This window comes from Williamsia soli (assembly GCF_017377795.1).
GTDB classification, from domain to species: Bacteria; Actinomycetota; Actinomycetes; order Mycobacteriales; family Mycobacteriaceae; genus Williamsia; species Williamsia soli.
On the sequence record NZ_JAFRDR010000004.1, the window covers coordinates 57358 to 112244 of the forward strand.

Below are 54887 nucleotides of genomic sequence, written 5' to 3' on the forward strand. Positions count from 1 at the left end.
CCGTGGCAGCGTCGTCGACGAGGCAGCGCTGGTCGAGATGCTCACCTCCGGCGGTCTTGCCGGTGCCGGCCTCGACGTGTTCGCCGACGAACCGAATGTGCCGGCCGAACTCCTCGATCTCGACAACGTCGTGCTCTTGCCCCATGTGGGTAGTGGGACCACGCAGACCCGTGCGGCGATGGAGGCGCTGACGTTGGCGAATCTGAATGAGTATCTCGAGCGCGGGACACTCACAACCCCTGTGCTGCAACCGAAGTCCACGTCAGGAGTGCACTCATGAGCGTCGTCTTGAGCTATGTCTCGTCCGTCGAGGGCCGCGGTGCGCTGAGCTTCGGCTTCGCGGAGGCTCGAATGCGTGGCACTGATCTCCTGGTCATCGCCGAGGACGACAGCGCCGCGACGCCCGAGTTCGACCTCGACCTGACCGCCGCTCGCCACGCCGCCGACGCGACGGACGTCGTGGTCAAGCTCGAGCCGAACGACCCGGATCTGTCCCATGCCGACAACCTGATCGATGCGTCGTACCGCGACGACGTCGAGCTGATCGTCATCGGCATCCGCCGCCGCTCGCCCGTCGGAAAGCTGTTGACGGGCAGTGCGATGCAGCGGGTCCTGCTCGATGCCCAGTGCCCGGTGACCGCAGTCAAACCCCCGGTGCGCTCAGCCGTCTGACCGGGGGTCAGATCCATTCCCGTTGCGGCAGCACGTCTTCCATCAGTCTGGCCAGGGCCGGGTTCTGATTGTCCGGGCGCCAGGCGGCATTCATCTGCACCGGCCGGTCCCGCACCGACGTCACCTCTTTGAACACCACACCCTCGGGGTGCATGGTGGCCGCCGACTCGGGCACCAGCGCCATCCCCAGGCCGGACCGGACGAGGACCAGCATCGTGTGCACCTGCGTCACGTACTGGACGTACCTCGGTGTCGCGCCGACGATCGTGAAGGTGCTGATCAGCAGTTCGTGGAAGTACCTGGCGTCGACAGGGGAGTACATCACCACCGGTCGGTTGTCGAAGTCCTCGATCGTCAGATGCTCGGCGTCGACCAGTTCGTGGTCGGTGGGCAGCGCGGCGATCAACCGCTCGTGATGAATGGGCCTGCTACTGATCCCTGGGCGCGTCATGATCGGCCGGACAAGCCCCAGGTCGAGTTCGCCTCCGGACAGCGACTCGATCTGGGCAGACGAAACCATCTCGCGGAGGACCAGCTTGACGTCGGGGAGTTTCTCACGCGCAGTCGACAGCAGCCTGGGCAGGACGGCGTGCGCCGATGCCCCGGTGAAGCCGATGATCACGGTGCCGAGGTCGCCGGCGGGTACCCGTCTGACGGTCAGCACCGCACTCTCGGACAGGCGGACGATGCGACGGGCGTCGGGCAGAAAGGCCGTACCCGCAGCCGTCAGCGTCACCGAGCGGCTCGTCCGGTCGACGAGCTGAACGCCCAATTCGTTCTCGAGCTGCTGGATCTGTCTGCTCAGAGGCGGCTGTGTCATGTGCAGGCGCTCGGCGGCCCTACCGAAGTGGAGTTCCTCGGCGACGGCGATGAAGCACGTGAGGCGGGCCAGCGAGAACATTGATCCACTCCTGGTATCGGAAGGAGACGCGTACGCGTCCCAGTGGATCAATGTATGCGCCTCTTCGGGCCGCGGAGCGCCGAGCTACCAGCGCGGGCAGGTGTTCTCGAACGACGGGTCGATCGATTTCATGTACCCGGTGTCATCGCGATCGCGGATGCCGCAGTCGAGATACTGCTGGTGGAGGACAGAAAGCGCGTCCTCGTCGAGCTCGACTCCGAGTCCGGGAGCGGTCGGGACCGGCACCGCGCCGTCGACTATGGACAACGCGCCGGGTTTGATGACGTCCTCGCTCTTCCAGGGCCAATGGGTGTCGCACGCGTACGAGAGATTCGGCGTCGCCGCAGCCAGGTGGACCATGGCTGCGAGGCTGATCCCCAGATGCGAGTTGGAGTGCATGGACAGTCCGAGGCCGAAGGTGTCGCAGATGCCGGCGAGCAGTCGCGATCGCTGCAGGCCACCCCAATAGTGGTGGTCGGAGAGCACCACAGACACCGAGTTCTGGCGTACGGATGGTTCGAGTTGATCGAAGGCGACGACGCACATATTGGTGGCGAGCGGCATCTTTGCCTCCGCGGCAACCTCGGCCATTCCTTCGAGTCCCGGTGTCGGATCCTCGAGGTACTCCAGCACTCCTGCGAGTTCGGACGCCACGTGAATCGATGTGTCGACCGTCCAGGCGGCGTTGGGGTCGAGCCGCAGCGGCAGGTCGGGAAAGGCCACGCGTAGCGCCTTGATCGCGGCGATCTCCTGCTCGGGAGGGAAGACCCCGCCCTTGAGCTTGATCGCCGTGAAGCCGTACTCGGCGATCATGCGGCGTGCCTGGCGGACCAGACCTTCGGGATCGAGGGCGCTGCCCCAACTGTCTGGTTCGGCACCGGGATGCGCGGCCCACTTGTAGAACAGGTACGCGCTGAACGGCACCTCGGTGCGTACCGCGCCGCCCAGCAGATCGGACACCGGTCGACCCAGCGCCTTGCCCTGCACGTCGAGACATGCGACCTCGAATGGGGAGAGGACCCGGTCGGTCGTACTCGCGGTGGTGATCATCCCTGCGACGCCGTCGCCGCCGGTGACCGTGAGGGTATCGAGCACGGCGTCGATCGCCTGCCGGATGGCGCCCAGGGCGAACACATCCTGACCGACGATGGCGTCGGCAGCCGCCTCGAGCCGGGCCAGGTGGGCGGTGTCGGCATAGGTTTCACCGAGCCCGACCAGTCCGGCATCGGTGTCGAGCTGGATGATCGCCCGCAGCGCGTAGGGCTGGTGGACGCCGACCGTGTTCAACAGCGGCGGGTCGACGAAGGCCACCGGGGTGATACGGGCCCCGGTGATCCGAATCGGTGCGGCGCTCATCAGACCGCGACTGCCGACGCGAGTGCACTGTCCAGGACTGCACGTCCCGCCGCGGTGATCTCGACCAACTCCTGCTGGTGTTCGGGAGTCAAGGCCACGAGGGGTGCGCGCACGGGTCCGGCGTCGATGCCTTCCATCGTGACACCGAACTTCACCAGCGAGACCGCATATCCCGGAACGAGATTGCGCAGGCGAACCAGGGGATGGAAGAAGTTGCGCAGCAGCGCTTCCGCGAGCTCGTCGTCGCCGGACTCGAGTGCGTTGTAGAACGCCAATGCGATCTCGGGTGCGAACGCGAATGTCGCCGACGAGTACAGGGTCACGCCGATCGCGCGGTAGGCCTGCTGGGTGATCTCGGCGGTCGGCAACCCGTTGAAGAAGAGGAACTCCTTGCCGGACGGCGCCAACGCATCCTTGACCGCGATCACGATGCGGGCGACGTTGTCGAGATCGCCCGTGCCGTCCTTGAAACCGACGACCGTCGGCAGCTGCGCAACCTCCACCGCGGCGGCCTCGTTGTAGACGGCTGTGCCGCGGTTGTAGACGATGAGCGGCAGGTCGGTGGCGGCAGCAATGGCGCGGGTGTACTCGACCAGGCCGGCAGGCGGCATCGTGACGAGGTACGGCGGTAGCAGCAGGATGCCGTCCGCACCGGCGGCCTTGGCGCTGACCGCGAACTCCTTCGCCTGCACCAGCGAGCCGCCGGCACCGGCGAACACCGGCACCCGACCGGCGACGACGTCGACGGCAGTGGCGACGATCCGGCCGAACTCCTCGAGTCCGAGGGCGTGGAATTCCCCGGTCCCGCAGGCGATGAACACTCCGCCGGGACCGGCCGCGACGCCCTTCTCGAGGTGTTGCGCGAGCAGCGCATAGTCGACGTCGCCGGCCGGCGTGAACGGGGTGACGGGGAAGAACAGGACTCCGTCGAGCATGGGGGTATCTCCTTGATGTGTGGGGGCTGATCGAGCGGGGGTGAGGTCAGTCCTGGACGAGGCGGCCGTCGATGCGGCGCCACAGGCGATCGGGGTTGCCGTCGGCGATCGCAGACGGCAACAGAGCGGGTGGGACGTCCTGATAGGCGACCGGGCGCAGAAAGCGTTCGATGGCCAGTGATCCGACTGAGGTACTCCGGGAATCCGAGGTCGCCGGATACGGGCCTCCGTGAACCATCGCGTGCCCGACCTCGACCCCGGTGGGCCACCCGTCGAACAGGATTCGCCCGACCTTGAGTTCGAGGACGTCGAGCAGGGCCGCGGCGTCGTCGGTGTCGGCGTCGTCGGCGTGCACCGTGGCGGTGAGTTGCCCCTCGAGTGCTGCGGCCACAGTGCGGACCTGCGCTGCATCGGTGCACTTGACCACCAGACTCGCCGACCCGAACACCTCTTGCTGCAACACCTCTGATTCGAGAAAGGTGTCGGCGTCGGTGCTGAACACCGCTGCGCCACAGCTGTTCGGCGCGCCGGAGCCTGGAGCCTGAGCCTCGATCGTCGACGCGGACGAGAGGGCTTCGACGCCGGCCGAATACGAGCTCGCGATGGTCGGGGTGAGCATCGGGGTGGGAACGGTGTCGGCGATCGCGGCTCCCGCGGCCTCCACGAACGTGGTCAACCCGGGGCCGTCCACGGCGATGACCAGCCCGGGGTTGGTGCAGAACTGACCCGAGCCCAGCGTCAACGACCCGATGAAGGCCTTGCCGAGCTCTGCTCCACGAGTCTGCAGCGCATTGTCGAGGATGAATACCGGGTTGATGGAACTCATCTCGGCGTAGACGGGGATCGGCTCGCGCCGGGCAGCTGCCGCGGCCACAAGAGCTGTTCCACCGGAACGGGATCCGGTGAATCCCACGGCCTTGACCCTGGGGTCGGTGACGAGTCGTGTGCCGAGGGTCGGACCGAACCCGTACAGGAGGGAGAAGGTGCCCGCAGGCATGCCGGTGGCGGCGATGGCATCGGTGATGGCGCGGCCCACCAGCTCGGAGGTGCCGGGATGGGCGTCGTGGGCTTTGGCGATCACTGGGCATCCCGCGGCGAGCGCCGATGCGGTATCGCCGCCGGCAACCGAGAAGGCCAGCGGAAAGTTGCTGGCGCCGAAGACGGCGACGGGCCCGAGTGGGATCTTGCGCTGGCGGATGTCGGCGCGCGGCAGGGGAGAACGATCGGGCTGCGCCGGATCGATACGTGCTCCGTTCCAGCCCCCATCGCGCAGGACTCCTGCGAACAATCGCAGCTGGCCGGACGTGCGGCCGACCTCGCCGGTGATGCGTCCGATCGGGAGGCCGGACTCGGCGACCGCCCGGTTGATCAGGGTGTCCCCGAGGGCTTCCAGATTGTTCGCGATGGCTTCGAGAAAGCCCGCGCGGGTCTCCGACGTCGTCGCGCGGTAGTCGTCGAAGGCCGCTGCTGCGGCTGAGCAGGCGCTATCGACATCCGAATCGTTGCCATAGGCGTAGCCGGGCTCGAGCACGTCATTGGTCGACGGGTCGAGTCCACGGATCGTTTCGCCGCTGCCGGTCACGAAAGTGCCTGCGATGATCATCTGCCCGGTCAGGGCGTCGGTCCGTTTTACCGTTGCTGTCATGGTCGATTCCTTGCGTTGTCGATGCGCGTGCTCTCGTTGCCGACTCTGATCACGCCCGGGAAACCCAGAAGCGTGACCTGAGTCATAACTCTGACCGTAGGAGGCGGATTCATTCCTGTCCAAGTCAAATGTGCCGATCTTCAATAGCTCTATTGAATCGACGCACGTCAACGCCCCAGCGGTACGCCTAGGAGAATTGGGTTTGCGATCGTGTGCCCTGCGGTAGGTTTCCCTCATGGAGCGAATGTCGCCGGCCGACGCCCAGATGTACTGGATGTCGGAGAAGATCCCCAACGACCAGTTTCTGGTCTACGCGTTCGACCGCGCTCCGCAATCTCTGGAATCGGCAATAGATTTCGTGATCGAGCGAGCCGGATCGATCCCTGATCTCCGGCTTCGGATCGCCGACGTCGACTGCGCGCTGGACTACCCGTATTGGGTCCGGTGCGATGCCGACTGGGACCAGGTCATCGTTCACGACCTCGAGGATCCGACCTGGGGCAATTGCCTCGACGAGATCGCCGGGCTCGCGGATGCGCAGCTCGACCCGCGCCAGAAGGCGTGGCGACTTCACGTGTTCACCCACATCGCCGACACCCCGCACTGTGATCACTCGGCGACTGTCGTCGTGCTGCAGATCTGCCACGCCCTGGCCGACGGTAGGAGATCCTCGGGCCTGGCCCGCCTACTGTTCGGCCCCGTCGGGCCAGAAGGTCCAGGGCCGGGGCGCACCGAGCAGGCCTACTCGGCGGTGCAGGCCGCTGCCGTGGCGGCTCTGCGGTTTCCGATGCAGATCGGCTCGCTGGGCTGGCGCGGCCTCAACGCTGCGCGCACGCACCGTCGACTCGTCGACGACATGGTCAAAGGTCGTGTGCCGCAACAGGCCAAAGGTCGGCCGCTGCTGCTGACCAACACCCGGCCCGAGGGTGTGCGGACTGTACGCACCCTCGTACGCCGCCGGGACGACTTTCCAGGGCCGACTGTGACGGTCAGTGCGCTCACGGCGATCTCACTCGGACTCTCGGACTATCTCCGTGAGTGCGGCGAGGACCCGACGACGCTCGGTGCCGAGGTGACGATGGCCAAGTCCGGTGCCGCACTGTCTCGCAATCACTTTCGGAACGTCGGCATCGGCCTCTATGCCGACACCGCCGACCTGGGAGTTCGGTCGAGGCACATCGCGGATGCCCTGGGACAGCGGCAGTTGCGTAACAATCACCCGGCGCTGCGCGCGGGTGACGAGGCGTTCGCGGCAGTGCCCGCACCCCTGCTGCGATGGGGCGTCGCGCAGTTCGATCCGACGCACGTGCCTGCATCGGTGACCGGCAACACCGTCGTCTCCAGCGTGAACCGCGGCGCTGCCGACCTGACTTTCGGTGACGCCCCTATCGTGTTCACCACCGGTTTTCCCGCGCTCTCCCCGGTGATGGGGTTGACCCACGCCGTGCACGGTATCGGTGACACGGTCGCGATCAGCGTGCATGCCGCAGAGTCCGCTGTCGGCGACATCGACAACTACATGGAGATTCTCGGAGCCTCGATCGCCTGGAACCACATCGTCTCGAGTAGTCGGTAGTCGCCTCCGCAGTACTTGCGCGGCGGCGCCTCAGTGTTCGCCGGTGCCGTTCTTGCTCCGGACGAGGCGTTTCGGCAGCTTTCCGACGAGTTCACCGAGCGGGGTGACGGCCACGCTGAGCGTCTCGGCGGCGTCGTTGAGTTCGTCCACCGTCGATTGGAGCTTTTCGATGCTCGGCGCCAGTTGGCCGATCATCTCGACCAGATCCGAGAGCCGGTCGATGGGGCCGCCAGGCGCGATGGTGCGCTCGAGCGCTCCGTTGTCGCCCACGAGTTGCTCGAGCAAACCTTCATCCGCGGTGAGGCGGTCCAGGAAACCCTCGTCCTCGGACAGCCGGTCCAGCAGGCCGCCTGACTTCGTGAGCTTGGCCAGGACCCCGTCTTCGGCCAGCATCCGGTCCACGGGTCCATTGCGGGAGAGCAGACGATCGAGCGGTCCGCCCGCCTCCGTCATCTGATCCAGCACTCCGTCGTCGGCCAGTACGCGTTCCACCAGCCCGTCTTCGGCAAGTAACCGATCGAGTGGACCGCCGCGGGCCAGGATCCGGCCCAGCGAGCGGTCTTCTTCCAGCAGCTCGCCGAGTTGGTTGAGCAACTGCAGGGGACTGCGAAAGGCCGGACTGTCCCGCAGACCCATCGCCGCGGAGATCTCGTAGTGCACGTTCTCGACGGCGACACGGCTCAGGGCCACACTCGCCTCGACGGCCGACAGTGCTGCTCCCGCTGCCGCGAACCCCAGCCGAGTTGGGATCTCGATCACCAATTTGGCATCCATGGCCTCAGCCTAAGGCGTTGCCGTAGCCCCCGGGCACATTCACCCGGCTTTGTCCTTGGCGGCGGCTTTCTGTTGCTTCTTGAACTCACGGACCTCTTGCAAGGTGGCGTCGTCTACCACGTCAGCGACGGAGCGGCGGGATCCCTCGTCTCCGTAGTGGCCCGCAGCTTCCCGCCAGCCCTTCGGTTCGACGCCTACTTGCTTGCCGAGTAGTGCCAGGAAGATCCGTGCCTTCATGTCACCCCACCCTGGCAGCGCCTTGAGCCGCTTGAGCACGGTCTTGCCGTCCGGGTCGCCTTCGGTCCAGATGGCCGACGGCTTGCCACCGTAGTTGTCGACGATCACGGTCGCGAGGTCGTGGACGCGCTTGGCCATCGACCCCGGAAATCGGTGAATCGCAGGCGTCACCGAACACAACGCCACGAACTCGTCCGGATCCGACTCGGCGATGCGGTGGATGTCGAAACCATCCATCCGCTCAGCGATTTTGTGCGGTCCCTTGAACGCCGCTTCCATCGGATATTGCTGATCGAGGGTCATGCCCACGACGAGCGCAAAGTCGTCCCTCGACAACAACTCGTCGGCCGCAGGGTCTTGTGCGATGCAGATCTGGCGGGTCATGTCGCTCTCCAAACGCCGTTCGGACACGTCGCGCTCCAGCGTATAGGGCAGTTTCCCGGCACAATCCATCCCTCGACTGGTTCAATGCTGGCAGGAAACACACTCGGCTCGGGGATGAGGGAGTTCGCGGTGGGAATCGGAGCAATCAGAAGTACGGCACGGAAAATGATGGTGGGGGCCGCGGTCGCGGGGGCGGCTGCCGCGATGACGGTGGTCGGAGTCGCGCCTGCCGCTGCCGAACCCAACCTGGTCGACACCATCAGTTGCAACAGTGCCGATCCGTGGGGTCCTCCAATCAGCAACGGCAGTCCGCTGCCCATCAACATCGACCTCTACAACAACGTGCAGTTCCCGAAAGACGGTGCCAGGGGGCCGGTGCTCTACCTCAGTGCCAACAACCCGCGAGCTGGTTTCCTCTTCGAATACAACGTGGAGTCGACCGTCACCTGGGTGAACACGACCACGGGCGCTCGAGGCACGGTGATCATCCCGGCCCGTGGACGTTCGGCGAGCTGGGAGGGTTCTCTGCGAACGGGCCATGGTGCCGTCCAGTTCACCGTCCACCAGAAGATCGGCGCGCTCGCCTTCTTCCCGATGGTGAACCCGCAGTACTCCTCGTGCGGGGGAGCGGCCACCGTCTAGCCCGCTGGGAGGGCCGGGCCCGGGTGTTCGAATTGTGACCGACTTTCTCTAGAGGACTTGCGAACTGGCCAGGCGCCGAGGAGTAACGTCACGCGAAGGTGCCTGACGCCGGTAATGACGCCGGCCGCCGATCGGAAGGTGGGTTCCCCCCGATGTCCACAGATGCGAGCAAGAGTTCGCCCTCGCCACAGGTGGGAGAGGCTCACGTAGCCAAGGTGATCGGGGTGACGGTGGCAGCCGCCGTCGGCGGTTTCCTCTTCGGTTTCGACAGTTCGGTGGTCAACGGCGCCGTCGATTCGATCGGCACCCATTTCGAGCTCAACGACTTCATGAAGGGCTTCTCGGTCGCGATCGCCTTGCTCGGTTGCGCGCTCGGCGCGTGGTTCGCGGGCCGTCTCGCCGATATCTGGGGCCGCAAGAAGGTGATGCTGCTGGGCTCGTTCCTGTTCATCGCCTCCTCGATCGGCACCGGCCTGGCCTGGGCGGTGCCAGATCTGTTGATCTGGCGCGTCATTGGCGGTCTCGGTATCGGTATCGCGTCGGTCATCGCGCCCGCGTACATCGCCGAGATCGCACCGGCCCGCTATCGCGGGGCGCTGGGATCGTTGCAGCAGCTGGCCATCACGATGGGTATCTTCGTCGCCCTGCTCTCCGACGCTTTGCTCGCCGACAGTGCCGGGGGTGCGGCCAACGATTTGTGGTTCGGCATCGAGGCGTGGCGCTGGATGTTCATGGTCGGTGTCATCCCGGCGCTCATCTACGGCATCCTGGCGTTCCTCATCCCGGAATCCCCGCGTTACCTCGTCGGTAGCAACATGGACGAAGAAGCTGCCCGGATCTTGACCGAGGTCACCGGTGAGGCCGATCCGCTGGAGCGGGTGAAAGAAATCCGGTTGACCCTCAAGCGCGAATCGAACGTGTCCATCAAGGACATCCGCGGGCCGTCGTTCGGTCTGCACCCGCTGGTGTGGGTCGGTATCTGGATTGCGATCTTCCAGCAGTTCGTGGGCATCAACGCGATCTTCTACTACTCGACGACCCTGTGGCAGTCAGTCGGTTTCAGCGAGAGTCAATCGTTCAAGACCTCGGTGATCACCGCTGTGGTGAACGTCGTCATGACCTTCGGCGCAATCCTGTTCGTGGACCGAATCGGCAGGCGGAAGCTCCTGCTGATCGGTTCGGTGGGAATGTTCATCGGATTGGTGCTCGCCTGCGTGGCGTTCACGCAGCAGCAGGGCGCCGGCGACGACATCTCATTGCCCAAGACCTGGGGTCTGGTGGCGCTGATCGGTGCCAACCTGTTCGTCGTCGCGTTCGCGGCAACCTGGGGCCCGGTCATGTGGGTGATGCTGGGTGAGATGTTCCCGAACCGCATTCGCGGTGTGGCGCTGGGTGTTTGCACCGGAGTGAACTGGCTGGCCAACTTCACGATTTCGCTGCTGTTCCCGCAGCTGAACGAGACGCTCGGCCTGGCATGGATTTACGGTTTCTTCGCCTTCTGCGCGTTCGCCTCGTACTTCTACGTCCAGATCAAGGTGCCCGAGACCAAGGGTATGGAACTCGAGGACATGGACACCTTGGGCGACGTCGAAGCAGCTCTGAAGGCCGGCAAGGCCGCCGACAAGGCAGCGGCCAAAGATCTGAAGTAACCCGCTACTTCGAGTCGGAGAAGTTCGGCGGCCGTCCCTCTGCGCGGGCGGCCGTCGCTTCCTGGAAGTTGTCGGTCAGGAGCCGGACGTACAGCTGGCCCATACCCTCGGCCTGGATGTGGGCGTCGAGGTTGGATGCCTGGATACCGGACCACAGGGTGCGTTTGGTGAGTTCGATACCCGGCCGCGACAACTCCGCGATCCTCGTCCCGATGCGGTAGGCCTCCGTCAGCAGATCGTCGTCGGGCACCGAACGGGAGACGAGCCCGATCCTGGCCGCCTCCTCGGCGGGCACGTCCCACCCGGTGAGCATCATCTCGGCCGCGTGCGAGGTGCCGACCGCGCGCGGAAGCAGAAAGCTCAGGCCGAGTTCGCTGGCGGTGAGTCCGTTGTTGATCCCGGCGGCCCGGAAGTAGGCGCTCGACCCCGCGATCCGGATGTCGCAGGCCAGCGCGAGACACAGCCCGCCGCCGATCGCGGCGCCGTTGACCGCTGCGATGACCGGTTGATGCATCGCCCGCAGTGCGCCGAGGGCATCGTCGAGCATCTCCATGGACCGCAGGGCGATCGTCGGCGCGGTCAGTCCGTCGATGTGTGGGATCTTTCCAGCCGACTTCTGATCGGCGCCGGAACAGAACCCGGGCCCGGCGCCGGTGATGACCACGGCGCGGATGTCGTTGTCGCGGCTGATCTGCTCGAGCGTCTCCTTGAACGGAATCATGACGTCAAATGCCATGGCATTCATACGTTCTGGACGGTTGAGAGTCACCAGGGCGACGTGCGGACGGGGGTGATCGACCTCGACGAAAGACATGTGGCCATCGTGGCATGCGTCCGAATCCCTGAGGCGCGGATCAGGGAAAACCGGCATCGAGGTCAGGGCAGGGGACGCCGAAGATCAGGGTCGTTCCCCGATGCCGCCGAGGCCATCTGATCCCTACCGTGAATGTGGTGAGGCGGGAGACGATTTCCGCCCCGTCGACGAGAGGTTGATGTGATGGACAAGTTGGTTCGGGTTTCCCAGGGCCGGATGCTGGGTGGCGTGTGCACGGGTATAGCGCGGCGGTACGGATGGGATGTGAATCTGGTGCGCGTGGCGTTCATCGCCTCGTGTCTGCTGCCTGGTCCGCAGTTCGTGCTTTATCTCGCCCTGTGGCTCGTGATCCCGATGGACAAGGGGCACGTGAACACGGTCGCCGCCTGATCAGTGGGAGCCGGCGCGGCGACTCAGCGCGTCCATGCCGTCGAGCAACAGCATCTGCGCCACAAAATAGGTGGAGAGCACCGTGGCCTCGGCAAGGGCGCGGGGGAGCGGGCCGCGCAGTAGGTACCGCCGATTCATCAGGGTCGCATCCGATGCCATGAAGACGACGCCGCCCGCCGCCAGCAGGCGGGTCGGGTCGGTGCTCGAACCACGCAGGAGAACCGGGTCGGCGGCGGTGGCCGCCATCGTCGCCAAGGTGCCACCATAGATTCCCAGGACCGGCAGCATGCGCGGCTGATGCAGGATCAGCAGGGCTGCAACCTCGTTCATGACGGCGAAACGGGGGAGTAGGCGACGATTCGTCGGGCGGCCGCCGTGCCGGGCCAGCAACCCCAGATAGGCGAGGTGTGCAAGGCCGAACATCGAAGCGCCCGTCTGCAGTGCTCGGTCTTTCTCCGGTCCGGTCGCGAACTCTTCGCGATACATGAAGTAGTCGCCGGCCGCCGATGCGCCGACAGCCAGTGCGAGCAAGGCGTTGTCGGGTGCGTTGCGACCGAGGGTGCCGCGTGCCAGCGTGAGCGCCAGCATCGCGAGGGCCGCGGGCTTGGCCGCCGCGACGCCCGGTTGCCAGCGCAGCGCGCCGGCTACCGAGACCGCGACAGTGGCCGCGACGAACATCTTCCGTTCCGGCAGTTTCCAACCGGGAAGACCCATCTCGGCGTCAGCCGCCCAGGATCTTCGAAATGAAGGCGGTGGCGTCGGGCAGGGCCGCTGCCGATGTGCCCGGACCGTCGACCGGGTAGGTCCGGATTGTTGCGGTGCGGTCGGTGGCCTGCACCCGATTCAGGAAGTCGAGTGTGTACGGCAGCACCACAGTGGTGTCGAGTAGGCCCTGGCCGACGAACACCGGCTTGGCGAATCCGCTGTCTGGTACACCCAGGTACGCCTCGACGATCGGCCTGAGGTTGGGGATCGACGCCACCGGCTTCGTGAACAGCTCGTTCAAACTGGTTCCGGCAACTGCCCTCTGGAGTTCGGCCGAGCAGACCTTGACGGCCTTGTCGGTGAGTGCGCGACCCTCGGGGCTGAGGTAGGAGTCGAGGTTGAGCTCAGGGTGCGAGGCCCGGATCCCGGCCACGGCGTACAGCACCTCTGCGGTCAGATCGGTGGGCAAAGGCACCGGGATGAACCCGGGGCCTGCGTTCAGGACGAGGGCACCGAGGTCGGCCGGGACGCTGGTGACCGTCGCACCGCGGAAATCGAGGTCAGGGCCCTGTAGCTTCACGGCGTTGCGGGCGGTCGCGAGTGCGGCGGTGGCACCACTGCCGTTGCCGTTGACAGCCCATTTGGCGGACAGGTCCGGAGCGATGTCGTGTGCTGCCTTGACGGCGTCGATGATGTTGTCCGACTTGATCGTCGTCTGCAGATCGGGCAACTTGCCCTCTGTACCGAGCCCGGCGTAGTCCGACGCAACGATCGCGTAGCCCTTCTTCAGCCACGGCGTGATGTCGTTCCACCGCGCTGCCGACTCCGTCTTCCCCGACCACGACGGAGCGCATTTGTCGGCGAGGCCGACCGTGTCGTGGGCCCAGGCAACCACAGGCCAACCCCCTTCGGGGGCATCGCCGTTCGGCAGATAAATTGCGGCGCTGCTGAGTTCGGTGCGGTCCGCGGCGGCGTTGGTCCAGTAGGTGAATCGGTTGGCTGATCCCGCCCCGGTGACCCACCGATCATCCGGTAGACCGATGTTTGCGTATACCTTGCCCGCGGTGCCGCCGGTCGGCACGGGTGCGGCAGCAGCCGTCCCGGCGCCCAGCCCGCTCGCCACCACGGCGGCAAGTGCCGTCGCGGTCAGCCCACACGTTCCGATACGTTGCAGTGCTTGTTTGTGAACACTTTTCATGATGTCTCCTACGAAGGTCCGCGCTGAGCGGACTAAGCCTGCGTGATCCCGATCATCGGGAGGAAGAAGCAACTGCGGTTGCCGTTTTCGACGGTGCCGAAAACTGCAGACAGCACGGTGCCGTTGCCTGTCTTGACCGGCGCCAGACGCGACCCGGGCACGCTGAGGCGATTGGCGAACGTCGTGAGCGCTGCTTTGATCTGTCCCTTGAAGGGGTTGTTGTCGGGAACCTTCTTCATCCAGATGTCGACCAGGGTGGTCCCGACCGGTGCCATGTCCGCGAAGCCGCCCTGCAGCGTGTTGACGTTGAACCACGCAACCTGCATCCCGCTGGCGGTGCCGTCCTTGGTGATTCCGGACGGGACGAAACCGAAGAGAGTCTCACCATCTTTGACCAGGTTGGCATCGATGGCCGCGGGAAGTTTCAATCCGGGGAGGAAGAACGGGCCGGGTACGGCTCCACCGACCGCAGGTAGTAGACCGAAGGGGTTGTCCGGTGTCGGTTCGGTGCAGTTGAACGCCACCGACGGGTTGATGAAGCTCTGGATTCCCAACTGACGAAGCGCCGAGTTTGCCTCTGCGAGCAGGGTGAGTACGTCGGTGGGGGACGCCGCGGGCGTTGCTGTGGGCGCTGCCACCTCGGTCTTGGACAGCGTCGTGGTCGACAGCTGTGAGCCGACGCCGAGTATCGCTTTGGCGGCCGCCAGCGCTTCCGGATCGACACGGGTCTTCTGAAGCTGCGCGATGGCTGCGGACAAGGCCTTGTTGTCAGGGACGCTCGTGGGTGCAGTCAGGGTCAGATCGGCCGGCGGAACCGGGGCGGCCACTGCGAGTGCCGGCGACATCAGGGCTGCTGAGGCCGCGATCGCGAGCGCTACGACACCACGACGGATCAGCGGTTGGTTCGGCATGGTTCTCCTTGAACAGATGAAACCGGCCCATTTGTTACGGATGTGACAGATGTGGCCAATGTTGCGGTTGTTAAAGCCAACCATGTGATTCGCGTAGATGGCAAGCGGCGAGGCCTACCTGTGACAGAACTGCGACCCAACCGCATTTCTGCTGTGGTTCAACGAATCTGGAGAGTGCGACGGCATTCACCCCAGACAGCAGAACAGGCGCCGACCTGGTGGTCGGCGCCTGCTGCTGTGGTGTCTGCGATCAGATGATTGCGAGCCCTACCGTCGGAATGATGGTGCAGCTGACCGTCTTGCCCTCGGTCTTGGTGGTCACGTTGCCGTAGATCGCCGAGATGACCCGCCCCTGGCCGGTTTTCGCGATGGTGGTGAACGTGCCGGGGCCCTCGGCGACGTTGATCTTCTCGTTGCGCTGGAGGCTTTGCTGGCCGCTCTTGCCGGTGTCGACGTTGATCCACGCGACAGTGAGCGGCGCGGCGTTGTTGTTCAGTGCCGGGCCGGTGCCGAGGCTGGTGTAGACGAATCCGGCCTCACCTCTGCCGGGGCCCGGCGCGGGGGCCTTTTGCGGGCCTGCGGTGGCCAGCGCGGTGCCCACCGAGTTGCCGCCGGGGATACATCCCTGGCCGAGCGTGGGGTACAGGAATTGCTGGATGACCGGAGCGCCGTTGCCGGTGGGGATGGCGGGGCCGCCACCGCCCGTGCCCTCGAGAAAGCTGATGACCTTGTTCCAGATCTCGGCGAGATCCGGCGGCAAACCGGAGTCGGCCGCGAGTGTCTTGGCATTGGCCACGAGGTCGGCGTTGACCTTGCCGTCGGGACCCGGGGTTGCGGCGGAGCCGATGATCGCCGGTACGAAGGCGCCCAGCGACTGCAGGGTCGCGTCATCGATCTTCGGAGCGGGGGGTGCGGTCGGTTCGGCAGAGGCGGTCGCCGGCAGTGCCAGCGCTGCGCAGGCTGCTATCGCCACAGCCGCCATCGTCCGGCGGGCGGTGCGCCCAGCACTGAAACGCCCGCGGTCGCGACCTGTCAGCTCACTCAGTAGCACTGTTCTTGGTGTCCCATCTTGCGTTGGTGACCCGCTGTCGCAGGTGCCTGTGTTCTGTATCGCCGTGCTGACGGTAACCGTTCCGTGACCCTGCCGCCAACAGTGCGGCCGACTTGTCATCCCGGTTCAGCCGACGATTCGTTCCGCCCCGGGACCATAGCCTGTTACTGATGAGGCCCCTGGTGCTGGTGATGCAATTGTGATGTCACATTTCGACTTCGGGTCACCTCGCCCGTGCTGGTTAGATCAACACGAGAAGAAAACCGCTATCTGGAGGCACCATGCGTCGAAGAGTCCATATTGCGGCAGTCCTGATCGCTGCGGCGGTCGGTGCCACTGCCCTGAGCGCCTGCGGCGATTCGGGGTCCGACGACGAAGTGGTGCTGCTCACACACGACTCCTTCGCCCTGCCAGAAGAGTTGCTGACCTCGTTCGAGGACCAGACCGGGCTGACGTTGAAGGTCGTGAAGGAGTCCGATGCCGGTCAGCTGTCGTCCTCGATTGCGCTGACGGCGGGATCTCCGCGTGGCGACGTCGTCTACGGCATCGACAACACCTTTGCCTCGCGGGTGCTCGATGCGGACGCCCTGGAGCCTTACACGAGTCCCGACAATGGTCTCGGACCGAACGAGCACGCTTTGCCCGAACCCAACCGTCTCACCGCGATCGACCGCGGAGATGTCTGCGTGAACGTGGACAGCGACTGGTTCGCACAGCGAGGACAGCAACCTCCACAGAACTTCGCCGATCTCGCCGACCCCCGCTACAAGGGTCTGACCGTGGTTCTCGACCCCGCGACGTCGTCGCCGGGGATGGCATTTCTACTCGCTACCATCGCCGCGTATCCGAGCTCGACCGCAGGCGGCTGGGAGGGTTACTGGCAGCAGCTGCGCGACAACGACGTCGCGGTCGCTCCCGGGTGGTCGGAGGCGTACAACCAGGAGTTCACCGCGGGTGAGGGCAAGGGATCCAAGCCCGTCGTGGTCTCCTACGCCTCGTCGCCCGCCTACCTGCCGACGACGAAGGCCTTGCTGAACACCTGCTTTGAACAGACGGAATACGCGGGAGTGCTGCGCGGCGCCGAGAACGTCGAGGGTGGGCACAAGGTGGTGGACTTCCTGCTGAGCGAACCCGTGCAGGCGGCACTGCCCGAATCGATGTACGTCTATCCAGTGCGGACCGGTACGCCGCTGCCCGCTGAATGGGCGCAGTACGCACCCGAACCCGAGTTCGTGGCCTCCATGCCTGCCGACGTCATCGCGGGCAACCGGGAGGCGTGGCAGCAGGAGTGGCGCACCGTCATGGGTCGCTGACCGAGGTGACGGCAGGCCAGCTCCACGAGGGCCGACCCCTGCTTCGACGTCCCCGCGGTTCCCGGCTGGCGCTGCTGGGCGCCCTACCCTTGTTGTTCGTTGCGGTCATGTTCGGCTGGCCGTTGCTGGCGCTCGCGGTGCGCGCCTTCGGCGACGGTGAGAGCGCCGATCTGCCGCAACTGCTCTCCGACGCGAATGCGGCGGACCTCCTGTGGTTCACGATCGCGCAGGCCGCGGCGTCCACCGCCGCCACCCTGGTCGTCGGCCTCCCGGTGGCCTGGGTCCTGGCGACCTATGAACTGCCCGGCGCGCTGGCGTTGCGGGTGATCGTCACCATTCCCTTTGTGCTGCCGACTGTCGTCGTCGGTGTGGCCTTCTCCGTGCTGCTCGGGGACCGCGGGCCGCTGGGATGGCTGGGGATCGGCGCTTCCCTCTGGGCGATCATCCTGGCGCACATGTTCTTCAACGTCGCGGTGGTGGTTCGGACCGTCGGATCGGTGTGGGCTCAGATCGACCCGCGCGCCGAGCAGGCAGCCCGGACCCTGGGCGCGAACCGGTGGCGCGTGCTCCGGACGGTGACGCTGCCTGCGCTCGCTCCCGCGATCGCGTCGGCCGCTTCGGTGGTGTTCCTGTTCTGTGCCACCAGTTTCGGTGTGGTGCTCATCCTCGGCGCCGGTCGGTACAACACCCTGGAGACCGAGATCTACCGTCAGGCCATCGGCTTCTTCAAATTGCCTGCTGCCGTGGCGTTGTCGATGGTGCAGATCGTTGTCGTCGCGGTGGTGGTGACGATCAGCGCAGTGCTGGGTCGCCGCGCACGGGCGGTCGGGGCGCCGCGCCGGCGTCGCAGGCCGCATGGGCGCCACTGGGTGCCGATCATCGCGATAGTCACGGTGGCCCTGCTGATCCTGATCGCGCCGCTGGCCGTCTTGCTCTGGCGTTCGGTACGGCCCACCGTCGGTGGCAGCTGGAATCTCGATGGTTACCGAGCCCTGTTCGACTCGGTGAACGGTCAGACGCCGTGGCAGAGCATGCAATATTCGCTGATCAGCGCGACATGGGCCATGGTCATCGCGATGGTGCTCGGGCTACTCGGTGCCCTCGCCCTCGCCCGCGCCCGCGGGGTGCTGGCGGGCGCGGCGACCGTGGTCGCGATGCTTCCGCTGGGCGTCAGCGCCGTCACGGTCGGGCTCGGGTACTTGGTGATCCTGACGGGGATGCCCCGCGAGATCAGCACCTCCCCGGCCATCGTCCCGGCCGTACAGGCATTGATCGCCTGCCCGTTGGTGATCCGGATCCTGCTCCCCGCGATGGGTCTGGTCGATGACCGGCTGCGGCAGGCGACGGCCACCCTCGGCGCCAGACCGTTGCGGGTGTGGTGGACTGTCGACCTTCCGGTCATCAAACGTGCTCTCTGTGCCGCAGCCGGTTTCGCGTTCGTCATCGCCATCGGTGAGTTCGGGGCCACCAGTTTCGTCGCCCGGCCCGACACCACCACGGTGCCGGTGCTGATCGGCTCGTCGTTGGCAAGACCCGGTTCGGGCAACTTCGCGACCGCGATGGCGTGCTCGGTGATGATGCTGGTCGTCACCGCCGCGGTGGTCGCTCTGATCGAAGTCGTCCGCAAAGATGAGGGGGGGGAGTTCTGATGCTCGAGTTGTCCTCTGTGACGGTCGGTTACCGCTCAGAGATGGTGCTCACCGAACTCGATCTCGCGATCGGCACCTCTGGCGCGGCGATCACCGCATTGCTCGGCCCGTCGGGATGCGGAAAGTCCACGCTGATCCGCGCGATTGCCGGACTCGAACCGCTGTCCGGTGGAGCCATCACGTTCGACGGCACAGACCTGGCGCCGGTCCCCGTGCACCGCCGCGACTTCGGGGTCGTCTTCCAGGATGGTCAACTCCTGCCGGGCAGGACCGTCGCCGACAACGTCGCATACGGGCTGCGGGTGCGACGTCGGCCGAAACGCGAGGTTGCCGAGCGGGTCGCCGAACTGCTGGACCTCGTCGACCTCGCCGGGTTCGGGTCCCGGAAGGTCGCCGAATTGTCGGGCGGCCAACAGCAGCGGGTTGCCCTTGCCCGTGCGCTCGCACCGCGACCACGGTTGCTGCTCCTGGACGAACCGCTCTCGGCACTCGACCGGCAACTGCGCGAACGACTGGCGCTGCAGATCACGGAGGTCATCGCCGCCACCGCGACCCCGACGATCGTGGTGACGCACGACCACACCGAGGCGGCGATGATGGCCGACCGGATCGCGGTCATGGAAGCGGGTCGCATCATCCAGGACGATGTTCCGGAAAAGCTTTGGCGAACACCGAGAACCGAGAGCGTCGCGCGGTTCATCGGCTGCACCACCCTGTGCGACGGGGTCGTCCGTCGGGGAGTGCTCGCCAGTCCGCTCGGGTCGGTGCCGATCGATCTGCCCGACGGGCCGGTGCGACTCGGCCTGCGGCCCGAGGCGGTGATCGCCGGTCCGGTCGGCAGCGGCCGCCCGGTCGGGCGCGCGGTGCATGTCGCGTCGCTGCCCGATGGAGTCCGGGTGCGCCTGTCGATTGCGGATATCGAACTCGACGCAGTGAGCGACATCCGGGTGGCGGTCGGTGACGACGTGGGTATCACCCTCGATCCCAACAGGATCGCGATCATCGCCGAACCCCAGCAGACGGCCCACCATGCGTGAGGTGGTTGCCGGCGCGGTGATCGTCGACGGCCGGCTGTTGCTCGCGCAGCGCAGTTATCCAGCTGAGGTCGCGGGTTTGTGGGAGCTTCCCGGCGGCAAAGTCGAAGCGGGGGAGTCGCGCCGCCGCGCGCTCGAACGTGAGCTCGCCGAAGAGCTCGGGCTCGAGGTGGTTGCCGGCGAGCAGATCGGAGCCGAGGTACCACTGCGAGAGGGTCTGGTGCTAGTGGCGATCGCCGCAACACTCGTCGCCGGTGATCCACGGCCGACCGAGCACAGCGCCATCTGTTGGGTGGACGCGGACGACCTCCGGCGGCTGGTAGCCGATGGTGAGCTGGTTCCCGCCGATGCGGTCTGGCTCGACGATCTGGCCGGCTTGCTCACCTAGCCATCTGCAGAGGCTCAGGCGGCGCGGGCGCGGACCTTCTTCAACGCTTTTCCGAGTTCTTTCTCGGACAGACCCTGACCGGAGAGCTTCTGCATCTTGTGGATCACCACGGGGCAGCGCACGCAACGGGTGGAGCTGCGGCAGCACTTCTTCTTGGGCTTGAGTCCACACACTTTGGACGCCTTCTTCTTGCCCACGTACCTGCCTTTTCGTCCGGGTTCTCCGCTGATTCGTCTGCTTTGCCTGGTGAAAGTGAGGTTAGCATCACCTTGATTTGCCTCGGGTTTCGGCTGTGACGGCGCTCTCATCGGCCGATTCGGTTCAGCGCCGCTTCGCTGCCCGAACAGTGCACGCGATACCCTGTTAGAGGTCTGAGCAACTTGCTCGACAGTTTTGACATGCCCACTTCACGTCCGGAGAACTTCAGTGACTGCTGCCCCCAATTTCCGCAACGTCGCGATCGTTGCGCACGTCGACCACGGGAAAACCACCCTGGTTGATGCGATGCTGCGGCAATCGGGCGTTTTCGAGGAACGCGCCGAACTCGTCGACCGCGTCATGGACTCCGGTGACCTCGAGCGGGAAAAAGGCATCACGATCCTCGCCAAGAACACCGCTGTGCACCGTCGTCAGCCCGACGGCACCGAGGTCATCATCAACGTCATCGACACCCCGGGCCACGCCGACTTCGGTGGCGAGGTCGAGCGCGGCCTGTCGATGGTCGACGGCGTCGTCCTGCTCGTCGACGCGTCCGAGGGCCCGCTGCCCCAGACCCGCTTCGTGCTCCGCAAGGCCCTCGCCGCCTCGCTCCCCGTGATCCTGCTGGTGAACAAGACCGACCGCCCCGACGCTCGTATCGCCGAGGTCGTCGAGGAGAGCCACGACCTGTTGCTCGACCTCGCATCGGACGTCGACGACGAAGCCGCCGAGGCCGCCGAACTGGCCCTCGACCTTCCGGTCCTCTATGCCTCGGGTCGCGCCGGGATCGCCAGCACCAAGGCGCCCGAGAACGGCAACGTTCCCGACGGTGAGAACCTCGACGCCCTGTTCGACGTCCTGCTGTCCTATGTCCCTGCCCCCAAGGGCGACCTCGATGCGCCCCTGCAGGCCCACGTCACCAACCTCGACGCGTCCGCGTTCCTCGGTCGTCTCGCACTGGTCCGCCTGTACGCCGGCTCGCTGAAGAAGGGCCAGACCGTGGCCTGGCTGCGTGAGGTCAACGGTGAGCCCGTCACCGAGCGCGCCAAGATCACCGAGCTGCTGATCACTGTCGGCGTCGAGCGGACGCCCGGCGAGATCGCTGTCGCCGGCGACATCGTGGCCGTGGCCGGTATGCCCGACATCATGATCGGCGACACCCTCGCCGACGTCGATCATCCGATCGCGCTGCCCCGGATCACGGTCGACGAGCCTGCCATCTCGGTGACGATCGGTACCAACACCTCGCCCCTCGTCGGACGGGTCAAGGGCCACAAGCTCACCTCCCGCATGGTCAAGGACCGCCTCGACAGCGAACTGATCGGTAACGTCTCGCTGCGTGTCCTGGACATCGGCCGGCCCGATGCCTGGGAGGTCCAGGGGCGTGGCGAGCTCGCGTTGGCCATCCTCGTCGAGCAGATGCGCCGCGAAGGCTTCGAGCTGACCGTCGGCAAGCCCCAGGTGGTCACCAAGCAGGTCGACGGCAAGCTCCACGAGCCGTTCGAGCACCTGACCATCGACGTCCCCGAGGAGTACCTCGGTGCGGTCACGCAGCTGCTGGCCGCCAGGAAGGGTCGCATGGGCGACATGACGAACCACGGCAGTGGCTGGGTCCGCATGGAGTTCATCGTGCCCTCGCGCGGCCTGATCGGATTCCGTACCGATTTCCTCACCGAGACCCGCGGCACCGGCATCGCCAACGCGGTGTTCGACGGCTATGCGCCATGGGCCGGCGAGATCCGCGCCCGCCACACCGGGTCGCTGGTGTCCGACCGCGCCGGAACGGTCACCCCGTTCGCCATGATCCAGCTGGCCGATCGCGGAACCTTCTTCGTCGAGCCGGGCGCGGATACCTATGAGGGCATGGTCGTGGGCATCAACCCACGCATGGAAGACCTCGACATCAACGTCACCAAGGAGAAGAAGCTGACCAACATGCGTCAGTCCTCCGCCGACGTGATGGAGACCCTCGCCAAGCCCATCAAGCTCGAGCTCGAAGCGGCTATGGAGTTCTGTACCGACGACGAATGCGTCGAGGTCACCCCTGAGGTGGTCCGGGTGCGCAAGGTCAACCTCGACTCCAACACCCGCGCCCGCGAGCGGTCGAAGACCAAGGCTCGCAACCAAAGCGTCGGCTGATCTGCGGTGTCCCCGGGGCGGCGACGCCCCGGGGACGCCTTCGGGTAGAAAGGTCGCCAGCCCTGACGGGTGAACCGGGCCGCGGCGGCAACGGGTAGGACAGGGGAAAGCGGGCAATTGGGCAAACGATGGATTTTCGCGCTGACGTTGTCATGCCTGCTCGTCGTCACCGGCTGCGTCGCGGATCCGCCGCCCCCCGTGCAGCAGACCAATTCGGTGCCGCCTGAACCTGCCGAACCGTCCGGGCAGGTCCTCTACGTGGCGACCGACTCGATTGGTATCGGGTTCAACCCGCATCTCGCCGCGGATCAGTCCGCGGTGACCACAGCGGTCGCCGCGATGACCTTGCCCAGTTCGTTCCGGCCCGTGAACGAGGGCGGTCGCGTGGTGTGGACGATGGACAGTGCGCTGCTGACCAGCGCAGACGTATCCAGCACGGCGCCGTTCACCGTCACCTATCGCATCCACGAAGATGCGCAGTGGTCGGACGGCCTGCCGATCACCGCGGAAGACTTCATCTACCTCTGGCAGCAGATGGGCCGCCAACCCAATGTGACGGCTCCGGCCGGCTATCGCCTCATCACCGACGTCCGCAGTGGCGCAGGAGGTAAAGAGGTCACGGCCACGTTCGCTGCGCCCTACCCGGCGTGGCGCGAACTGTTCAATGATCTGCTGCCCTCGCACGTCCTCAAAGGCGCACCCGGCGGTTTCCAATCCGGCATGGACAGCGGCTTCCCGGCCTCGGGTGGTCCGTTCACCATCAGCGGCATCGATCACAGCCGAGACGAGGTTCGGCTCATCCGCAACGACAGGTTCTGGCTCACCCCGGCGCTGCTCGACCGGATGACCTTACGACGCGCCGGTACCACCAGTCAGCTCGCCGACTCGATGCGTTCGGGCGACACCAGGGTGGCCGCGGTCAGCGGCGGACCCGCCCTCGCCGCCAACCTCGGAAGCATCGGCGGCGTGCAGACAGGGAACGTCCCGCAATCGCGCACGCTCGGTGTCACGGTCAACACTCGGACCGAGTCGATGTCGAACTTCGATCTCCGGCGCGCAGTCCTGGCGTCGATCGACACCCGGCTCGTCACCTTCGCAGGGGCCGACGACACCGAGGTGTTGCCCGCCGAGAACTCGGTGTACGCGCCGTCCGATCCGGGTTACTACCCGGTGCCCCGACCCACTGTGACGCCTGAACAGATCGAGCAATGGCTGACGTCGGCGGGATACCAGCGGGGTCCGGTGGAGCCCGCTCCCACCCCCGCGCAGAGCACTCCGGGCGCAGCGACCACCACAACCACGAACGAGGCGCCTGCGTCAGGCGAAGAGGGCACGGCCGGATCGGAGAACAGCAGTCTGCCTCCTCTTCCCGCGGGCGCGCAGGAGGTCGAGGAAAGTGGCGGCGACGCACTGATCGTCCGGGTGGCGTCGGTGACCGGTGACCCGCGGACCGGGGCAGCTGCAGCGAACATCGTCGATCAGCTGCGAAGGTCCGGCATCCGGGCCGAGGCCCTGACGCTGTCGACCGCGGAGTTGTACAGCTCCGCGCTCACCGGCCGCCGGGTCGACCTCGTCGTCGGCTGGAGTCGGGCGGGAGAGTCCCCGGCCACGGCGCTCGCCTCGAACACCGAATGCCTGAGCACCGAAGTGCCCGGGGTATCCGGGACACCGAGCGTCTCCCCAACCCCTACGACCGAGACTCCCACGACCGAGACACCGCAGACCGGTGCGCCCAAGTCGGAGACGACCCCGTCGCCATCCGGCTCAGAAGCTCCTGATTCCGAGCGCAGTGAGCCGCGATACACGAGCAACGTCTCCGGACTGTGCGACCCCGCACTGGAGAATCTCGCGACCCGCGCGATCTCCGAGGACGACCCCACGGACAACCTGCGGACGGCGCAGCGCCTGCTCGACGACCGGTCGGTCTACCTGCCCGTCTACCAGGACGTCTTGACGACCGCGGTCTCGCCACTGGTCACCGGAGCCGCGGTGACCGGCCCGGTGCAGACCGGTATCTTCGGTGGATCCGCGGCCTGGCAGCAGCAGACCGGTAACTGAAAGCGAATCGAGACGATGAACCGTTTGCTGCTCGTCCATGCCCATCCCGACGACGAGACCATCACCACCGGCGGCACCATCGCGAAGTATCTGGCCGCCGGCGCCGAGGTCACCGTGGTCACCTGCACCCTCGGAGAAGAAGGTGAGGTCATCGGGGCGCGATGGGGCGGCCTCGTGGCCGACGGAGGCGCCGATCAGCTCGGTGGCTACCGGATCGGCGAACTGACCGAGGCGCTGGTGGCGCTCAGCCCTGATCCGGCGAAACCGCTCGGACCGCATTATCTCGGCGGTGCCGGCCGGTGGCGCGATTCGGGCATGGCCGGCGCACCGTCGAACGACCATCCGCGCGCGTTCATCGGCGCAGGATCTCGGGCGCCCGCGCAGGTTCTCGCGGAGTTGATCGTCGAACTGCGCCCACAGGTGTTGGTCGGCTACGACCCGGTCGGCAGCTACGGGCATCCGGACCACATCCAGGTGCACGCGATCTGTGCCGAGGCGATCGACATCGCCGCCGCCGCCGACGACCCGTGGGCGGTGTCCAAGCACTACTGGACGGTCACCGAGGAGTCGGCGCTGTCCGACGGTCTGGCTTCTGCACAGACCCGCGTCCCTGCCGGCTGGCGGATGCCGGCGATCGGCGAACTGCCCAGCCATCGCGACGGCGAGATCACCACCGCCATCGACGTCCGAGAGGTCTACGACCGCAAGGTCCGGGCCCTGGCGGCGCACGCCACGCAGGTCACGGTGGCACCGTCGGGCACCGAATACGCGCTGTCGAACAACATCATTCAGCCCATCTTCGCGGAAGAACACTACATTCTGGTGGCCGGCGACCCCGGTCCGCTCGGCCCGGTAGGGCGGGAAACCGACCTTTTCGGAGGGTTGTGATGCAGGGCGAGGTGATGCGCAAGATCCTTCTCGGGTTCCTGTGGATCGATGGTCTTCTCGTCGGCATCCTCGGCGTCGCGTTCCTGCAACTGTCCATCGGTTCGGTGGCCTTCCCGATCAGCGCGCTGGCGGCGGGTCTCGCGAACTACGTGTTGCTGTGGTTCAGTGCGACCCTGACCGCGGGACCTGCGAAGTTCGGAGCGCTGGTCGCGTTCGCGGTGGCCTTCTTCGTCTCGGCTGCGGGCGGTCCCGGCGGCGATGCGGTGATCCCGCAGGACTGGCGCTCGTTCCTGCTGCTGGCCCTGGGCATCGCGGCACCGATGTTCGCGGGTTATGCGGGAGTGCTGCCTGCGCCGGAGACGGCGCCGGTGCACCCGACCACGGGTGGCGGGGAATGAACCGGCGACCAGGGAGCATTATCTGATGGTGACCTCCGAGACGACGCTGCTGCCCGATCCGGCCATGCCCGGGGCCGTGAACCCGTCCGATGAACCGCCCGAACCCGCAGAGGTGGCGCGCGCGCTCGACCGGGTGCGCGCCGGCGAATCGATCGACCTCGACGAGGCCACCGTCCTGCTCGGTGTGAGGGGGGACGATCTCGCCGCGCTGTGCACCTATGCGGGCCGGGTCCGCGATGCCGGACTCGAGGCCGAGGGGCGCGAAGGACAGATCAGTTACTCGCGCAAGGTGTTCATCCCGCTGACCACACTGTGCCGCGACCGCTGCCATTACTGCACCTTCGTCACCGTCCCCGGCAAGCTAGCCCGGGCGGGCCGAGGGATGTACCTGGAGATGGACGAGGTGCTCGACATTGCGCGCCGCGGCGCCGAGATGGGCTGCAAAGAGGCGCTTTTCACGCTGGGCGATCGTCCGGAGGATCGTTGGCCGGAGGCGCGGGCGTGGCTCGACGACCACGGGTACACATCGACTCTCGACTATGTCCGCGCCGCCTCGATCCGTGTGCTCGAAGAGACGGGGCTGCTGCCCCACCTCAACCCAGGTGTGATGACCAGTGATGAGCTGGCTTGGCTCAAACCCGTTGCCCCGTCGATGGGGATGATGCTCGAGACCACCGCCCGCAGGTTGTTCACCGACAAGGGCAATGCCCATTACGGAAGTCCGGACAAGGACCCCGAGGTCCGCAAACAGGTGCTCATCGACGCGGGCAAGAACTCGGTGCCGTTCACGACCGGAATCCTGGTGGGGATCGGGGAGAACCGGGCGGAGCGGGCTGACTCGCTGTTCGAGATGGCGAAGGTGCACAAGGAGTTCGGACATCTACAAGAGGTCATCGTGCAGAACTTCCGGGCGAAGCCCGACACCGCGATGCGTGGGGTCGCCGACGCGGAGTTCGACGAGTTCCTCGCCGCAGTCGCGGTGGCCCGACTCGTACTGGGGCCGCACATCCGGATCCAGGCCCCGCCGAATCTCGTGTCGCCTGAAGAATGTGCGTCGCTGGTCAGTGCCGGAGTGGATGACTGGGGCGGCGTGTCACCACTGACACCGGACCACGTCAATCCCGAGAGGCCGTGGCCCAACCTCGACGCGCTGGCGCAGATCACGGCGGGTACCGGCTACGTGCTGACCGAACGTGTTGCGGCGCAACCGAGATACGTGCTGACCGGTGAGCCCTGGATCGATCACCGGATCAGTGCGCACGTGCATGCGCTGGCAGATCCCAACACCGGATTGGCCGTGGACGTCAACCCGACCGGGGCGCCGTGGCACGAGAACGCAGAACCGGCCGCACCACTCACGTCGACGACAGAGGCCGGCTGATGCTGCTGCCCCCCGTTCGGGCCCTGGCCGACCGCGACGTCGCCACACTGCTGTACACCCTCACCGGTGTGATCGACCCGGCGCTCTCCGCGGTCGAGCATCTCGACCCGCTGGGTATCAAACGGCGCACCTTCGGGACCGTGGAACAGCAGGCGAACCAGGCGATGTCGTCCGAGGCGCTTGTCACCAAAGTCATCGGTGCCATTGATGATTCGCTGATCTGGGCGTCCGACAGCGCCGGTCTGCCCGGAACCGCGAAGTGGGCGGGGTGGACCGCAGAGGAGCGTCGGGACTGGTGGATCAAGCGGGTCGGCCCGATCAGCACCCTGGCAGTGGCGTACCCGGGTGTTTTCGGGGTCATCGCCGACCGGCTTCCGCTGCAGACCGTCATCGGCTTCGCGCAGCAGGCCGTACTGCTGTGCGCCGTTGCCCGCGCCTACGGAGTCGACGATCGCCATCGGCACGTGGACCTGCTCGCGCGCGTGCTCCTCAACCGAAACCTCGACTCGAAAGCCGTGCTCAGCAAACCTGCTACGCAGGAAGATGAGCATTCGTCCGCGGACCTCGCCCGTGGGGCCTGGAACGGGATCGGCAAGTCGCGCGCGATCCTCTCCGAACTGGCCCGGCGACCGTCCTCACGTCAGCCTTGGCGACTGCTCGGCGCGTTACCGATCGTCGGAGCGGCCGCCGACTACATCGGGGAGACCGGCGCACTGCGCCGCGCCGCGGACAACGCGGTGAAGAACATCCGCTGAGCGGATCACCGCTCAGCGGTCACGTCAGACCAGACCTGCCTGGACAAGTGCCTCGTAGCCGCCGATCACGTCGGTGGCGCGGTGCAGTCCGAGATTCTGCAGCGCGGCAGCGGCCAGGCTCGAGGTGTAACCCTGCGAGCACAGGATGATCCAGGCCACGTCGTGGTCCACGGCCTCGGGAATCCTGGCATCGGAGGTCGGATCGGCCCGCCACTCCAGGACGTTGCGCTCGATCACCAGCGCACCAGGGTGTTCGCCCTCCTCGGCGCGCTGGGCAGCGGGTCGAATATCCACGAGGACACCGCCATTCGCCAGTGCAGATGGAAGATCCTCAGCCGCGAGCCGGTCGAGACCGGCACGCGCTTCGAGGAGCACTTCGTCGATGCTCTTGGGTCGTGCGCTCACGCAGACCCTCCGTCGGTGAGCACTGTCTTCGTGCGTCGTAGCGATTGGCTGTCGGTGACTTCGTAGTAGGACATTGCGGTCAGCGGCGGCGAGTAGGCGTGGACGCTCAGGGTCGGCTCGCTCGTCACGACCCGACTCGGGCTACGGACGACGTCATGGACCCAGCCCAGCGGGAACGACGCCTGATCTCCTTCGTCGAGGGTACGGGCACGTAGCTGGCTCCCGGTCCAGCGATACTCGGTCAGAGCACCTGACAGCACGGTGAGGGCGCCGAGGGAACCGGCGTGATCGTGCAGGTCGGTGGACTCGTCTGGGGTCCAGCTGATCAGCCACACGTCGACGTCGTCGTCGTAGTGGAGGCGGGTGGCCCAGCGCTTCTCCCGGTCCCAGTACTTGGGTAGTACATCGTCGTGACGACCGTCGAGGACGTCCGATGCACCCTGATCGGTCAGCCGCAGCAGGTCCGCGGGACGCAGGCGCGTCGGCAGGTGATGGGTGGGCGACGGGGTGCGGCTGGACAGGTGCTGTGTCGGCGCGCTGACGGACGCGGGCCGCGAAAGGGTTGAGGTCATGTGAGGATGCTCCTGATGAATCGAGTGGTGTTGGTTGCCCGAGGTCAGCAACAACACATTCGGTTCCACAGGGGGGTCGGTCGCACAGTCACGGGACAGATACTGCCGTCGCTGAGGCGTCTCGCACAGGTTTAAGACCTGTCTGATTTGAAAGCAGTGGTCAGACGTCTGCTGGCGGAATCGATTGCGTTGACCTGGGGAGGCGTCCGCGCGACAGGGTGACCCGGGTTTTGACTTGGAATGCAGTACGCGGATACTGGGAGGCAACAAGCGGGCAGGCTGGGCGACCTTCAATCCACAAGGCATGCCCGCTTTCGAGCGCGTGCAGCCCACGCGTGAGTGAACTGTGATTGTGAGGAGGGTGGCCGGTGACCTATATCATCGCTGAACCTTGCGTTGATGTCCTGGACAAGGCCTGCGTCGAGGAGTGCCCTGTCGACTGCATCTATGAGGGTGGTCGGATGTTGTACATCCACCCCGACGAATGTGTCGACTGCGGTGCCTGCGAGCCGGTGTGTCCGGTCGAGGCCATCTTCTATGAAGATGATGTGCCCGACGAGTGGGCAGGTTATTACAACGCGAATGTCGATTTCTTCGACGACTTGGGATCTCCCGGTGGCGCCAGCAAGCTGGGCAAGGTCGACTACGACTCGCCGTTCGTCAAGGCCCTGCCCCCGATGAACACCGAGGACTGACGACGCCGATGTCTGTGCTGCGTGGCCGGGCGCCGGTGTCGAGGCGACTCCCGGACTTTCCCTGGGACACGTTGCTCGGTGCCAAGGAGCGCGCGGCCGCACACCCCGGCGGGATCGTGGACCTGTCGGTCGGTACCCCGGTGGACCCGGTCGATCCGCTGATACGCGATGCGCTGGCAGCAGCATCCGGTTTTCCCGGCTATCCGACGACCATCGGCACCGCGGAGGTGCGCAGGGCCGCGATCGATGCGTTGAAGCGCAGGCACGGCATCGATGGTCTGGACCTCTCTATGGTGCTCCCCGTGATCGGCACCAAAGAGGCGATTGCCGGGTTGCCGTCGACCCTGGGGCTCGGCGCGGGTGATCAGGTGGTCATACCGGAGGTCGCCTACCCGACGTACGAGGTCGGTGCTCTGCTCGCGGGTGCGGAGGCCGTCCGGGCCGACTCGCTGACCCAGCTGGGCCCCGCGACGCCGGCGATGATCTATCTCAATTCACCGTCGAATCCGACCGGCAAGGTGCTGCCTGTCGAGCATCTGCGCAAAGTCGTCTCCTGGGCGCGCGAACGCGGCACGGTGGTGGTGTCCGACGAGTGTTACCTGGGCCTGGCCTGGGATGACGAGCCCGTCTCGATCCTCGACCCGCGGGTGGCCGACGGAGACAACACCGGTCTGCTCGCGGTGCATTCGCTGTCGAAGACGTCCAACCTCGCGAGCTATCGTGCCGGGTTCCTTGCCGGTGATCCCACGCTCATCGGCGAGCTCCTGGCCGTACGCAAGCACGCCGGGATGATCGTTCCGTTCCCGATCCAGGCTGCGATGGCGGCGGCACTCGGCGACGACGGGCATGCAGCCGAGCAGCGGGAACGCTACCGGATGCGCCGCGAGACCCTGAGAAACGCGGTGACCGGCGCCGGGTTCAGGATCGATGAATCCGCTGCCGGACTGTATCTGTGGGCCACTCGCGACGAGCCGTGTCGCGACACCGTCGCGTGGCTCTCCGAGCGCGGAATCCTCGCCGCACCCGGCGACTTCTACGGACCCCGCGGAGCGCGGCACGTCCGGATGGCGTTGACCGCCACCGATGAGAGAATCGCTGAGGCAGCGAGCCGTCTGGCCTCCTGACCTGCGTCGTCGTAGCTGTGTCCAATCTGAGACCAGTCCGTTACCCTTTACTTCGAAGTTTCGGTGAAACTGTGGACAAGAAGCAGAACTGACTACGAATCTGTAACTCGGACAACGGATTCGAATGTGGCCAACGTCGTCCACTCGTGAGCGAGTGAAAGGACGCGCACATGAGGGCACAAGTCTCGGGTTCGACCATCGCGTGGCGCCCGGCCATCTCGGAGATGCTTGTCGGGCTTGCCGACGCCGGATCGCTGACCTTCACCGAGGTCGTTGCCGAGAACATGACTCCTGGCCGGTTGCCCAGCGGGGTCGAAGAACTGCGGACGCGGGGCGTGGTGGTGATCCCGCACGGGGTGGGACTGGGTCTCGCCGGAGCGGACCTACCAGACCCGGAACGGCTGACACATCTCGCGAGACTCGCGCGCGAGCTGGAATCGCCGCTGGTGAGCGAGCACATCGCCTTCGTCCGGGCCGCCGAGTCCCCGGATGTCATGCACGGGGACGTGCTCGAGGCCGGCCACCTGCTGCCGCCGCCGCGGACGGGCCAGGCATTGGATGTCCTGTGCGACAACATCTCCCGCGCTCAAGATGTGCTGGGGGTGCCGTTGGCCCTCGAGAACGTCGCGGCGCTGATCGGCTGGCCGGAAGACGAGTTCGATGAACCTGACTACCTGACCGAGATCGTCCGCCGCACCGGTGTGCGGCTCGTTCTCGATGTGGCCAACCTCTACGCCAGTGCAGTCGCCCGAGGTTCAGACCCCGTGGCCGATCTGTGCCGATTCCCGTTGGCACACGCGGCGTACGTCCATACGGCCGGTGGGCGCTTCCGGGAGGGGATGTACATCGATACCCACGGAGATCCGATGATCGACGATGTCGGGTCGATGCTCACGGCGTTTGTCGCGCACTGCCGCGAGGGTGGTCTGCCACTGCCCGGGATCATGCTCGAGCGTGACAGCGACGTCACCTCGGCCGCGGTGGCCGCCGACCTGGAGGTCATCGACCAGATCATCGGTGCGGCAACCTCGCGCGGGCAGGAGGAATCGCGTGACCTCGAACCCAGCACGTGACGACGCCCGGGCAGCCCTCGCGGCACGGCAGCACGCGGTGGTCACGGAACTGCTGGCCGGAAGGGTGCCGGCCGGGTTCGATCCGGTGGGGTCTGCCCTGACCAGTGACATCCTCATCGGAAAACGCGCATCGGCGGCCCTGCGGGCAGGACCGCAACTCCGCACGCTGCCTCAGTGGCGGCGCCGGTTCGTCGAGTACGGACGGCAGGTCGCGGTCAGCGGATGCGCGCACGATGATGTCGCGGCGTTCACTCGGTGGCTCGGAACGCGCTCCGACCTCGACGGCGTGACGCGGGACTGGCTACGCGTCGAAAGGGTATACGCCGGCGCCAGGCGGACTGCGTGGGTGCGTTATCGCGGTAGGCGCGTGTTGATCATCGGGATCGGTTCGAACACTTGGCATCTAGCTGTTTCGCGACCACGAGAGAACGAGAAGGAGGGATTGTCATGACCATTGCGGTGATTGTGATCGTCGGACTGGTGAGCGCAGCGGTGCTCTTTTCGACGAGGGCGTTCTACGGCGGCTCCGGGTCGGACACCGCCCGCCGACGTCGTCCGGGCGGCTGGGTCGGAGACGGCAGCGGCGGTGGCGGCGAGGGTGGCGGCGGTGCCTCCTGCGGGAGTTCGTGCGGAAGCAGTTGCGGGGGAGGGTCCTCCGGTGGTGGTGGCGGTTGTGGAAGCAGCGGCGGATAGGAGGGTGAGGCAATGACAGTTCTCGTGGTGGTGCTGGCGTGTGTGGTGGGCGGGGCGGTGATTGCCCTGATCGCGGTCGTGGGGTCGCATTCGTCCAGGGTGGCCGATCGATACCGGGATGATTCCGGTGGCACGGGTGGGTACTGGAGCGGTTCGTCCGGTAACACCTGGGATTCTGGCCACCATCACGGCGACAACAACAGCTGCAGTTCGGGTAACTCCTGCAGCTCGGGTTCGTCGTGCAGCTCGTCCTCATGTGGCTCGGGCTGCGGCGGAGGCGGGGACTGATCGGGCGCCCCCCCACCCGAATTCGCGCCGCCCACCGGTAACAACCGGTGGGCGGCGCAAATTCGGGTGGAGCAGTGGAGAAACCGCCTGCTTCAGTTGGCGTGCAGCGCTGCGTTCAGCTCGATGCCGTCGCCCTTCCACGGCACGACCTCAACCGCGCCGGTGGTGCTGTTGCGCCGGAACAGGATGTTGCTCTTGCCGGAGAGGTCGCGAGCCTTGACGACAGTGCCATCCGGACCGGTGACCTTGGTACCGGCGGTGACGTAGAGTCCGGCCTCGATGACGCAGTCGTCGCCGAGCGCGATGCCGCAGCCGGAGTTGGCGCCGAGCAGGCATCGCTTCCCGAGGGAGATGATTTCCTTGCCGCCGCCGGACAACGTCCCCATCGTCGATGCGCCGCCGCCGACGTCGGAACCGTCTCCGACGATGACACCTGCCGAGATGCGTCCCTCGATCATCGACTGGCCCAGTGTGCCCGCGTTGAAGTTCACGAAACCCTCGTGCATGACGGTGGTGCCGTCGGCGAGATGTGCGCCGAGGCGGACGCGACCGGCGTCGGCGATCCGGACCCCGCTCGGCACAACGTAATCCACCATCCGGGGGAACTTGTCGATGCCGTAGACGGTCACCGCACCGCGGCTCTTGAGCTTCGCGCGGGTCACCTCGAAGCCGTCGACCGCGCACGGGCCGAAGTTCGTCCAGACCACGTTGGACAGCTTGCCGAACACGCCGTCCATGTTCGCGCCGTGCGGGATGACGAGTCGGTGGGAGAGCAGGTGCAGTCGCAGGTAGGCGTCATGGGCGTCGGCGGGGGCATCGGCCAGCACGATCGAGGTGCGCACGGCCACGGTCCGGACGCCGCGGGCCGAATCGGTGCCCACCAGCGACGACAGTTCTGCGGGGGTACCGGCAGCGTCGAGTTCGGTGGTGCCGGATTCGCCCGCCTCGGTCAATTCGGGGGAGGGGTACCAGGTGTCGAGCACTGCGCCCGAGTCGGTGATGGTGGCGATGCCGATGGCGGAGGCTCCAGATGCGTTGGTCACGGGTCAGGAGTTTACGCGGGGCGATCTGACCGAGGACAATGGAGCGCGTGGGTTACTCCGAGCAGCGCTCGACGCTGGTCCCGGCGACCGTCTGGCGTCGCCAGGGGCCGGTCGTTCCTGTCGAGATCTTGCCCGACGGCTGCATGGATCTGATCTGGACAGGTAACGGGCTGCTGGTCGCCGGGCCCGACACGGCCCCGGTCAGCGCGGCGGGCTCTGGCGAGATGGTGGCGTTGCGGTTCGATCCCGGCGTCGCAGCGTCGGTGCTCGGTGCCCCGGCCGACGCGATGGTCAACGGCCGCGTCGACTTCGCCGACATTGCGGGGGCGTCGCAGGCCCGTCGCCTGTCCGAGGAGGCCGCCGCCGGAGACCCGGGAGATGTCCTAGAGCGCTTCGCGGCCGCGCAACTCGACCGGAATCCACCCCCGCGATGGCTCCATCCGGCGACTTCCCTGCTGTCGGCGGGCCACCAGGTGGCGGGCGTCGCCGATCAGATCAGTGCCAGTCCGCGGCAACTGCAGCGCTGGTCGCGGCATCACTACGGCTACGGCGCGAAGATGCTGCAGCGAATCCTCCGGGTGAACGCGGCGATGACCGGTCTGCGGACGGGTTGTTCGGCCGTCGACACGGCATACAACTGCGGATACGCCGATTACGCCCACATGTTCCGCGACTTCCGGTCCGTGACCGGCCGCTCACCCGCGGATTTCATTCCTCCCGCCCCCGATGATGGGTTGTTCTGGCGAAGCTGACCTGGGCTTTTACTCGCCAGAACAACTCATTTTCGGGAGGTCAGGGGAGCGCGGCGTAAAAGTCGACGGTGTTGCCGTTCGGATCGGTGACCGTGGCGTATCGCTGACCCCACACCGCATCGAACGGTGCGAGGTGTCCGGCGTACCCGGCTGCGGTCACCACCTCGTAGCGCGCGTCGACCTCGGCGGGAGCAGAGCACTCGAAGGCGAGCGAGATCCGCTGGCCACCCGTCGCGGGACGCCAGTCCGGATCGAAGGTCGCGACGCTCGCGGCGGTGTCGAGCAGGATCCGGAACCCTCCGGCTGCAACGGCTTCCGCATGTGGGGCGCCGGCATCCTCGGGAAAATCCAGACCGCAGGCGCGATAGAACGCCAGCGACTCGGCCATGTCGTCGACGACGATCGACAGGGCGTTGAGGTTGGGTGTCGTTGATGTCATGGTGTCGACGCTATCGCCGCCGCCGGCTCACCGGCATGAACAATTCGGACAGTTCTGACGTCTGGCTAGTTGTATTGACCCGGCCAGTTCAGGGCCGGTGTCCGGGGTAAGACGTTGCTCTCGGGCTTGGGTTCCGGTGGTCGAGGGCCCGGCCGCATCTCTGATGCTGATCCTGCGCGGTTGCGCATTGACAGACACCACCGGTCCCGGGACGGAAGTGCTTGCGCGCCAGATGTCTGGGCAAGGCTGACGACTGCGGTGCTTCGGACGCTACGGTGAACACCGTGAGCATTCCCGCATTGGACCTGCACTCCGACCCGATCGAGCTGACCGCCGCGCTCGTCGACATCGCCAGCGAGAGCCATGACGAATCCCTCATCGCCGATGCCGTCGAAGCCGCGCTCCGCGAGCAGACCACCGGGTTCGAGGTCGTGCGCCACGGCAATCGGGTGTTGGCCCGCACCAACTTCGGGAAGAGCCGGCGGGTGATGCTCGCCGGGCACCTCGACACGGTGCCCATCGCCGACAACGTACCGAGCCGGCGAGAGCGCGACAGTGCCGAGGGCGATGTGCTGCACGGTTGCGGGACGGTGGACATGAAGTCCGGCGACGCGGTGTTCCTGCACCTGGCCGCCACCCTCGACGACCCCGGGTGTGATCTGACGTTGATCTTCTACGACTGTGAGGAGATCGCTGCCCGCTACAACGGTCTCGGCTTCATCGAGCGAGAGTTGCCGGAGTGGTTGCGCGCCGATGTCGCGATCCTCGGTGAACCCACCGCAGGCCAGATCGAGGCCGGGTGCCAGGGGACACTGCGGGCACGATTGACCGCGTCCGGAGTGCGGTCACACTCGGCGCGGTCGTGGAAGGGCGACAACGCGATCCACAAGCTCGGATCGGTGCTGCAGACCTTGGCCGACTACAGTCCTCGGCGCGTGGACATCGACGGCTGCGAATACCGCGAGGGGCTTTCGGCGGTGCGCATCGACGGTGGCGTGGCCGGCAACGTCGTACCCGACGCCGCGAGCGTCGACGTGAACTTCCGGTTCGCCCCGGATCGCTCCGTCGAGCAGGCCACCGAGCACGTGCGCGAGGTGTTCGCCGCTGCAATCGATTCGGGCGCGGTCACCTTCGAGATCACCGACGCGGCAGGAGGGGCGCTGCCCGGATTGTCCGACCCGGCGGCAGCCGCGCTCGTCGCCGCGGCCGGCGGAAAGTTCCGGGCGAAGTTCGGCTGGACGGACGTCTCCAGGTTCTCGGCCCTCGGCATCCCGGCGGTCAATCTCGGCCCGGGCGACCCCAACCTCGCGCACAAGCGCGACGAGCGGGTACCCACCGCGCAGATCACCGAGGTGACCGACATCCTGCGGCGATATCTGCTGAGCTAGCGTCGTGGCCATGCCCCAACCCGACCGCGACACCAGGCTCAGCTACCGCGGCGCAGCCCGGATCCGCGAAGACCAGACCACTCCGACGCAGACCACCGATCAGCGGCTGCTGCGGTCGGCTGACTCCGACCGCGATCCCTGGCGGGTGCTGCGCATCCAGTCCGAGTTCGTCGAGGGCTTCGACAACCTGGCCACGGTCTCCGGAGCGGTGACCGTCTTCGGATCGGCGCGCATCGCCCCAGACACCCCGTATTACGACCTCGGCCGTGAACTCGGCGGTGCGCTCGCCGACGCCGGGTATCCGGTGATGACCGGCGGCGGTCCAGGGCTGATGGAGGCGGTCAACCGCGGGGCCTGCGAGGCCGGCGGTTACTCCATCGGTTTGGGCATCGAGTTGCCCTTCGAGCAGAACTTGAACCAGTGGGTTGATCTCGGAATCAATTTCCGATACTTCTTCGTCCGCAAGACGATGTTCGTGAAGTACGCGCAGGCCTTCGTCTGCCTCCCGGGAGGTTTCGGCACCCTCGACGAATTGTTCGAGGCGTTGACCCTGGTGCAGACCCGAAAAGTCACCCAGTTCCCGATCGTCCTGCTCGGCACGGAGTTCTGGGGCCCCCTGCTGGACTGGGTGCGCGGCACTCTCGTCGAGCAAGGCTTCGTCTCGCCCGCCGACGTCGAGCTGCTGCAGGTGACCGATTCGGTCGCCGATGCAGTCGCGATCATCGGTGAGTCGCGCCAGCGGCAGGGCGGGGAGGACCTCCGATGAGCGCCATCTGTGTCTATTGCGCGTCCGGCCCTGTCGCGGACCGTCACCTGGCGTTGGCCACCGAACTCGGCACCGCCATCGGGGCCGCGGGCCACTCCCTGGTCTCCGGTGGGGGCAATGTCTCGATGATGGGTGCCATCGCGGTCGCGACCCGGAACGCTGGTGGTCAGACGGTCGGAATCATTCCGAAAGCGCTGGTACACAGGGAAGTCGCCGACGTCGACGCGGACGAGCTGGTGGTCACCGACACCATGCGGGAGCGTAAACAGCAGATGGATGACCGCGCGGACGCCTTCATCACCCTTCCCGGAGGGATCGGCACCCTGGAAGAGCTGTTTGAGACGTGGACGGCCGGGTATCTGGGCATGCATGACAAACCGGTGGTGCTGCTCGACCCGGACGGGCACTACGAACCACTGCTGCAGTGGTTGGACACTCTCGCAGGAACCGGCTTCGTGTCGCGATCGGCGCTCGACCGGTTGCTCGTGACGCGCACGGTGCCCGATGCGCTGGCAGGCTGCGGTATTTATCTGTGAATGTCGGTAACCTCTTCTACGCGACCGCGACGGGGCGAGGTTGACCGGGGCGGGGTTCGACTAAATTCAACCGTGGCACAACTCACAAGCATCGGAGCTTACGTGGCGAACGAAACCCGGAACAGTGTTGGACTACTCGATGTCGCCAAAGGCGCCCTGGGCATGGTTCCCGACCTTCCGGGGGTCATCCGGCACGCGCCCGGACTGATCCTGCGTCGCCCCAAAGCCGAGGCCACGATCGGCTCGGTCTTCGACGGGCTCGTCGCCAAGCACCCCGAACGTCCGTTCATCCGCTTCGAGGGCAAGTCGATCACCTACGGCGAGGCCAATCGGCAGGTCAATCGTTACGCCGCGTTCTTCGGCAAGAACGGGGTCGGTGTCGGTGACGTCGTCGGAGTGCTCGCCAAGAACAAACCACAGACGCTGCTCGTCATGCTCGCCGCGGTCAAACTCGGCGCGATCGCCGGCATGCTCAATTACAACCAGCGCGGCCACGTGCTGAGCCACAGCCTCGGCATCCTCGACGCAACCGTGCTCGTGGTGGATCCGGATGCCAAGGAAGCCCTCGACTCCATCGACAGGGCCGAAGCTCCCGACGTCACGGTCGATTTCGCGGAACTCGACGACGCGTCCGAGGGGCTGAGTGAAGAGAATCCATCCGTCACCGCTGGTCTTCCGGCGTCCACGAAGGCGTTCTACATCTTCACTTCGGGTACCACCGGAATGCCCAAGGCCAGCATCATGTCGCACTACCGGTGGATGACGAGTATGGACGGCATCGGCGGGATGGGTGTGCGGTTGCGGCACAGCGACACCATGTACTCCGCCCTGCCGCTATACCACAACAATGCGCTGACGGTTGCCCTGTCGTCGGTGCTCGCCTCGGGGGCGTGCCTGGCCATCGGCAAGTCGTTCTCTGCCTCGAAGTTCTGGGACGACATCATCCTCAACCGGGCCACCGCGTTCTGCTACATCGGGGAGTTGTGCCGGTACCTCATGGCACAGCCGGAGAAATCCACCGACCGCAGTCACGGTGTGAACATCATCGTCGGCAACGGGATGCGATCGGAGATCTGGGACGACTTCACCAAGCGTTTCGGCATCGAGCGGGTGGTCGAGTTCTATGGGGCCTCCGAACTGAATCTCGCCTTCATCAACGTCTTCAACCTCACCAAGACGGCGGGGTTCTGCCCGCTTCCGTTCAAGATCGTCGAATACGACGCCGAGACCGGTGATCCCGAGCGCAACGCAGAAGGCAGACTGACGGCAGTACCGAAAGGTGGCTCCGGACTGCTGATCTCAGAGATCTCCGATCGCGTCCCATTCGACGGGTACACCGACGAAGAGGCCTCGGACAAGAAGATCATCAAAGACGCGTTCAAGTCCGGGGACCGTTGGTTCAACTCGGGCGATCTGGTCCGGGATCTCGGGATGCACCACATCGCGTTCGTCGATCGGCTCGGGGACACGTTCCGGTGGAAGGGCGAGAATGTCGCCACCACCGAAGTGGAGGCCGAACTCGGCGGCGTCGACGCGATAGATCACTGCGTCGTCTACGGCGTCGAGGTGCCCGATACCGACGGGAAGGCCGGAATGGCTGCGGTGACCCTTCGCGACGGTCAGGAACTGGACCCGAAAGCGCTCGGCAAGCATCTCTACGACTCCCTGCCGGCATACGCGGTGCCGCTGTTCGTTCGCGTGGTCTCCGAACTCGAACAGACCTCGACGTTCAAGAACCGCAAGGTGGAATTGCGCGACGAGGGTTTCGCCGACGTCGGGGACGACAAGCTCTACGTCCTCAAAGGCAGCGACGACGGATATGTCGAGTTCTACGACGACTATCCGCAAGATGTCGCCGCGGCGAAGGTTCCGCGCGGCTAGGGGCCGGCTCACATGACGCTGCCCCAGCGCAGCCCGGCCGGGCCGTCCGTCTCGCCGACCCTGTGTGGCCGTCCCGTCGCCACCGACCGCGCCCTCGTCATGGCCATCGTCAATCGCACCCCGGACTCGTTTTACGATCGCGGATCAAGCTTCACCGACGACGCGGCGAAGTCACGGGTCGACCAGGTGGTGGCCGAAGGCGCGGACGTCGTCGACATCGGTGGGGTGAAGGCAGGGCCCGGTGCGGATGTCGACGCCGCCGAGGAGACGCGCCGTGTGTTGCCGATGATCGAGTGGATCCGGGGCAGGCACCCCGATCTGATCATCAGCATCGACACCTGGCGCGCCGAGGTGGCCCGCGCGACCGTCGCGGCCGGCGCCGACCTGATCAACGACACCTGGTCGGGTGCCGATCCCGAATTGGTGGCCGTGGCCGCCGAGATGTCGGCGGGCATCGTCTGCTCCCACACCGGTGGGGCCGTCCCACGCACCCGGCCGCACCGCGTGCGGTATCCGGATGTGGTCGCGGATGTGCACAGTGAACTCACCCGTGCTGCCGATCATGCGTTGGCCAGTGGCGTCAGACAAGATTCGATCGTGATCGACCCCACCCACGATTTCGGGAAGAACACTCATCACGGGCTCGCTTTGTTACGCCACGTGAACGTTCTGGTTAATACCGGTTGGCCAGTGCTGATGGCGCTCAGCAACAAGGATTTTGTAGGGGAGACTCTGGGTGTAGGCCTGGAAGATCGGCTGGAGGGAACTCTCGCCGCGACCGCACTTGCCGCCTCGGCCGGGGCTCGCGTGTTTCGCGTACACGAGGTTGCCGCCACTCGAAGGGTGGTCGATATGGTTGCCGCTGTGAACGGAACCAGACCACCCACCCGAACAGTAAGGGGTTTGGCATGACCGCTGGGAAGCAAGTCACTGGAAAGTCCGACCGTGCCTGGACGCCGATTGCGTCCGCACCCGACAGCAGACTGAAAGGCCGGAGCTCGCCTCACTCCGTGTGGGCGGCCGATCACAGCTGGGATCGTCCCGATTGGACCGTCGACGAGCTCGTCGCGGCGAAGAACGGCCGCACCGTCTCGGTGGTGTTGCCCGCACTCAACGAAGAAGAGACCGTGGCCGACGTCATCGCGTCGATCCGCCCGCTCCTCGGCACCCTCGTCGACGAGCTGATCGTGCTCGACTCGGGCTCCACCGATGCCACAGCGGAACGCGCACTCGCTGCGGGCGCTCAGGTCATCACCCGCGAGGAAGCCGTTCCCGAGGTAGAGCCCGTGCGAGGGAAGGGCGAGGTGCTCTGGCGCTCGCTCGCCGCCACCACCGGCGACCTGATCGCGTTCGTCGACTCCGACCTGATCGATCCGGATCCGATGTTCGTGCCCAAACTCCTCGGCCCACTTCTCATCAACGAGGAGATCCAGCTGGTGAAAGGCTTCTACCGGCGGCCGCTACGCACCGGGCAGGTCGAGGACGCCAACGGGGGAGGCCGGGTCACCGAACTCGTCGCCCGACCGCTGCTGGCCTCGTTCAAACCCGAACTCACCGCGGTACTCCAGCCGCTGGGGGGCGAATACGCGGGAACACGCGAGCTGCTGTGCGCAGTGCCGTTCGCTCCCGGGTACGGGGTGGAGATCGGCCTGCTGGTCGACACCTACGACCGTTACGGCATGGCCGGTATCGGCCAGGTCAACCTGGGGGTGCGGACGCACCGCAACCGTCCCCTGGTGGAGCTCGGTGTGATGAGCAGGCAGATCGTCGGAACCCTGATGGGCAGGTGCGGCATCGAGGACTCGGGCGTCGGACTGACCCAGTTCAAGATCCAGCCGGACGGCACCTTCTCCCCGAAGACCACCGACGTCTACCTCACCGATCGGCCGGCGATGAACACACTGCGGCCCGCGGTCGCGGAGCGTAGTCGCCGCGCCTCCTAGCTCCACCCGATCCGCTTTCACGACGACGAGCCGCCGATAGGCGGCTCGTCTTCGTATATCCGGCTCGTCCATGGATCCGGCACGCTATCGTAGAAACTAGAACATGTTCTAACTACGGGAGTTGTCAATGTCGGGTTCGATGTCGGGGAAATCAGTTCTGGTCACCGGAGGTGGCAGCGGGATCGGCGAGGGGATCGCGGCGCTGCTCGCCGAACGTGGTGCCCAGGTCACCATCCTGGGGCGCAATGCCGAGCGACTGGGTGCGGTCGCGGAAAAGCTCAACGCCGCAGCCGGCGGGTCGTCGGTGCTGGGACATTCCGCCGACATCACCGACGAGGACCAGGTTGCGAACGCGGTTGCGGTGGCCACCGCGCGTACCGGCCGGCTCGACGGCATCGTCGCCTGTGCGGGCGGCAGTGAAACGATCGGACCGATCACCCAGATGGACACCGAGGCCTGGAAGCGGACCGTGGACCTCAATCTCAACGGCACCATGTTCACGATCAAACACGGTGCGCGAGAGCTCGTTCGCGGTGGAGGCGGCGCAATCGTCGCCATCTCGTCCATCGCAGCCAGCAACACCCACCGGTGGTTCGGCGCATACGGTGTCACCAAGTCCGGGGTCGACCATCTGGTGGCCTTGGCTGCAGATGAGCTGGGCGCGAGCAATGTTCGTGTCAATGGCATCCGACCGGGGCTGACCCGCACCGAACTCGTCGGGATGATCACCCAGGATCCCGCGCTGAGCGAGGACTACCGCGTCAGCACGCCGCTGCAAAGAGTCGGAGAGGTCGAGGACATCGCGGGCCTGGCGCTGTTCCTGCTCGGCGAGGAGTCCACCTGGATCACGGGACAGGTGATCAACGTCGACGGTGGTCAGATGTTGCGTCGCGGACCGGATTTCAGTTCGATGCTCGAGCCGCTGTTCGGCGCGGAAGGACTGCGCGGTGTGGTGGCCGTGCCGGACGGACAGGTCTCGGATGAGGTGGCGGCATCATGACCGCTCACGACGTGCTGGGCACGGCGATCGAGATGCCGGTCCGAATCCGGCAGGCGAGTTGCTTCGTGGCCGGGTTCACGGCGTCGGCGGGCGCTGTCCAGTCCGCCATCGCCCACACCGGCCTGGAAGTCCTGCGCATCAGGCCGGGCCGCGCGATGTGCATGCTCGTCTTCGTCGACTACGTGGACGGTGATCTGGGCCCGTACAACGAGTTCGGCGTCTGCGTGCTGGTCGCCGACCGGGAACGGCCCGGGCAGTCGATGGTGCGCAACCTGAAGGATCTCGCCGGCGGACAGGCCCGGGCACTGGTGCACCGACTGCCGGTCGACGGTGAGTTCACGCTCGCGGCTGGGCGCGGGATCTGGGGCTTTCCCAAGACGCTTGCCGAGTTCGACGTCGATCACCAGAGCCGGACCAAACGTGGGGTGGTCACCGAGGGCGGTCAGATGATCGCTGCGTTGACCGTGCGGCCGGGTGTCAAGGTGCCCGATTCGCCCGCCTCGGCGGTGCTGCGGGCGTATTCGCACCTCGACGGGGTCACCCGCGAGACGCCATGGGTGCTGAACAACACCGCAGACACGCGCACCCGACTCGGCGGTGCGCAGCTGCAGTTGGGCTCGCACCCGATCGCCGATGAGCTGCGGACGTTCGAACTCTCTCGCCGCGCACTGATGACGTCCTCTGTGGGGAAGATCGAGATGACCTTCGAGGACGCCGAGGTCGTGGCAAGGAGCTGACGCGGGCAAGCGCCCACCGTGGGATAGTGGTGAAGTGCTGACACTACTTCTGTACCTGGTGATCATGGTGGCGGTGATCGGGGTCGTGTTCGCGGTGGTCTGGCGGGTTTTCGGACGTTCAGAGGATCTGCCACCGCTGGAAAAAGGGACAACGCTGACGCGGTTGCCACGGGCGGGCATCACCGGCGATGACGTTCGGGGACTACGTTTTGCACAGGTGACCCGGGGTTACAAGGCCGGCGAGGTGGACTGGGCGCTGGAGAAGTTGGCACGAGAGATCGACGAATTGCGGAACGCCCTGCACGACCTGCAGGCGCGGGATGAGATCGAAAGCCCAGCGCAAGGGGCAGAATAACCTGAGCCGGGTCCGTAGTATGGAATCGGAATCCAAGCAACGTGAACCGCGCGGTGTCCAACGATTGATGGCACCAACCTAATAAGATCAGACTTCGACGCCGACTGCGGCAGCGAATCTGAAGGGAGCAGAGATGGCGGCGATGAAGCCACGGACCGGGGACGGTCCCCTTGAAGCAGCCAAGGAAGGGCGAGGAATCGTCGTGCGCATACCTATCGAGGGCGGCGGCCGACTGGTAGTCGAGCTGACGGCCGATGAGGCAGCTGCACTGGGTGAGGAATTGCGTGGGGTGACCACCGCTTCGTAGCGGGGTCAGATCAACCAGAAGGAGACGATCGACCGTGCTTTCCGCAGTGGTCGATCTGTTGTGTTGTCCGGTGTGCCGGGCCCCGTTCGAGCGTGCCGATCGCACGCTCTGGTGTGGCCAGGGGCATAGCTTCGACCTGGCCAGGCAGGGGTACGTCACCCTGCTGGGCGGCGCCGGCAACAATTTTCGTTCGGATACCACCGAAATGCTCGCCGCCCGAACACGTTTCCTCGATGGCGGCTTCTTCGACCCCATCATGCGCGCGGTCAACGAGGAGTGTGCGGACGACTCCGCCATCCTCGACATGGGTGCCGGCACCGGGCATTACCTCGCTGCGGCGGTCCGTCATTGCGGCGGGCGCGGGGTGGGTGTGGACCTTTCCAAGCTGGCCGCCAGGCAGATCAGTCGACTCGACGGCCGGATCGGCGCGGTCGTCGCCGACGGCTGGCAACCATTTCCGATCGCCGACGGCGTGATCGATGTTGCGTTGTCGATCTTCTCACCGCGTAACGTGGCCGAGTTCGCCCGTGTGCTCGCGCCCGGCGGGCGACTGGTCGTGGTCTCGCCCACGCCGCGGCACCTGACCGAGGTCGTCGGGAGTGTCGGGATGATCGGGGTGGACAAGGAAAAGTCCGTACGGATCGGCAACAGTATGGCCGGCTACTTCACCCGTACCGAAAGATCGTTGTTGGAGTATCCGATCACGTTGTCCCACAGCCAGGTTGTCGACGTGGTGCTGATGGGCCCGTCGGCATTCCACCTGACCGAACACCATGTGACCTCGCAGCTGACCGGGTACGCCGACCCGATGACGGTCACGGTATCCGTGACGGCCGCGGTGTATCAAGCTGATTCGGTGACCGACTCGTAGATCTTCATGGTCTGTTCGGCAATCGAATCCCACGAGAACTCAGCGATCGCACGTTCTCGCCCGGCGACGCCCATCGCGGTGGCCAGGGTGGGGTCGGCGATGACCCGGTTGACCGCTGCCGCGAGGTCGTGTTCGAAGTCGTCTGTCCTGTCTTCGTCGTAGTGCACCAGTAGTCCGGTGACCTCGTCGCGGACCACCTCGGGTATGCCGCCCACGTCCGAGGCGACGACCGCAGTGCCGCAGGCCATCGCCTCGAGATTGACGATGCCGAGCGGTTCGTAGATCGACGGACATACGAAAACGTCTGCTGCTGAAAGTATCTCGCGGATCTTTTCGAGAGGGAGCATCTCGCGTACCCAGAAGACGCCGTTGCGGGCTTTCGAGAGTCTGTCGACGGCGTCCGCGATCTCGGCCCCGATCTCGGGGGTGTCCGGGGCTCCGGCACACAGCACGAGCTGTAGATCGGGATCCATGTGATGGGCCGCGGCGACGAGGTGGCGAACCCCCTTCTGACGCGTGATCCGGCCGACGAACACCGCGATCGGCCGATCGGGGTCGACGCCGATCTCACGCAACACCGACGTCGCCTCGTCGGGCGCGCTGGAGGGCTGCCACTTCACGGTGTCTATACCGTTGCGAACCACGTGGACCTTGTCGGGGTCCAGCCGGGGGTAGGCGTCGCAGACGTCGATTCGCATGCCCGAGCTGACGGCGATCACCGCGTCGGCGTACTCGACGGCGTTCTTCTCCACCCAGCTCGACACCCGGTATCCGCCGCCGAGCTGCTCTGCCTTCCACGGCCTGCGGGGCTCGAGTGAATGTGCGGTCAACACATGGGGAATACCGTGCAGCTGTCCGGCGAGATGTCCGGCCAGCCCGGTGTACCAGGTGTGCGAATGGGCCACCTGGGCGCCCTCGGCCGCAACGGCCATCCGCAGATCCGCCGACAGCGTGGTGATCGCGGGGTTGGCGCCGACGAGTTCCGGGTCCACGCCATAGACGTGTGCGTCCTCGCGTGGAGCGCCCATGCAATGCACGTCGACCGTGGCGAGCCGGCGCAGGTGAGCGACCAATTCGGTGACGTGTACGCCGGCTCCGCCGTACACCTCTGGCGGGTATTCCCTGGTCATCATTGCCACGCGCATACTCCAAACGCTAATGGTCCGGTGGCTTCGGCGCCAAGTGCGCGGGAAAATTGCCTCGACACAATCGTGGAGAATTGTCCCGACGTGACAAGCGATTTCGACGGATCGGCCGGTCCTATGGCCGCGGCGTCGGATGCCGGATAGGTTTAAGGGGTGATTTCACAGCGCCACGTGCTCGGGATAGTCCTCGCCGGCGGCGAGGGAAAGCGACTTTTTCCCTTGACGATGGACCGTGCCAAACCTGCAGTTCCATTCGGTGGTGGATACCGGCTGATCGACTTTGTGCTGAGCAACCTGGTCAACGCCGGGTACTCCCGCCTGTGTGTGCTCACCCAATACAAGTCGCACTCACTCGACAGGCACATCTCGCAGACGTGGCGGCCGTCCGGTTTCAACGGCGAGTACATCACCCCCGTCCCCGCGCAGCAGCGACTGGGCCCACGCTGGTACACCGGTAGCGCCGACGCGATCTTCCAGTCTTTGAACCTCGTTTACGACGAAGAGCCCGAGTACATCGTCGTCTTCGGCGCCGATCACGTCTACCGGATGGATCCGGAGCAGATGGTCGAGGCGCACATCGCCTCCGGTGCCGAGTGCACGGTTGCGGGTATCCGGGTTCCACGGGAGGAGGCCACCGCCTTCGGTTGTATCGACTCCGACGACAGCGGCCGCATCACCCAGTTCCTCGAGAAACCCGCCGATCCGCCGGGCACCCCGGACGACCCGAACGCGACGTTCGCATCGATGGGCAACTACGTGTTCACCGCAGACGCCCTGGTGGCCGCGATCAAGGCAGACGCCGACAATCCCGACTCCGACCACGACATGGGCGGCGACATCATCCCGGCCTTCGTCGAGCGCAACGAGGCGTTCGTCTACGACTTCAAAGACAATCAGGTCCCCGGCGCCACCGACCGTGACCGCGGGTACTGGCGAGACGTCGGAACCCTCGACGCCTTCTACGACGCCCATATGGACCTGGTGTCGGTGCACCCGATCTTCAACCTCTACAACCGCCGCTGGCCGATCCACGGGTCCGCCGACTACCTGGTGGCACCGGCGAAGTTCGTCAAGGGTGGCCTAGCGCAGGAGTCCATGGTCGGCTCGGGGAGCATCGTCTCCGCAGCCACCGTCCGCAACTCCGTGCTCTCCTCGAACGTGATGATCGAAGAAGGCGCCACCGTCGAGGGCAGCGTCCTCATGCCCGGCGTCAGGATCGGCAAGGGCGCTGTGGTGCGCAAAGCGATCCTCGACAAGAACGTCGTGATCTCGCCCGGCCAGATCATCGGTGTCGACGAAGAACGCGACCGCGAGCGATTTGCCATCAGCAGTGGCGGGGTCGTTGCCATCGGTAAGGGTGTCAGGGTCTAGCGGTTCTTGGTCCGCCGGGCTTGGTTTCGTAGTCGGGTCGCCAGCTGTGTTTTTTCGCTCCGCTTCGCTGCGCGGGCGTGCGGCCCTTCATCGCGTGCTCTTCCTCAGTCGACTCAGTCGCTGCGCTCCCTCGCTCCATCGTCCAGAGCACGCGGGCCGCACGCGGGCGGGGCGAGTTCGCTCTGCTCACCGCCCTAGGTGGCCTTCCGTCGAGCGGGCCGATACTGCCGTTGAGCGTGCCAAAGATGCTGCCCAGCGTGCCCAAACAGCCGCCGAGTGGGCCCTGATTGCGCCGTCAGGAGACGCGAAGTGCCGCGGCGATGAGCTCGGGAATTGCCGGCAATTCGGTGTTCTCGGGGAGTGCGTCGATCGGCCACCAAGCCAAATCGACCGACTCTTCGCTGCGGACGAAGTCGGGCAGCGCACCATCGGGGCCGTCGACCGCCACGGCGACGAACCGTAGATCGAGATGACGCGTCGGTATACCCAGCGAGCACGTGATCGGATGCGTGTGAACCTGCACCAGTTGCGGTTCGGCGACCAGGTCGGAGATCCCGGATTCTTCCTGCGCCTCGCGAGTGGCCGCGGCGACGATGGTGGCATCGGACTCCTCGCAATGGCCGCCGAGTTGAATCCACTTGCCCACCCGTGGATGCAATGTCAGCAGCACATGGGTCCGGGCAGCGTTCAGCACAATGGTCGACGCCGTGATGTGTCCGGCCTCGCACGCCCGGAGACATCCGAGAGGTGCCGCGGCGAGGAACGCCAACACGGTGTGTCGCAACGAGTCCTGGTGTGGGTCCGACGTTGTCCACGTGGTGAGCAGCTCCGTGGCGGACTGATGCAGCGATTCTGCACTCACAGCTCCACCACCAGGTTCTCGATCTCGGCCGGCGGCCGTGGCCCGTCGTCGGGGGAATCGGGATACCCGACGGCGATCGCACCGAGAGGCTCCCAATCCGCGGGTAGTTCCAACTCGCTGCGGACCAGGTCCGGCGTGAAGATCGTCGAACCGACCCAGCAGCTACCCACCGAACGTACCGCCAGCGAGACCAGCAATCCTTGGACCGCTGCGCCGGCGGCGACAGTGAACATCGTGTGCTCGGCGGTATTGCGGACGGCATCCGGATAATCGTGTCGGCCTTCGGAGGTGAGAATCGGGATGACCACCTCTGGTGCGTCGTAGAGTAATTGCCCTCTTGCCACGCGTTTGTCGATCGACTCGGCCGACTTCTCGTCGGCGGTCAGATCGGCACGCCACCGCTTCGACATCGCGTCGAGTAGTCGCACGCGCCGATCGCGGTCACGCAGCCAGATGAACCGCACCGGGTGGCTGTGATGTGGAGCAGGTGCGGTCAGCGCTTCGGCGAAGGCTTCGTTCATGACGTCGGCCGGCACCCGGGCCCTCGCGTAGCGGCGGACCGATCTGCGCATCAGTTGGGCTTGTCTGCGACCGAGGTCGATGGCCTCGGTGGTTCCGAGCCAGAACAGATCCTCGGCTCCTGGTCGAACCAGATCTCTTGCCGTGGTGCCGTTTTCGCGGGGACGCAGACCGCGCACCACGGCGACCGGAATCTCTCCGAGCTTGCCCTTGACCAGGTCTGCGGCGGCGGCGAGCTCGTCGACGACCGCGATGTCGGTCACGATGAGCGCATTGCCGTACTCGTCGACCGATCCCTCATACGGGTGCGTGACGGCGATGCCCGAGGCCCCGATCGTCTGGTCGGTCTGTCCGACGCGCCAGGCCCGTCCCATCGTGTCGGTGATCAACACGGCCACCTCCACCGAGAGGAGCTCTCGTAGCGCTGAGCGCAACGCTGCCGCGCTCGCGTCGGGATCGACGGGCAGCAGCGCCAACTCGTCCCCGTCGACGTTGGAGCCGTCGACGCCGGAGGCGGCTTGCACGATGCCGAGCCGATTCTCTGTGATCAGAGTCCGGCCTTTGCGGGCCACCACGCGAACCGCTTCGGAGTCGACGAGTGCGCGCCGGGCGGCATCGCGGGCGTCGGGGTCGGTCGGCGCAGGCACCATGCGACCTTCGACCTTGGAGATGATCTTGCTCGTCACCACCAGGATGTCGTCGTCACGCAGCCAGTTCGCCGCGGATGCCAGAGCACCGGCGAGGTCGTCGCCCTTGCGAAAGCGGGGTAGGCCGGTGATGGGGAGGATCTCCAGGGCGCCGGGAGCAGCGTGGTCCCCGAGGTCTGCGGTGTACTCACTCATAGGACACGCCGACGAGATCGCAGGCCGCGCGGACCATCTGGGCGGTCGTGGTGGGGTCGGTCATCAGCAGGGGTACCGACTGCACCGCGACACCGGGCACGTCGGCGGTGTCGCCTGTGGCGATGAGCCAGCCATCGAGGACCCCGTTCTCAGAACGGGCGCCGTAGTGTCGCCCGACCGCTTCCGCGGTCGTCTCGACACCGATGACCGACAGACATTCATCGGCCATGCCGCGCAGTGGACGATTGTCGATGATGGGGGAGATGCCTACGACCGGCGCGCTGGTGGTCCGCAACGCGCCGCGCACGCCGGGAACCGACAGGATCGCACCCACGCTGACAACAGGGTTCGATGGCGCCATCAGGATGATGTCGGCGTCGGCGATCGCCTCGAGCACGCCCGGGGCGGCCTTCGCATCGTCGGAACCCACCTGGGCGAAACCGTCGGTCGGTATCTGGGCGCGGTAGCGAACCCACCACTCCTGGAAATGGATGGCGACCTTCTCTTCGGCCTCTCCGTCGCCGCTGCCCGGCCGGGTCACGACGACGTGGGTCTCGTGGCGGTCGTCGGTGGCCGGCAGCAGCCGCACACCCGGGTCCCACCGCTTGCACAGTGCGGCAGTGATGTCGCTGAGGCGGTAACCCGCGTCGAGCATCTGGGTCCGGATGAGGTGGGTGGCGAGATCTCGGTCGCCCAGGCCGAACCAGTCGGGGTCACCGCCGTACGCGGCCAATTCTTCTTTGGCATGCCAGGTTTCCGCCCGCCGGCCCCAGCCCCGTTCGGGGTCGATGCCGTCGCCGAGCGTGTACATGCAGGTATCGAGGTCAGGACAGATCCTCACCCCGTGCATCCATGCGTCGTCGCCGACGTTCACGATCGCCGTCACCTCATGCGGGGACGGGACGCGTCCGGACGCGAGCACCTCTGGGAACGCGGTGGGTCCCAGAAGCGTGCGTACCCCTTGCAGAAACCGGGCGCCACCGACGCCACCGACGAGAACCGTCACCTTCACAGGGAACCAGGGTAGGCGGTCTTCCGAAGTGCCTCGCACCGAGCCGACTACACGTAACGTTGGGGACAGGGGTGTAGTGAGGACGACCGGAGTCCGGGGCGCGTTCGAACTGTTCGATACTCTTGGGTGCACTTTTCAGTGGCGATTTCGGCATCAACCCCGTGTCGAGACTCGGGAATCGGCGGTGGGGGTGATAAAGCAATTTCCCGCTGAGCTTGACCTGGACACCTGAAACCGTGTCTAATCACATCAGTGTCATTCCAAGTTTTGACAGCGAGAATTGTTGCAGGACTTGGTGATCGATCACTTGTTCGAATCAGATTGACCAACTGCACAATTCGAAGTGAGATGAGGAGGCGGGACGATGGCTCTTGAACACGTGGCTACCAACAGCCTTGAACCGCAAGTCGATTCGCAATCGAACGCAACCGAAAACCAACTAGATGATCGTCCTCGCCTGAGCCTGGTCACATCCGCATTCGATGATATGTTCGAAGACATCGAAGACCAGTGGCAGGACCGTGCGCTGTGCGCACAGACCGACCCGGAGGCGTTCTTCCCCGAAAAGGGTGGATCGACTCGGGAAGCAAAGCGCATCTGCCAGGGCTGCGAGGTGCGTTCTGAATGCCTTGAGTATGCCCTGCACAAGGACGAGCGGTTCGGCATCTGGGGCGGGTTGTCCGAACGGGAGCGCCGGCGTATCAAGCGCGGCATCGTCTGACCTTCTGAGCCTGAATTTTGTTGTACCGCAATAACTCTTGAGTTGCCGGCGCTTGTCCCGGTGACGTCACGATGGTGGGTCGATGGTGTCCTCGTCGACGCCGAGGTGGGCTGCCACCTGCTGGACCAGCACCTCGTGAATCAGATCCAACAGATCCGCGCCCTTCGTCGCGCGACTCTCCAGCGGCCTGCGAAACAGCAGAATCCGCGCCTTCGTGGCCCTACCTGCGGAGTCCATACCGGACGGGATGAGCCTGGCCAGGGGGATGGGGCCATCCGCGGTGACCTCCGCAGGCCACTGGACGGTATCGGGGTCCCTCGGCAACATTCGAGGCACGTCGTCGACGGCGAGGTCCAATCCGGTCAGCCGGCTGTGCCATCGCGCGTCGATCTCGGCGAATGCCTCCAGAACCATCGCGTCGAAGCTCTGGGCCCGGCTCGTCCAGGCGGGCACATGCGGCGGAAGCAGTGTCGACCGCAATCCGCGACCACGACGATCCCTGACCCGCGGAACACCGCGACCACTACGGCGACGCCGCGGGCGGGCCTGTGGAGGTCGAATGTGAGCCATAGGCCGCAAGTCTAAGCAGTCGGCTGCGGTGTGTCCTGCTTCGACCCGCCGGGTGGTCGGGATAATCTTCCTACCGTGAGGCTCCCACGTCAGTGTTCCAGGCCCGGCTGCGCCAATCCGGCGGTGGCAACCCTGACTTTTGTGTATTCAGATTCCACCGCCGTCGTCGGGCCGCTGGCCACGTCGGCCGAACCGCACTCCTGGGATCTCTGCGACACCCACGCAACCCGGATCACTGTCCCGCGCGGCTGGGAGATGCTGCGCAGCGAGGGCGGCTTCGCCCCGCCACTGCGCGACGAGGACGATCTGACCGCGTTGGCCGACGTCGTGCGTGAGGCATCAGGCGGGGGATTGGTGCCGCGGTCGGCTCCCGTCGCCTCGTCCGACGCCTCGAGTCCGCGTATCCGCTCGCATGGTCGCCGCGAGGAGTCCCTCAGCGGGCCCGATCCGCTTCCCCGCCCACGACCCGGCCGCCGGGGACATCTTCGAGTCCTGCCTGATCCCGTCGACTGAGTTCCTCGGTCTCGGTCATCGCAGCGCTCGGCAGATCGACCATGTCGGCCTCGGGCTTGTCGACGGCTCGCCTGGCTCTGCGCCGGGACCATGCTTTTTCGCCGTAGTTGCTGCCGATCATCACCAGCGCGGCCAGGCCCCAGCCGAGTAACACGTCGATCACATAGTGCTCCGCCGAATAGACGAGCGTGAACGCCATGATGAGCGCATAGCCGGTGAACAGGGTGCGACCGAGGGCCTTGGTGCGGGACCACATGAACATCGCGAGCAGCGCCGTCACACCCGCGTGCAACGACGGGATCGCCGCCACCTGGTTGGACTTCTCCTGGCCCTGCTCGAGAACCGTCCGGACCGGGCCGAAGTGCAAGACGTCCCAGCCGCGGCTCGAGATCCGTTCGGTGTACGGCGCTGCGCCGGGGTTGGTTGGCTCGACCGGGCCGAGGAGTCCGCCGCCGGGAGCGTCCTGGACCGGTTCGGTGATGCAGGGCGGAAAGGCCGGGCCGTCGACAACTTCTGCCGTGGTGCACTTTGCCGCGGCCCATGGCGGCGCGGCGGGAACCATGATGTACCCGATCAGCCCGAGGAAGAAGATCGCGACGAAGCGCAGGACGAACTTCTTCCACTGGACCCGATCGCGCAGCCAGAGGTAGCCGGCCAACGCGTACGGGACGATGAAGTAAGACATGTAGACAGCGCTGGTGATGACTTCCCACCACTGGGGCTCTGCCATTTTGAGGTGTTCCTGCAACCACACGGTCGGCACGACACCGAACATCCAGCGATCCGCATCGACAGGCCATTCCCACTGCGTCGGCATCCCCAGGAATGCGGCGATACCCCGGGTGGAGTCGTAGACCGCGAGGAGGATGCCGAACGGGAGCCAATCGCGGACGACAGACAGGATGTTGCGGCGTCCGATCGATGCGGCCGCGAGCCCGATCGCGATGGCGAGCAGGACGTACGACCTGCTGAACGACATCGTCCGAGTGCCGAGCAGCACGAGGAGCGTGAGGGCCCAGATCGTCACGGTCACCCGGCGCACGAGGACCAGGTCGAATGTGGTGGACCCGAACCGCGCCGCGGTGAACTCGGCGAAACGCACCCGGGAGTACCAGGATGGAGTCGGGTCTTCGGTGTGCTTACTCTGCAGTTCCGTCATGGTTATCCGGCGGCCCCGTTGCCCGCGATCGCTCGCGGGCCACTGAAAGCGGACCTCGACCCGACTAGGGTTGAACACATGCGGGACTCTTCGAGTCCCCGATCACGCACCCGCACATGACAAGAAGGAGCCAACCTGTGAGTGGTCCCGCAAAGGTCTTCAGTTCCGAACTCGTGAGCGCTGTCATCAAGGCCTACGACGTGCGTGGACTGGTGGGGAGCCAGATCGACGAGGATTTCGTCAGGGCGGTCGGAGCTTCGTTCGCGCGGCTGATGCGGGCCGAAGGTCAGAGTGCCCTGGTGGTCGGCCACGACATGCGTGAATCGTCGCCGGTGCTGGCCGCGGCCTTTGCCGATGGCGCGTTGGCCGAGGGGCTGGACGTGACGATGATCGGTCTGGCCTCCACCGATCAGCTCTACTACGCATCGGGTGATCTCGACCGGCCCGGGGCGATGTTCACCGCGAGTCACAACCCCGCGAGTTACAACGGCATCAAGTTGTGCCGGGCGGGCGCCAAACCGGTCGGCCAGGACACCGGTCTCGCCACCATCTCGGCGGAACTGGTCGATGGCGTGTCCACACCTGAGGTCGCCAGGGGAACTCTCACCGAGCGCGACGTACTCGCGGACTATGCGGCGTTTCTGCACAAGCTCGTCGATCTTTCCGGTCTGCGGCACTTGACGGTCGCCGTCGATGCGGGCAATGGCATGGGAGGTCACACAGTTCCGGTGGTCCTCGGCGGTTGCGAGGTGTTCACCGTACGGCCACTCTACTTCGAGCTCGACGGAACCTTTCCCAACCACGAGGCGAATCCGCTCGATCCAAAGAATCTGATCGACCTGCAGGCCTACGTCACAGAGACGGGCGCCGACATCGGGTTGGCGTTCGATGGTGACGCAGACCGCTGTTTTGTGGTCGATGAGCTGGGTGAACCGGTTTCGCCGTCGGCGGTGACCGCGCTCGTGGCCGAGCGGGAACTCGCGAAGAACCCCGGTGCTTCCGTGATCCACAATCTGATCACCTCACGGGCGGTTCCTGAACTCGTCCGCGAGTTGGGTGGTACTCCGGTGGTCACGCGAGTTGGGCATTCGTTCATCAAGCAACAGATGGCCGAAACAGGCGCGGTTTTCGGCGGCGAGCATTCGGCGCACTACTATTTCCGCGACTTCTGGGGTGCCGACTCGGGACTGCTCGCCGCGCTCCACGTCCTGGCCGCCCTCGGGGCGTCCGACGAGCCGCTGTCGAAAATCATGTCCCGCTACGA

General features: G+C 65.9%; 59 protein-coding genes and 1 pseudogene (2 of these 60 only partly in view). 38 read left to right on the forward strand and 22 right to left on the reverse strand.

Going from position 1 to position 54887, the window contains the following annotated elements; translation table 11 throughout:
* A protein-coding gene (locus tag J3S28_RS12210) for a 2-hydroxyacid dehydrogenase (RefSeq protein ID WP_207840943.1) crosses the window boundary here: on the forward strand, positions 1-280 show its final stretch. The gene continues 743 nt to the left of window position 1, outside the view; 280 of the gene's 1023 nt are visible here — the last part of the coding sequence; its start codon lies off the left edge, out of view; its stop codon occupies positions 278-280.
* Complete coding sequence (locus tag J3S28_RS12215) at positions 277-672, forward strand: universal stress protein (protein ID WP_207840945.1); 396 nt, start codon at positions 277-279, stop codon at positions 670-672. The genes J3S28_RS12210 and J3S28_RS12215 overlap by 4 nt, the downstream gene beginning before the upstream one ends.
* 7 nt (positions 673-679) lie before the next feature.
* On the opposite strand, the gene J3S28_RS12220 is transcribed toward J3S28_RS12215, so the two are convergent.
* The 4 genes from J3S28_RS12220 to J3S28_RS12235 form a co-directional block, all read right to left on the reverse strand.
* Positions 680-1573, reverse strand: coding sequence for a LysR family transcriptional regulator (locus J3S28_RS12220; RefSeq protein WP_084892130.1), 894 nt, complete (start codon positions 1571-1573; stop codon positions 680-682).
* Between the two features lie 84 nt (positions 1574-1657).
* On the reverse strand, positions 1658-2929 hold the full coding sequence (locus tag J3S28_RS12225; protein WP_207840947.1) for a glucarate dehydratase family protein: 1272 nt from the start codon (positions 2927-2929) through the stop codon (positions 1658-1660).
* Positions 2929-3864: a 5-dehydro-4-deoxyglucarate dehydratase gene (locus J3S28_RS12230; protein ID WP_207840949.1), complete on the reverse strand. Its 936-nt coding sequence runs from the start codon at positions 3862-3864 to the stop codon at positions 2929-2931. The genes J3S28_RS12225 and J3S28_RS12230 overlap by 1 nt, the downstream gene beginning before the upstream one ends.
* Before the next feature lie 46 nt (positions 3865-3910).
* A complete protein-coding gene (locus tag J3S28_RS12235; RefSeq protein WP_207840951.1) occupies positions 3911-5509 on the reverse strand; it encodes an aldehyde dehydrogenase (NADP(+)) in 1599 nt (532 codons plus the stop codon).
* Between the two features lie 235 nt (positions 5510-5744).
* On the opposite strand from J3S28_RS12235, the gene J3S28_RS12240 reads away from it, so the two are divergent.
* Complete coding sequence (locus tag J3S28_RS12240; RefSeq protein ID WP_207840953.1) at positions 5745-7085, forward strand: WS/DGAT/MGAT family O-acyltransferase; 1341 nt, start codon at positions 5745-5747, stop codon at positions 7083-7085.
* A gap of 30 nt (positions 7086-7115) precedes the next feature.
* Here J3S28_RS12240 and J3S28_RS12245 read toward each other — a convergent pair whose 3' ends face one another.
* Together J3S28_RS12245 and J3S28_RS12250 are read right to left on the reverse strand one after the other, a co-directional pair.
* Positions 7116-7859, reverse strand: a complete 744-nt coding sequence (locus J3S28_RS12245) for a hypothetical protein (protein WP_207840955.1) — start codon at positions 7857-7859, stop codon at positions 7116-7118.
* Between the two features lie 39 nt (positions 7860-7898).
* A complete protein-coding gene (locus tag J3S28_RS12250) occupies positions 7899-8480 on the reverse strand; it encodes an HhH-GPD-type base excision DNA repair protein (protein WP_207840957.1) in 582 nt (193 codons plus the stop codon).
* A 129-nt stretch (positions 8481-8609) separates the two neighbouring features.
* Here J3S28_RS12250 and J3S28_RS12255 point away from each other — a divergent pair, with 129 nt between their 5' ends.
* Both J3S28_RS12255 and J3S28_RS12260 read left to right on the forward strand, forming a co-directional pair.
* Positions 8610-9122: a hypothetical protein gene (locus J3S28_RS12255; RefSeq protein WP_207840959.1), complete on the forward strand. Its 513-nt coding sequence runs from the start codon at positions 8610-8612 to the stop codon at positions 9120-9122.
* 152 nt (positions 9123-9274) lie between these two features.
* Positions 9275-10771 carry a sugar porter family MFS transporter gene (locus tag J3S28_RS12260; RefSeq protein ID WP_207840962.1) on the forward strand — a complete coding sequence of 499 codons (1497 nt, stop codon included), beginning with the start codon at positions 9275-9277 and terminating at the stop codon, positions 10769-10771.
* Between the two features lie 4 nt (positions 10772-10775).
* On the opposite strand, the gene J3S28_RS12265 is transcribed toward J3S28_RS12260, so the two are convergent.
* Positions 10776-11585 carry an enoyl-CoA hydratase gene (locus J3S28_RS12265; RefSeq protein WP_207840964.1) on the reverse strand — a complete coding sequence of 270 codons (810 nt, stop codon included), beginning with the start codon at positions 11583-11585 and terminating at the stop codon, positions 10776-10778.
* Positions 11586-11768: 183 nt separating this feature from the next.
* Between J3S28_RS12265 and J3S28_RS12270 the strand changes: the two genes are divergently transcribed.
* Positions 11769-11975, forward strand: coding sequence for a PspC domain-containing protein (locus tag J3S28_RS12270; protein WP_084835068.1), 207 nt, complete (start codon positions 11769-11771; stop codon positions 11973-11975).
* On the opposite strand, the gene J3S28_RS12275 is transcribed toward J3S28_RS12270, so the two are convergent.
* The 4 genes from J3S28_RS12275 to J3S28_RS12290 all read right to left on the reverse strand — a co-directional run bounded on the left by J3S28_RS12275 (position 11976) and on the right by J3S28_RS12290 (position 15771).
* Positions 11976-12689 carry a lysoplasmalogenase gene (locus tag J3S28_RS12275; protein WP_207840966.1) on the reverse strand — a complete coding sequence of 238 codons (714 nt, stop codon included), beginning with the start codon at positions 12687-12689 and terminating at the stop codon, positions 11976-11978. It lies immediately after the preceding gene.
* Between the two features lie 7 nt (positions 12690-12696).
* Complete coding sequence (locus J3S28_RS12280) at positions 12697-13878, reverse strand: lipase family protein (RefSeq protein ID WP_207840968.1); 1182 nt, start codon at positions 13876-13878, stop codon at positions 12697-12699.
* Between the two features lie 32 nt (positions 13879-13910).
* Positions 13911-14789 (reverse strand): hypothetical protein, encoded by an 879-nt coding sequence (locus J3S28_RS12285; RefSeq protein WP_207840970.1) that lies wholly within the window; start codon positions 14787-14789, stop codon positions 13911-13913.
* A 250-nt stretch (positions 14790-15039) separates the two neighbouring features.
* Positions 15040-15771, reverse strand: a complete 732-nt coding sequence (locus J3S28_RS12290) for an Rv1157c family protein (protein WP_237341513.1) — start codon at positions 15769-15771, stop codon at positions 15040-15042.
* Between the two features lie 350 nt (positions 15772-16121).
* Here J3S28_RS12290 and J3S28_RS12295 point away from each other — a divergent pair, with 350 nt between their 5' ends.
* The 4 genes from J3S28_RS12295 (at position 16122) to J3S28_RS12310 (ending at position 20224) form a co-directional block, all read left to right on the forward strand.
* The gene (locus J3S28_RS12295; RefSeq protein ID WP_207840974.1) at positions 16122-17153 is read left to right on the forward strand and encodes a thiamine ABC transporter substrate-binding protein; all 1032 of its coding nucleotides are present in this window, start codon (positions 16122-16124) and stop codon (positions 17151-17153) included.
* Between the two features lie 107 nt (positions 17154-17260).
* Positions 17261-18802 (forward strand): ABC transporter permease, encoded by a 1542-nt coding sequence (locus J3S28_RS12300; RefSeq protein WP_237341514.1) that lies wholly within the window; start codon positions 17261-17263, stop codon positions 18800-18802.
* Positions 18802-19839: an ABC transporter ATP-binding protein gene (locus J3S28_RS12305; RefSeq protein ID WP_207840976.1), complete on the forward strand. Its 1038-nt coding sequence runs from the start codon at positions 18802-18804 to the stop codon at positions 19837-19839. The genes J3S28_RS12300 and J3S28_RS12305 overlap by 1 nt, the downstream gene beginning before the upstream one ends.
* Positions 19832-20224: a (deoxy)nucleoside triphosphate pyrophosphohydrolase gene (locus J3S28_RS12310; RefSeq protein ID WP_207840978.1), complete on the forward strand. Its 393-nt coding sequence runs from the start codon at positions 19832-19834 to the stop codon at positions 20222-20224. Before J3S28_RS12305 ends, J3S28_RS12310 begins: the two co-directional genes overlap by 8 nt.
* A 14-nt stretch (positions 20225-20238) precedes the next feature.
* Here the strand turns inward: J3S28_RS12310 and J3S28_RS12315 are convergent, their stop codons facing one another.
* Positions 20239-20421 carry a hypothetical protein gene (locus J3S28_RS12315; RefSeq protein ID WP_207840980.1) on the reverse strand — a complete coding sequence of 61 codons (183 nt, stop codon included), beginning with the start codon at positions 20419-20421 and terminating at the stop codon, positions 20239-20241.
* A 229-nt stretch (positions 20422-20650) separates the two neighbouring features.
* On the opposite strand from J3S28_RS12315, the gene typA reads away from it, so the two are divergent.
* The 6 genes and pseudogenes from typA to J3S28_RS12345 all read left to right on the forward strand — a co-directional run bounded on the left by typA (position 20651) and on the right by J3S28_RS12345 (position 28041).
* Positions 20651-22561 carry a translational GTPase TypA gene (gene typA, locus J3S28_RS12320; RefSeq protein WP_207840982.1) on the forward strand — a complete coding sequence of 637 codons (1911 nt, stop codon included), beginning with the start codon at positions 20651-20653 and terminating at the stop codon, positions 22559-22561.
* A 132-nt stretch (positions 22562-22693) separates the two neighbouring features.
* Positions 22694-24619 (forward strand): ABC transporter family substrate-binding protein, encoded by a 1926-nt coding sequence (locus J3S28_RS12325; RefSeq protein ID WP_207841390.1) that lies wholly within the window; start codon positions 22694-22696, stop codon positions 24617-24619.
* A gap of 15 nt (positions 24620-24634) precedes the next feature.
* Positions 24635-25507 carry an N-acetyl-1-D-myo-inositol-2-amino-2-deoxy-alpha-D-glucopyranoside deacetylase gene (gene mshB / locus J3S28_RS12330; protein WP_207840984.1) on the forward strand — a complete coding sequence of 291 codons (873 nt, stop codon included), beginning with the start codon at positions 24635-24637 and terminating at the stop codon, positions 25505-25507.
* Positions 25507-25905 (forward strand): facilitated glucose transporter, encoded by a 399-nt coding sequence (locus J3S28_RS12335; RefSeq protein ID WP_207840986.1) that lies wholly within the window; start codon positions 25507-25509, stop codon positions 25903-25905. The genes mshB and J3S28_RS12335 overlap by 1 nt, the downstream gene beginning before the upstream one ends.
* 25 nt (positions 25906-25930) lie before the next feature.
* A pseudogene (gene cofG, locus J3S28_RS12340) lies at positions 25931-27247 on the forward strand (7,8-didemethyl-8-hydroxy-5-deazariboflavin synthase CofG); the annotation flags it as partial.
* Between the two features lie 38 nt (positions 27248-27285).
* Positions 27286-28041, forward strand: a complete 756-nt coding sequence (locus J3S28_RS12345) for a hypothetical protein (protein WP_207840990.1) — start codon at positions 27286-27288, stop codon at positions 28039-28041.
* Positions 28042-28065: 24 nt separating this feature from the next.
* On the opposite strand, the gene J3S28_RS12350 is transcribed toward J3S28_RS12345, so the two are convergent.
* Complete coding sequence (locus tag J3S28_RS12350; RefSeq protein WP_207840992.1) at positions 28066-28446, reverse strand: rhodanese-like domain-containing protein; 381 nt, start codon at positions 28444-28446, stop codon at positions 28066-28068.
* Complete coding sequence (locus tag J3S28_RS12355) at positions 28443-29018, reverse strand: cysteine dioxygenase (protein ID WP_207840994.1); 576 nt, start codon at positions 29016-29018, stop codon at positions 28443-28445. The genes J3S28_RS12350 and J3S28_RS12355 overlap by 4 nt, the downstream gene beginning before the upstream one ends.
* A 368-nt stretch (positions 29019-29386) precedes the next feature.
* Between J3S28_RS12355 and fdxA the strand changes: the two genes are divergently transcribed.
* The 6 genes from fdxA (at position 29387) to J3S28_RS12385 (ending at position 32891) form a co-directional block, all read left to right on the forward strand.
* Complete coding sequence (fdxA, locus tag J3S28_RS12360; RefSeq protein ID WP_084892184.1) at positions 29387-29713, forward strand: ferredoxin; 327 nt, start codon at positions 29387-29389, stop codon at positions 29711-29713.
* An 8-nt stretch (positions 29714-29721) separates the two neighbouring features.
* On the forward strand, positions 29722-30837 hold the full coding sequence (gene dapC, locus J3S28_RS12365; protein ID WP_207840996.1) for a succinyldiaminopimelate transaminase: 1116 nt from the start codon (positions 29722-29724) through the stop codon (positions 30835-30837).
* Positions 30838-31007: 170 nt separating this feature from the next.
* Positions 31008-31910 (forward strand): multinuclear nonheme iron-dependent oxidase, encoded by a 903-nt coding sequence (locus J3S28_RS12370; protein ID WP_207840998.1) that lies wholly within the window; start codon positions 31008-31010, stop codon positions 31908-31910.
* Entirely contained in the window at positions 31888-32361 is a 474-nt protein-coding gene (locus J3S28_RS12375; protein ID WP_207841000.1) for an SCO6045 C-terminal-like domain-containing protein, read from the forward strand. Before J3S28_RS12370 ends, J3S28_RS12375 begins: the two co-directional genes overlap by 23 nt.
* Positions 32358-32603, forward strand: a complete 246-nt coding sequence (locus J3S28_RS12380) for a hypothetical protein (protein ID WP_207841002.1) — start codon at positions 32358-32360, stop codon at positions 32601-32603. Before J3S28_RS12375 ends, J3S28_RS12380 begins: the two co-directional genes overlap by 4 nt.
* 12 nt (positions 32604-32615) lie before the next feature.
* The gene (locus tag J3S28_RS12385; protein WP_207841004.1) at positions 32616-32891 is read left to right on the forward strand and encodes a hypothetical protein; all 276 of its coding nucleotides are present in this window, start codon (positions 32616-32618) and stop codon (positions 32889-32891) included.
* 92 nt (positions 32892-32983) lie between these two features.
* Here J3S28_RS12385 and dapD read toward each other — a convergent pair whose 3' ends face one another.
* Positions 32984-33934 carry a 2,3,4,5-tetrahydropyridine-2,6-dicarboxylate N-succinyltransferase gene (gene dapD, locus J3S28_RS12390; RefSeq protein WP_207841006.1) on the reverse strand — a complete coding sequence of 317 codons (951 nt, stop codon included), beginning with the start codon at positions 33932-33934 and terminating at the stop codon, positions 32984-32986.
* Between the two features lie 47 nt (positions 33935-33981).
* Between dapD and J3S28_RS12395 the strand changes: the two genes are divergently transcribed.
* Positions 33982-34686 carry a helix-turn-helix domain-containing protein gene (locus J3S28_RS12395; protein WP_207841008.1) on the forward strand — a complete coding sequence of 235 codons (705 nt, stop codon included), beginning with the start codon at positions 33982-33984 and terminating at the stop codon, positions 34684-34686.
* Between the two features lie 40 nt (positions 34687-34726).
* Here J3S28_RS12395 and J3S28_RS12400 read toward each other — a convergent pair whose 3' ends face one another.
* Positions 34727-35125, reverse strand: coding sequence for a VOC family protein (locus J3S28_RS12400; RefSeq protein WP_207841010.1), 399 nt, complete (start codon positions 35123-35125; stop codon positions 34727-34729).
* 290 nt (positions 35126-35415) lie between these two features.
* On the opposite strand from J3S28_RS12400, the gene dapE reads away from it, so the two are divergent.
* The 11 genes from dapE (at position 35416) to J3S28_RS12455 (ending at position 44909) form a co-directional block, all read left to right on the forward strand.
* Positions 35416-36513, forward strand: coding sequence for a succinyl-diaminopimelate desuccinylase (gene dapE, locus J3S28_RS12405; RefSeq protein WP_207841391.1), 1098 nt, complete (start codon positions 35416-35418; stop codon positions 36511-36513).
* Positions 36514-36523: 10 nt separating this feature from the next.
* Positions 36524-37279, forward strand: coding sequence for an LOG family protein (locus tag J3S28_RS12410; protein WP_207841012.1), 756 nt, complete (start codon positions 36524-36526; stop codon positions 37277-37279).
* Positions 37276-37815 (forward strand): LOG family protein, encoded by a 540-nt coding sequence (locus J3S28_RS12415; RefSeq protein ID WP_207841014.1) that lies wholly within the window; start codon positions 37276-37278, stop codon positions 37813-37815. Before J3S28_RS12410 ends, J3S28_RS12415 begins: the two co-directional genes overlap by 4 nt.
* Before the next feature lie 102 nt (positions 37816-37917).
* Positions 37918-39696, forward strand: coding sequence for a long-chain-acyl-CoA synthetase (locus J3S28_RS12420; RefSeq protein WP_307797076.1), 1779 nt, complete (start codon positions 37918-37920; stop codon positions 39694-39696).
* A gap of 12 nt (positions 39697-39708) precedes the next feature.
* The gene (gene folP, locus J3S28_RS12425) at positions 39709-40608 is read left to right on the forward strand and encodes a dihydropteroate synthase (protein WP_207841018.1); all 900 of its coding nucleotides are present in this window, start codon (positions 39709-39711) and stop codon (positions 40606-40608) included.
* Positions 40605-41639 (forward strand): glucosyl-3-phosphoglycerate synthase, encoded by a 1035-nt coding sequence (locus tag J3S28_RS12430; RefSeq protein WP_207841019.1) that lies wholly within the window; start codon positions 40605-40607, stop codon positions 41637-41639. The genes folP and J3S28_RS12430 overlap by 4 nt, the downstream gene beginning before the upstream one ends.
* A 139-nt stretch (positions 41640-41778) precedes the next feature.
* The gene (locus J3S28_RS12435; RefSeq protein ID WP_237341486.1) at positions 41779-42639 is read left to right on the forward strand and encodes an SDR family oxidoreductase; all 861 of its coding nucleotides are present in this window, start codon (positions 41779-41781) and stop codon (positions 42637-42639) included.
* Complete coding sequence (locus J3S28_RS12440) at positions 42636-43376, forward strand: acetoacetate decarboxylase family protein (RefSeq protein ID WP_207841021.1); 741 nt, start codon at positions 42636-42638, stop codon at positions 43374-43376. Before J3S28_RS12435 ends, J3S28_RS12440 begins: the two co-directional genes overlap by 4 nt.
* A gap of 34 nt (positions 43377-43410) precedes the next feature.
* Positions 43411-43731 (forward strand): DivIVA domain-containing protein, encoded by a 321-nt coding sequence (locus tag J3S28_RS12445; RefSeq protein ID WP_084892161.1) that lies wholly within the window; start codon positions 43411-43413, stop codon positions 43729-43731.
* A gap of 133 nt (positions 43732-43864) precedes the next feature.
* Positions 43865-44038 carry a DUF3117 domain-containing protein gene (locus tag J3S28_RS12450; protein ID WP_084835037.1) on the forward strand — a complete coding sequence of 58 codons (174 nt, stop codon included), beginning with the start codon at positions 43865-43867 and terminating at the stop codon, positions 44036-44038.
* A gap of 34 nt (positions 44039-44072) precedes the next feature.
* Entirely contained in the window at positions 44073-44909 is an 837-nt protein-coding gene (locus J3S28_RS12455; protein WP_207841022.1) for a putative RNA methyltransferase, read from the forward strand.
* On the opposite strand, the gene glgA is transcribed toward J3S28_RS12455, so the two are convergent.
* Positions 44882-46054 carry a glycogen synthase gene (glgA, locus tag J3S28_RS12460; protein ID WP_207841023.1) on the reverse strand — a complete coding sequence of 391 codons (1173 nt, stop codon included), beginning with the start codon at positions 46052-46054 and terminating at the stop codon, positions 44882-44884. The two genes, J3S28_RS12455 and glgA, sit on opposite strands and share 28 nt — an antisense overlap.
* A 153-nt stretch (positions 46055-46207) precedes the next feature.
* Between glgA and glgC the strand changes: the two genes are divergently transcribed.
* Positions 46208-47425: a glucose-1-phosphate adenylyltransferase gene (gene glgC, locus J3S28_RS12465; protein WP_207841024.1), complete on the forward strand. Its 1218-nt coding sequence runs from the start codon at positions 46208-46210 to the stop codon at positions 47423-47425.
* A 295-nt stretch (positions 47426-47720) separates the two neighbouring features.
* Here glgC and J3S28_RS12470 read toward each other — a convergent pair whose 3' ends face one another.
* The 3 genes from J3S28_RS12470 to cofD are packed head-to-tail and all read right to left on the reverse strand — an operon-like array spanning position 47721 to position 50660.
* Positions 47721-48287 carry an NUDIX hydrolase gene (locus tag J3S28_RS12470; RefSeq protein ID WP_207841025.1) on the reverse strand — a complete coding sequence of 189 codons (567 nt, stop codon included), beginning with the start codon at positions 48285-48287 and terminating at the stop codon, positions 47721-47723.
* A complete protein-coding gene (locus J3S28_RS12475) occupies positions 48284-49648 on the reverse strand; it encodes a coenzyme F420-0:L-glutamate ligase (RefSeq protein WP_207841026.1) in 1365 nt (454 codons plus the stop codon). The genes J3S28_RS12470 and J3S28_RS12475 overlap by 4 nt, the downstream gene beginning before the upstream one ends.
* The gene (gene cofD, locus J3S28_RS12480) at positions 49641-50660 is read right to left on the reverse strand and encodes a 2-phospho-L-lactate transferase (protein ID WP_207841027.1); all 1020 of its coding nucleotides are present in this window, start codon (positions 50658-50660) and stop codon (positions 49641-49643) included. Before cofD ends, J3S28_RS12475 begins: the two co-directional genes overlap by 8 nt.
* A gap of 487 nt (positions 50661-51147) precedes the next feature.
* Between cofD and J3S28_RS12485 the strand changes: the two genes are divergently transcribed.
* Complete coding sequence (locus tag J3S28_RS12485; protein WP_168186967.1) at positions 51148-51381, forward strand: WhiB family transcriptional regulator; 234 nt, start codon at positions 51148-51150, stop codon at positions 51379-51381.
* A gap of 66 nt (positions 51382-51447) precedes the next feature.
* Here the strand turns inward: J3S28_RS12485 and J3S28_RS12490 are convergent, their stop codons facing one another.
* Entirely contained in the window at positions 51448-51951 is a 504-nt protein-coding gene (locus J3S28_RS12490; RefSeq protein ID WP_207841028.1) for a metallopeptidase family protein, read from the reverse strand.
* Between the two features lie 75 nt (positions 51952-52026).
* On the opposite strand from J3S28_RS12490, the gene J3S28_RS12495 reads away from it, so the two are divergent.
* A complete protein-coding gene (locus tag J3S28_RS12495) occupies positions 52027-52464 on the forward strand; it encodes a DUF3499 domain-containing protein (RefSeq protein ID WP_207841030.1) in 438 nt (145 codons plus the stop codon).
* On the opposite strand, the gene J3S28_RS12500 is transcribed toward J3S28_RS12495, so the two are convergent.
* A complete protein-coding gene (locus tag J3S28_RS12500) occupies positions 52385-53623 on the reverse strand; it encodes a phosphatase PAP2 family protein (protein ID WP_207841031.1) in 1239 nt (412 codons plus the stop codon). The genes J3S28_RS12495 and J3S28_RS12500 overlap by 80 nt on opposite strands.
* A gap of 116 nt (positions 53624-53739) precedes the next feature.
* Between J3S28_RS12500 and J3S28_RS12505 the strand changes: the two genes are divergently transcribed.
* Positions 53740-54887, forward strand: partial view of a phosphomannomutase/phosphoglucomutase gene (locus J3S28_RS12505; protein WP_207841033.1) — the 5' portion only. 259 nt of this gene lie beyond the right edge of the window; only the first 1148 of its 1407 coding nucleotides appear in the window; the start codon lies at positions 53740-53742; its stop codon lies off the right edge, out of view.

Bases quoted from the DNA above. Each gene is read 5' to 3' on its own strand.
- J3S28_RS12215 (WP_207840945.1), top strand. From the start codon at position 277: ATGAGCGTCGTCTTGAGCTATGTCTCGTCCGTCGAGGGCCGCGGTGCG.
- J3S28_RS12220 (WP_084892130.1), bottom strand. From the start codon at position 1,573: ATGTTCTCGCTGGCCCGCCTCACGTGCTTCATCGCCGTCGCCGAGGAA.
- J3S28_RS12225 (WP_207840947.1), bottom strand. From the start codon at position 2,929: ATGAGCGCCGCACCGATTCGGATCACCGGGGCCCGTATCACCCCGGTG.
- J3S28_RS12230 (WP_207840949.1), bottom strand. From the start codon at position 3,864: ATGCTCGACGGAGTCCTGTTCTTCCCCGTCACCCCGTTCACGCCGGCC.
- J3S28_RS12235 (WP_207840951.1), bottom strand. From the start codon at position 5,509: ATGACAGCAACGGTAAAACGGACCGACGCCCTGACCGGGCAGATGATC.
- J3S28_RS12240 (WP_207840953.1), top strand. From the start codon at position 5,745: ATGGAGCGAATGTCGCCGGCCGACGCCCAGATGTACTGGATGTCGGAG.
- J3S28_RS12245 (WP_207840955.1), bottom strand. From the start codon at position 7,859: ATGGATGCCAAATTGGTGATCGAGATCCCAACTCGGCTGGGGTTCGCG.
- J3S28_RS12250 (WP_207840957.1), bottom strand. From the start codon at position 8,480: ATGACCCGCCAGATCTGCATCGCACAAGACCCTGCGGCCGACGAGTTG.
- J3S28_RS12260 (WP_207840962.1), top strand. From the start codon at position 9,275: ATGTCCACAGATGCGAGCAAGAGTTCGCCCTCGCCACAGGTGGGAGAG.
- J3S28_RS12265 (WP_207840964.1), bottom strand. From the start codon at position 11,585: ATGTCTTTCGTCGAGGTCGATCACCCCCGTCCGCACGTCGCCCTGGTG.
- J3S28_RS12270 (WP_084835068.1), top strand. From the start codon at position 11,769: ATGGACAAGTTGGTTCGGGTTTCCCAGGGCCGGATGCTGGGTGGCGTG.
- J3S28_RS12275 (WP_207840966.1), bottom strand. From the start codon at position 12,689: ATGGGTCTTCCCGGTTGGAAACTGCCGGAACGGAAGATGTTCGTCGCG.
- J3S28_RS12280 (WP_207840968.1), bottom strand. From the start codon at position 13,878: ATGAAAAGTGTTCACAAACAAGCACTGCAACGTATCGGAACGTGTGGG.
- J3S28_RS12285 (WP_207840970.1), bottom strand. From the start codon at position 14,789: ATGCCGAACCAACCGCTGATCCGTCGTGGTGTCGTAGCGCTCGCGATC.
- J3S28_RS12290 (WP_237341513.1), bottom strand. From the start codon at position 15,771: ATGGCGGCTGTGGCGATAGCAGCCTGCGCAGCGCTGGCACTGCCGGCG.
- J3S28_RS12295 (WP_207840974.1), top strand. From the start codon at position 16,122: ATGCGTCGAAGAGTCCATATTGCGGCAGTCCTGATCGCTGCGGCGGTC.
- J3S28_RS12300 (WP_237341514.1), top strand. From the start codon at position 17,261: ATGTTCGGCTGGCCGTTGCTGGCGCTCGCGGTGCGCGCCTTCGGCGAC.
- J3S28_RS12305 (WP_207840976.1), top strand. From the start codon at position 18,802: ATGCTCGAGTTGTCCTCTGTGACGGTCGGTTACCGCTCAGAGATGGTG.
- J3S28_RS12310 (WP_207840978.1), top strand. From the start codon at position 19,832: ATGCGTGAGGTGGTTGCCGGCGCGGTGATCGTCGACGGCCGGCTGTTG.
- mshB (WP_207840984.1), top strand. From the start codon at position 24,635: ATGAACCGTTTGCTGCTCGTCCATGCCCATCCCGACGACGAGACCATC.
- J3S28_RS12335 (WP_207840986.1), top strand. From the start codon at position 25,507: ATGCAGGGCGAGGTGATGCGCAAGATCCTTCTCGGGTTCCTGTGGATC.
- J3S28_RS12345 (WP_207840990.1), top strand. From the start codon at position 27,286: ATGCTGCTGCCCCCCGTTCGGGCCCTGGCCGACCGCGACGTCGCCACA.
- J3S28_RS12355 (WP_207840994.1), bottom strand. From the start codon at position 29,018: ATGACCTCAACCCTTTCGCGGCCCGCGTCCGTCAGCGCGCCGACACAG.
- dapC (WP_207840996.1), top strand. From the start codon at position 29,722: ATGTCTGTGCTGCGTGGCCGGGCGCCGGTGTCGAGGCGACTCCCGGAC.
- J3S28_RS12370 (WP_207840998.1), top strand. From the start codon at position 31,008: ATGAGGGCACAAGTCTCGGGTTCGACCATCGCGTGGCGCCCGGCCATC.
- J3S28_RS12380 (WP_207841002.1), top strand. From the start codon at position 32,358: ATGACCATTGCGGTGATTGTGATCGTCGGACTGGTGAGCGCAGCGGTG.
- J3S28_RS12385 (WP_207841004.1), top strand. From the start codon at position 32,616: ATGACAGTTCTCGTGGTGGTGCTGGCGTGTGTGGTGGGCGGGGCGGTG.
- J3S28_RS12400 (WP_207841010.1), bottom strand. From the start codon at position 35,125: ATGACATCAACGACACCCAACCTCAACGCCCTGTCGATCGTCGTCGAC.
- J3S28_RS12410 (WP_207841012.1), top strand. From the start codon at position 36,524: ATGCCCCAACCCGACCGCGACACCAGGCTCAGCTACCGCGGCGCAGCC.
- J3S28_RS12415 (WP_207841014.1), top strand. From the start codon at position 37,276: ATGAGCGCCATCTGTGTCTATTGCGCGTCCGGCCCTGTCGCGGACCGT.
- folP (WP_207841018.1), top strand. From the start codon at position 39,709: ATGACGCTGCCCCAGCGCAGCCCGGCCGGGCCGTCCGTCTCGCCGACC.
- J3S28_RS12430 (WP_207841019.1), top strand. From the start codon at position 40,605: ATGACCGCTGGGAAGCAAGTCACTGGAAAGTCCGACCGTGCCTGGACG.
- J3S28_RS12435 (WP_237341486.1), top strand. From the start codon at position 41,779: ATGTCGGGGAAATCAGTTCTGGTCACCGGAGGTGGCAGCGGGATCGGC.
- J3S28_RS12440 (WP_207841021.1), top strand. From the start codon at position 42,636: ATGACCGCTCACGACGTGCTGGGCACGGCGATCGAGATGCCGGTCCGA.
- J3S28_RS12450 (WP_084835037.1), top strand. From the start codon at position 43,865: ATGGCGGCGATGAAGCCACGGACCGGGGACGGTCCCCTTGAAGCAGCC.
- glgA (WP_207841023.1), bottom strand. From the start codon at position 46,054: ATGCGCGTGGCAATGATGACCAGGGAATACCCGCCAGAGGTGTACGGC.
- J3S28_RS12475 (WP_207841026.1), bottom strand. From the start codon at position 49,648: ATGAGTGAGTACACCGCAGACCTCGGGGACCACGCTGCTCCCGGCGCC.
- J3S28_RS12485 (WP_168186967.1), top strand. From the start codon at position 51,148: ATGTTCGAAGACATCGAAGACCAGTGGCAGGACCGTGCGCTGTGCGCA.
- J3S28_RS12490 (WP_207841028.1), bottom strand. From the start codon at position 51,951: ATGGCTCACATTCGACCTCCACAGGCCCGCCCGCGGCGTCGCCGTAGT.
- J3S28_RS12500 (WP_207841031.1), bottom strand. From the start codon at position 53,623: ATGACGGAACTGCAGAGTAAGCACACCGAAGACCCGACTCCATCCTGG.